A 56310-nucleotide genomic window follows, 5' to 3' on the forward strand; every position below is an offset into this window, starting at 1 on the left:
TGCGGCGCCCGGCTCACCGACGGCCGCGTCGTGGACGTAAGGCTCGGCGGCGGCCGCATCGAGGCCGTCGGCACGGCGGGCAGTCTGACCGCACCCGGTCCGCGGCTGGACCTGCGCGGCTACCTGCTGCTCCCCGCCCCCGTCGAACCCCACGCCCACAGCGACACCGCGCTCACCGCCGACGGCGCGGGCCCCGGCGTCCCGGGACCGGCGTCGCACCGCCCGGAGGACATCCGGCGCCGCGCCACCGAGGCCGCCCTGCTGCAGCTCGGCCACGGCGCCACGGCGCTGCGCTCGCACGTGCGGATCGGGGACGTCCAGGGCCTCGCCCCGCTCGAAGCCGTACTGCAGGCGCGCCGTTCGCTGCGCGGGCTGGCCGACCTGACCCCCGTCGCCGTGCCCCGGCTGCTCACCGGCGTCGCGGGCGCCGGCAACCTGGCCATGCTGCGCGACGCGGTGAAGATGGGGGCCGGCGCGGTCGGCGGCTGTCCGGACCTCGATCCGGACCCGACGGGGTACGCGGAGGCGGTGCTGGAGGTCGCCGCCGAGCAGGGCTGCCCCGTCGACCTGCACACGGAAGGCGACGACCCGGCCCGGCTCGGCCGGCTGGCCACCATGGCCGGAGGGCTGCGGACCGGCGTCTCCCTCGGCCCGTGCGCGGGCCTCTCCCGGCTTCCCGCGCAGGCCGCGGCCCGCGCCGCCGACCAGCTGGCCGCGGGCGGCGTGACGGTGATCTGCCTCCCCCAGGGCGGCTGCTGCGGCATGGAGGGCCGGGGCACCGCCCCCGTACGGCTGCTGCGGGCGGCCGGCGTGCGGGTCGCGGCGGGCAGCGGGGCGCTGCGGGACGTCGCGAACCCCGTGGGCCGCGGTGATCCGCTGGAGGCCGCCTACCTGCTGGCCTCGCAGCACGGGCTGCCGGCCGCGGAGGCGTACGAGGCGGTGTCCTCGGCCGCCAGGACGGTGCTGGGGCTGCCCGGGGTCAGGGTCGAGGCGGGCTTCCCGGCCGAGCTGCTCGCCGTGCGCGGGGAGCAGCTGGAGGGGGTGCTGTCGCTGGCCTACAGCCGGGTCGTGGTGCATCGCGGCCGGGTGGTGGCACGGACGAGCGCGGTGCGCGAGTACTGCGACTCCGAGACCGTCGTCGCCCTCGGCCTGCCCCGCCAGGGGAGGCCGGATTCCGGTTCCTGCGGCGGGCCCTGAGCGCGGCGGGCCGTCGCGGCGTACGGTCGAAACCATGCGCATTGTCATCGCAGGTGGACATGGTCAGATCGCGCTGCGGCTGGAGCGGTTGCTCGCCGCGCGCGGGGACGAGGCGGTGGGCGTCATCCGCAATCCGGACCAGGGCGAGGACCTCCGGGCCGTGGGTGCGGAGCCGGTGGTCCTGGATCTCGAATCCGCCTCCGTGGAGGAGGTGGCCCGGGTGCTGCGCGGCGCCGACGCGGTGGTCTTCGCGGCCGGCGCGGGCCCGAACAGCGGCGCGGAACGCAAGGAGACGGTGGATCGCGGGGCGGCGGTGCTCTTCGCCGACGCCGCCGAACTGGCGGGCGTACGGCGGTACGTCGTGGTCTCGTCGATGGGCGCCGACCCCGACCACCCGGGCGACGAGGTCTTCGACGCGTATCTGCGGGCCAAGGGGGCTGCGGACGCGTACGTGCGCTCCAGGACCGGGCTCGACTGGACGATCCTGCGTCCCGGCATGCTGACGAACGACGCGGGCACGGGGGCGGTCCTGCTGACCGCGTCGACCGGCCGCGGTCCGGTGCCGCGCGACGACGTGGCGGCGGCGCTGCTGGAGCTGCTGGAGACCCCGGCGACGGCGGGGCTGACGCTGGAGCTCATCTCGGGGAACGTGCCGCTGGCGGTCGCGGTGAAGGACATCGCGGGCAACTGACCCGCGGGCGGGGGCGCGGGGCGCGGCCCTCAGGCGCGCGGTGCCGGGCGGACGGTGATGCCGTGGCGTTCCAGCAGCGCGGCGGTGACGCCGTCGCCCTCGCGGAGCCCGCCCGTGAACGTACCGTCGTAGACCGCTCCGCGCCCGCAGGACGGGCTGCGCGCCATCAGGAGCGCCTCGGTGCACCCGGCCCGGCGCGCGGCCTCCAGCGCCCGTCCCGCGCCGTCCACGAACTCCTGCGTCACGTCGTGTCCGGTGTCGTCGACGACCCGGGCGCGGCCGTCCAGCACGTCATGGCCGTCGCCGCCGACGATCTCGGCGGGGCGGCGCGGGGTGGGGAGTCCGGCGGAGACCTCGGGGCAGAAGGCCACGGGGCGGCGGTCGCCGATGGCCGCGGTCACCTCGGCGGAGGCCTTGCCGCGGCCGTCGAAGCGGCAGGGCACACCCTGCAGACAGGCGCTGACCAGTACGGATTCCATGTCCGGACCCCTCGCGGCAGAAGCGGCAGAAGTGACAGAGGACGCGCGGCAGAAACAAAGAAGGCCCCTGTCTGAGACAGGGGCCTTACCTTGTGGCGGCGCCAGGGTTCGAACCTGGGTAGGCTGAGCCGGCAGATTTACAGTCTGCTCCCTTTGGCCACTCGGGCACACCGCCGGGGATTGCTGCCGTGAGAACCGCTTTTCGGCGGCGCTCCCTGGCAACGACGTAAACGATACCCGATGCCCGGGGGTGCTTCGCCACCGGATTGATCAGCGGCCCGATCGGGCGCGGGTGGCCAAGGGCCGCCCCGTAATCCCTGGTGGATCAGCGTGCGGCGTCGGACGCGGTGCATTGCAAGGCGGAGGGACGCCCGAATACTGGATGTATCCGGGCGTTCCGACAACGCGGCGAGGTGCCGTGGCTGTCGTCGCACGCCCACCAGGGATTACGGGACAGCCCTTAGGCTTTGATCGGCGTCGCGGGGCCGGAAGGCCCGCCGCCGGTACGTATGCACCCCCGTTTCCGCATCCCCGATACAAGGAGCCACACGTCATGGCCGACTCCAGTTTCGACATCGTCTCGAAGGTCGAGCGGCAGGAGGTCGACAACGCCCTCAACCAGGCCGCCAAGGAAATCTCGCAGCGTTACGACTTCAAGGGCACCAACGCCTCGATCTCCTGGTCCGGCGAGAAGATCCTGATGGAGGCGAACGGCGAGGAGCGGGTCAAGGCGATCCTCGACATCTTCCAGTCCAAGCTGATCAAGCGGGGCATCTCGCTGAAGTCGCTGGACGCGGGCGAGCCGCAGCTGTCCGGCAAGGAGTACAAGATCTTCGCCACGATCGAGGAGGGCATCTCCCAGGAGAACGCCAAGAAGGTGGCGAAGATCATTCGCGACGAGGGCCCGAAGGGCGTCAAGGCGCAGGTCCAGGGCGACGAGCTGCGGGTCAGCTCGAAGAGCCGGGACGACCTGCAGGCCGTGCAGGCGCTGCTGAAGGGCCAGGACTTCGACTTCGCCGTGCAGTTCGTGAACTACCGGTAGGTCCCGCCCTTCGCCGGAGTGCGGAGCGGGAGCACCGCTCCGCACCCGGGGTGTGATGTCCGAAAACCGCCGGTCATGGCGGATCGGGGAACGCAGACTTGTCCATGTCGGGCGACGGTCCGGTCGAATCGCGGCATGACATGCAGGAAAGGGACGAGTCATGACCATGTACGCAACGGTCGACAGCCCGCTGGGTGAACTGCTGCTGGTCGGCGAGGCGACCACCGGCGGGGTGGCGCTCGCCTCGCTCTCGCTGCCCGGCCAGAAGGGCGCTGCGGTCGTCCGGGACGGATGGGTCCGCGCACCGGAGGCGTTCGCGGGGATCGCCGCCCAGCTGCGGGAGTACTTCGCGGGCCGGCTGACCCGCTTCGACATCGTGTACGCGGACGGCGTGGGCACCGACTTCCAGCGCCGGGTGTGGACCGCCCTGGACGCCGTCCCCTACGGGGAGACCGTGTCGTACGGACAGATCGCCGAACGCATCGGCACCCCGGGAGCGGGCGTGCGCGCCGTGGGGACGGCGATCGGGCGCAACCCGCTGCTGGTCGTGCGGCCGTGCCACCGGGTGATCGGCTCGGACGGGGCGCTGCGGGGGTACGCGGGCGGCCTGGAGCGCAAGGAGCGGCTCCTGCGGCTGGAAGGCGCCCTGGCGGTGCGTTGAGATGTCCGGACTCTTCCCCAGACCCCGCACCGTCGTCGCGCCGGGGGCCGTGCATGTGCCCGAGTGGCTGTCGCCGGAGCGGCAGCGGGAGTTGGTGGCGGCCTGCCGGGAATGGGCGCGCGGTCCGGTGCCGCTGCGGCACACGGTCCTGCCTGGCGGCGGGGTGATGTCCGTGCAGACGGTCTGCGTGGGGTGGCACTGGCAGCCGTACCGGTATTCGCGCACGGCCGACGACGTGAACGGGGCGCGGGTGGCCGCATTCCCCGACTGGCTGGCCGAGTTGGGGCGAGAGGCGCTGGTCGCGGCGTACGGGGACGAGAGCCCGGTACGGACGTACGCGCCGGACACCGCGCTCGTCAATTTCTACGACGCGGCGGCGCGCATGGGCATGCACCAGGACAAGGAGGAGCGGTCCGGCGCTCCGGTGGTGTCGCTCAGCATCGGCGACACCTGTGTTTTCCGCTTCGGGAACACGGAGAACCGTGGAAGGCCCTACACGGATGTGGAGTTGGCCTCCGGCGATCTGTTCGTCTTCGGCGGGCCCTCGCGTTTCGCCTTCCACGGCGTGCCGAAGGTCTGCCCCGGTACCGCCGATCCCGCGACGGGGATGAGTCGCGGCAGGCTCAATCTGACCCTGCGCGAGACCGGGTTGGGGGCCTTCGGTACGGACGGGCGTCAGCGGCGTTCGCGGGAGTTCCCGAACAGCAGCCGGTAGGCGATCAGCAGGACCAGCGAACCGCCGATGGCAGCGATCCAAGTGGCCAGGTCGAAGAAGTCGTTGGTGATGGGGCGGTCGAGGAAGCGCGACGATATCCAGCCACCGAGGAAGGCACCGACGATCCCTATGAGGGTGGTGCCGATCAGACCGCCCGGGTCACGGCCCGGGAGCAGGATCTTGGCGATGACTCCGGCCGCCAGTCCGAGAATGATCCATCCGATAATGCTCATGCGTGCGAACCTACCCGTCACTCGTTCCTGGAATCCAAGACGTTCGCGCCGGTCGGGCGGTTGCCCGCGCGGCCTGTGAGCAGGCTGTGAACGGGCTGCGAGCAACTGCTCGGTGCCATTCCTGCGTTCATGGTCAATGACGGCACTGACAACCGGGCGGGACGGCGGAGCGGCGGCGGTGGGGTGGCGGGGCGGTCACTCCACGGGCCCGCTCCGGCTGCTCTCCCCCGCGACCAGGGCTGATACTGACCATGCAGAGCAGCGATGACGGGCGACCCCCGGAAGGCGAGTGACCATGAAGCTCATACAGCTGATCCTGAACATCCTGTGGGTGGTGTTCTGCGGGTTCTGGATGGCCCTCGGGTACGTCGTCGCCGCGATCATCTGCTTCGTGCTGATCGTGACGATTCCGTTCGGCATCGCTTCCCTGCGGATCGCCGGTTACGTGTTGTGGCCGTTCGGGCGGACGACCGTGGAGCGGCCCGACGCGGGGGCGCCCTCCTTCCTCGGCAATGTGATCTGGCTCGTCTTCGCCGGGTGGTGGCTCGCGCTGGGGCACCTGATCACCAGCATCCCGCTGTTCGTGTCGATCATCGGCATCCCCTTCGGCTGGGCGAACCTGAAGATGATCCCGATCTCGCTCATGCCGCTGGGCCGCGAGATCGTCCCGAGCGACGAGGCCTTCGGAGCCCGCTGAGCCTCCGTCGCGCAGCGGGAACGAACGGCTTCAGGAGCGGGGGCCGGCCATCTGCTCCAGTCGGGCGATGCGCTCGGCCATGGGCGGATGGGTGGAGAACAGCTTGGACATGCCCTGGCCGGGGCGGAACGGATTCGCGATCATCATGTGGCTCGCGGTCTCGAGCCTCGGCTCCGGGGGCAGCGGCAGCTGTTTCGTTCCTGCGTCGAGTTTGCGCAGGGCGCTGGCCAGGGCCAGCGGGTCGCCGGTCAGCTGGGCGCCGGAGGCGTCCGCCTCGTACTCCCGGGAGCGGCTGACGGCCAACTGGATGACGGAGGCCGCGATCGGGCCGAGGATCATGATCATCAGCATCCCGAAGATGCCCGGTCCGTCGTCGTCGTTGGACCGGCCCACCGGGATCAGCCAGGCGAAGTTGACCAGGAACATGACGACGGAGGCGAGCGCCCCGGCGACGGACGAGATCAGGATGTCCCGGTTGTAGACATGGCTCAGCTCGTGTCCCAGTACGCCGCGCAGCTCCCGCTCGTCCAGGATCCGCAGGATGCCTTCGGTGCAGCAGACCGCCGCGTTGCGCGGGTTGCGGCCGGTGGCGAAGGCGTTGGGGGCCTGCGTCGGGGAGATGTAGAGCCTGGGCATGGGCTGGCGGGCGGCTGTGGAGAGCTCGCGGACCATGCGGTAGAGCTGTGGCGCCTCGAATTCGCTGACGGGGCGGGCCCGCATGGCCCGGAGCGCCAGCTTGTCGCTGTTCCAGTACGCGTAGGCGTTGGTGCCGACGGCTACGAAGAGCGCGACGATCAGGCCTGTACGTCCGAAGAAGCTTCCGATGACGATGATGAGTGCGGACAGGCCCCCGAGGAGTACGGCGGTTCTCAGCCCGTTGTGCCGGCGGTGCATGGTACGCCCTCCAAGTGGTGCAGCAGGGGAACCCTTTGCTTGGTGGTCTCCACTCCTCCAGTGGAGCCTCCCGTACCGGTCAACGCCAGGCGAGAGGAGCTAGTTCCCTTGTGCGCGCCGCCGCAGGGCCGGGCCTGTCCGGCTCTTGTGGCCGGATCAGGCTCTGGGCCGTACGGGTCAGTGGCTGTACGTGTGCCGGTCCGCCCCGGGGTGACTCAGCGCTGGGCGGGAAGTCCGGCGACCGCGAGGGCCTCGGGGTCCGGCTTGATCTCGCTGGTGCAGTGGGCGCAGCGGGAGGCGATGGCCGGGATCTCGCTGTAGCAGCGGGGGCAGTCGCGGGTGGCGGCCTTGATGTCGAGCTTCTCCGCCTTGGTGAAGCGGGCCTGGACCTTCGCCATGGGCACGACGACGCAGAAGTAGAGAACGGCGGCGGTGATCAGGAACGCGATGGCGGCGGCGAGGAACTTCCCGTACGGGAAGATGGTGCCCTCGACCGAGAACTCCGCCGAGCTGAAGTCTCCGACGGATCCGGTGGCGAGGCCGATCAGCGGGGTGATGAAGGCCGTGCTGAATCCGGTGACGACCGCGGTGAACGCCGATCCGACCGCCAGCCCGATGGCCATGGAGATGACGTTTCCACGCAGGATGAAGTCCTTGAACCCGTTCAGCACCGCTCTTGCTCCTCTGGAATGCGTACGTGTGGGGGGGTGTGCGGGCAAGACCTTGCCCTGTACGGACCGTCCCGGGCAAACCGATCTTCGGTATGTCAGAAGAGACTGACGGCGGCGAACCGGAGGACCGCCTGCGGAGCGCCCGACAGCACCACGCCCGCCGCGGCGGTGAGCGCGATGGCGACGGCGAGGGAGGCCGGGACTCCGTGCCTGGTGGGGGCGCGTACGGCGTCCTGTGCCGAGGTCTCTTCGAGGACCGCCGCCGCCGGGGTTTCCTCCGGGGCCTCCTCCGGGGCGCGGAAGAGCGTCGCGGTCCACTGGAGGTAGTAGTAGAGCGCGATCACGACGTTGACGGCCATGACGACGGCGAGCCAGCCGAGCCCGGCGTCGACGGCCGCTGAGAAGACCGTGACCTTGGCGAAGAGGCCGATGATGCCGGGCGGCAGGCCGGCCAGGCAGAGCAGGAAGAAGGCCATCGCCAGGGCGGCGAGCGGGCGGGTGGCGTACAGGCCGCGGTAGTCGGTGAGCCGGTTGCCGGGGCTGGTACGGGCGACCAGGGCGGCGACCGCGAAGGCCCCGAGGTTCACCACGGCGTACATGAGGGCGTACGCGACGGTGGAGCCGATGTGCTCGTCGCTGGAGTACGCGGCGGCGGCGATCGGCACCAGGAGGTAGCCGGCCTGGGCGACGGACGACCAGGCGAGCAGGCGTACGGCGCTGCGGGCCCGGCCGGCGTTCTGGCGCAGGGCGGCGACGTTGCCGATCGTCATGGTGAGCGCGGCGAGGACGGCGAGCGCCGGTCCCCAGACGTCGGCGTACGCCGGGAACGCGATCACGGTGACGAGGATGAGGCCGGAGAAGCCGACCGCCTTGCCGACCACCGAGAGGTAGGCGGCGATCGGCAGGGGGGCGCCGATGTAGGTGTCGGGAACCCAGAAGTGGAAGGGCGCGGCGGCCGTCTTGAAGGCGAAGCCGACCAGGGTGAGGGCGACGCCCGCCTTGGCGAGGGTGTCCAGCTGACCGGGTACGTCGTCGAGCCGGGCGGCGATCTCGGTGAGGTGCAGGGTGCCGGTGGCCGCGTACACGAAGCTGACGCCGAGCAGCATGACGGCGGTCGCGACGACGGAGGAGAGGAAGAACTTCAGTGCGGCCTCGGAGGACCGCCGGTCGCCGCGCTTGATGCCGACGAGGGCGAACGCGGGCAGCGAGGCGACTTCGAGGGCGACGACGAGGGTGGCGAGGTCCCGGGCGGCGGGCAGGAGTGCGGCGCCGGACGCCGAGGACAGCAGCAGGAACCAGAACTCGCCGGCGGGGAGCTTGCGGGTGTCGCCGAGCGAGAGCAGGGCGGTGAGCAGGGCGCCGCCGAGCACGAGGGCCTGGATGACCAGGGCGAAGTGGTCGGCGGTGTAGCTGCAGGCACCGGCGGAGCCGGGTCCGGTGGCCGCCGCGTCGAGGCAGAAGGTGGAGCGGTCGCCGTCGCGCAGCGGGACGAGGAGGGCCAGGGCGGCGACGAGCCCGGCGATGGTCAGCGCGCCGAGGAGCGGCTTGCGGCGGTCGGGGAGGAAGAGGTCGGTGACCAGGACGATCAGGGCCATGGCCGCGACGACGACCGGGGGTGCGATCGCGAGCCAGTCGACGGACTGGATGAGGCTGGTGGTGTTCTCGGCCGCGGTGGTGACGAGGTCCGGGGCGGCGGCGCCCGCGGTGGCGGCCGGTGTCACGACGCCCGGGATGACAACGGCTGGGGTCACGACTTGCCTCCTGCGAGGAGCTTCTGCACGGCCGGGTCGGTGAGGCCGAGGAGGGCGGCGGGCCACAGACCGGCGAGGACGGTGAGCGCGACGAGCGGGGTCCAGGCGGCGAACTCGTACGTCTGGACGTCGGCGAGCTGCGGCTCTTCGCGCTTCTCGCCCATGCAGACCCGGCGTACGACCATGAGCATGTACGCGGCGGTGAGCAGGGTGCCGAACGCGGCGATCGACATGAAGGTCAGGAAGGCCGGGCGGCTGAGGCCGTCGGCGGGGTCGAAGGAGCCGAACAGGGCGAGCATCTCGCCCCAGAACCCGGCGAGGCCCGGCAGGCCCAGGGAGGCGACGGCGGCGAAGGCGAGGAGGCCGCCGAGGCGGGGTGCCCGGCCGTAGAGCGCTGCTCCGGTGGCCCCGGAGAGGGTATCGAGGTCGGCGGTGCCGTACCGGTCCTTGACCGCGCCGACCAGGAAGAACAGCAGGCCGGTGATGAGGCCGTGGGCGATGTTGGCGAAGAGCGCGCCGTTGACTCCGGTGGGTGTCATGCTCGCGATGCCGAGGAGCACGAAGCCCATGTGGCCGACGGAGGAGTACGCGATCAGGCGCTTGAGGTCGCCCTTGGAGCCGGGGCGGACCAGTGCCAGGCAGGCCAGCGATCCGTAGATGATGCCGACGACCGCGAAGGCGGCGAGGTACGGCGCGAAGGTGTGCATCCCGTCGGGGGTGATGGGGAGCAGGATGCGGACGAATCCGTACGTGCCCATCTTCAGCAGGACGCCCGCGAGCAGGACCGAGCCGACGGTCGGGGCCGCGGTGTGGGCGTCGGGCAGCCAGCTGTGCAGCGGCCACATCGGGGTCTTCACGGCGAGCCCGATGCCGATCGCCAGAACGGCGATGACCTGCACGGACGAGGTGAGCCCGCGGCCGTTGTCAGTGGCGAGTGCCACCATGTCGAAGGTGCCGCTCTTCAGTCCGATGAGGAGCAGGCCCAGCAGCATGACGACCGAGCCGAGCAGTGTGTAGAGGATGAACTTCCAGGCGGCGGCCTGCCTCTGCGCACCGCCCCAGCGGGCGATGAGGAAGTACATCGGGATGAGCACCATCTCGAACGCCAGGAAGAACAGCAGCAGGTCGAGGACGGCGAAGGTCGCGAGGGTGCCGGACTCCAGGACGAGCAGGAGAGCGACGAAGGCCTTCGGGGAGGGGCCCGTGGGCGGCTTGAAGTGGCTGTAGAGCGCGCAGAGGAAGGTCAGCAGCGCGGTCAGTACGAGAAGGGGGAGCGAGATGCCGTCGATGCCGAGATGGATGCGGACGTCGAGCGCCGGGATCCAGCTGATGTCGGTGGTGGCCTGCATCTTCGACGGGTGGTCGTGGTCGAAGCCCGCGGCGAGGACGATCGCGGCGACGAGGATCGCGCCGGTCACGGTCACGCCGTGGCGGAGCACGGCCTGGTCGGGGCTGGTGCCCTTCAGTCCCGGCGGGGCCGGGAGCAGGGCGGCCACGGCCCCGACGAGCGGGATGACGACGATGAACGCGAGAAGGAACTGCATCACGGATTCACTGATATCGATCACGGCTCACGACCCGGCGTTGACGTTGGCGAAGACGACGGCGGCGATCGCCAGGACCAGCGAACCGGCGAGCAGTGCGCTGAGGTAGGTCTGCACGTTGCCGGTCTGCGCGCGGCGGACGGCGGCGCCGAGCCCGCGTGCGACGGCTCCGGAGCCTCGTACGTAGGTATCGACGACCTCGCGGTCCAGGAAGCGGACGAGGCTCGCCGCGGCCTGGACGGGGCGGACGAACAGCGCGGTGTACAGGGCGTCGAGGTGGAAGCCGGCTGCGGCCGGGCGGTGGAGCGGGCCGAGCAGCAGGCGGCCGGGGTCGGCCGGGTCGGGGACGTCCCCGACGGCTCCGTAGGCAGCGGTGTGTGCCGTCATGGCCTGGGCCTCGACGAGGGCGGGTTCGGCGTCGGGGTGGGCGACGACGGTGCCGGCGGGGGTGCGGGCGGCGAGCGCCGAGGTGTGGCGCCAGGCGCCGTAGGTGACGAGGCCGCCGACGAGGCCGACGCCCGTGGAGAGGACGGCGGTGGTCACGGACGGGATGAGGGCGTGTCCGTCGAACCAGTCGGTGATCGTGCCGACGGTCAGCCCGAAGGCGATGGTGGGGACGGCGAGTACCCACAGGACGGCGGTCATCGCGACGGGCTGCCTGCCGTGGTCGGGTGCCTCGGCACCGCGGCCCCGGAAGGCGAGGAGCCAGAGGCGGGTGGCGTACGCGGCGGTGAGGACGGCGGCGAGCAGTCCGGCGACGAGTACGGTCCAGCCCGCGGCGGCCGGGGCGACGTGCCGTTCCCCGAGCGCGGTGTGCTCGGCGGCGACGAGGACGGCTTCCTTGGAGAAGAAGCCGGCGAACGGGGGGATGGCGGCGAGCGCGAGCAGGGCGACGGTCATCGTCCAGTAGGCGTCCGGGACGCGCTTCGTCAGCCCGCCCATGCGGGACATGGCGGCCAGCGAGTTGGTCCCGGCGGCGTGGATGACGACACCGGCCGCGAGGAAGAGGACGGCCTTGAACGCGCCGTGGGAGAGGAGGTGGAAGACGGCGGCCCCGCGGTCGCCGACGGCCAGGGCGCCGGCCATGTAGCCGAGCTGGCCGATCGTCGAGTAGGCGAGGACGCGCTTGATGTCGTCCTGGGCGAGGGCGGCGAGTCCTGAGCCGATCATCGTGACCGCCGCCATCACGGCGAGTACGACGAGGGCCGCGCCGGACTCGGCGAAGACGGGGAGGAGCCGGGCCACGAAGTAGATGCCGGCGGCGACCATCGTCGCGGCGTGGATGAGCGCGGAGACGGGGGTGGGGCCGGCCATCGCGTCGGGCAGCCAGGTGTGCAGGGGGAACTGCGCCGACTTGCCGGCGACGCCCGCGAGGAGCAGCAGGGCGATGAGGGTGGGGTGGTCCAGGCCGCCGTTGGCGACGGCGCCCAGGATGCCGGTGATGCGGAAGGTGCCGGTGTCGGCGGCGAGCGCGAACAGACCGATCAGGAAGGGGACGTCGCCGAGCTTGGTGACCAGGAAGGCCTTGAGGGAGGCGGCACGGGCTTCGGGCGTCTCCCAGTAGTGGCCGACGAGGAAGTACGAGCAGATGCCCATGACCTCCCAGCCGACCAGCAGCACCATCAGGTCGCCCGAGTAGACGACGAGCAGCATCGCGGAGGTGAACAGGGAGACGAGGGCCGCGTACGAGGGGTAGCGGGGGTCGTCGCGCAGATAGGCGGTCGAGTAGATCTGCACGCAGCTCGCGACGAGCCCGACCAGGACGGCGACGAGGACCGCGAAGCCGTCGAGGTGCAGGGCGAGGTCGATCGGGACCGAGCCGGTGGGGGTGAGCTGGGTCGCGGCGTCGATGGCCGGGCCGCCGCCCTGGCGTGCGGCGACGACGACGGCGAGTACGGCCGCGACGAGGGTGGGGAGGACGGCGAGGGGGCGTACGTAGCCGGGGGCGGTGCGGCCGAGGAGCAGGCCGGCTGCGGCACCGAGGAACGGGAGGAGGGGGACGAGGACGGCGAGGGTCGTGGTGGTCACGCGGTGGCCTCTGCCTTCTTTGCCTTCCCTGCCGCAGCAGTGGCCTGGTCTTCGGTGCCGGTGTCGGTGTCGTCGTCCGGGAGCGCTTCGGCGGCGTCGGTCTCGGCGGTGTCGCGGAGCCGGTCGACGTCCGAGCTGCCGCGGTTGCGGTACACGGCGAGGACGATCGCCAGGCCGATGCCGATCTCCGCCGCCGCGATGGCGATGGTGAAGAGGGTGAGGGCCTGGCCGGAGTGCAGGGCGTCGCGGAGCCAGACGTCGAAGGCGACCAGGTTGAGGTTGACGGCGTTGAGCATCAGCTCGACGGACATCAGGACCAGGATCGCGTTGCGGCGGGCGAGCACTCCGTACAGCCCGGTGCAGAAGAGGAGGGCGGCGAGCACGGCGGGATAGGCGAGGTGCATCAGCTCTGCTCCTTACCGCGCTTGCGGGACAGGACGATCGCGCCGACGAGGGCGGCGAGCAGCAGGACGGAGAGCGCTTCGAAGGGCAGCACCCAGTGCCGGAAGAGGAAGGAGCCGGTCGCCTCGGTCGAGCCCTGGGCCGGTCCGTCCAGGTCGATCCAGGTGGTGCGGAAGGCGTCGACGACGACCCAGACGAGCGCGCCGGCGGCGGCGACCGCCACGGCGAGGGCCGCCCAGCGGTTGCCCGAGTCGGCGTCCGGGGAGCGGCCGATGGGGGCCCTGGTGAGCATCAGCCCGAAGAGAAGGAGAACGACGACGGAACCGACGTAGATCAGTACCTGCACCCAGGCGATGAACTCCGCGGTGAGCAGGAGGTACTCGACGGCGAGCCCGCCGAGCGCCACGACCAGCCAGAGGGCGGCATGCACCAGCTGCTTGGTCGTGACGGTGACGAGGGCCGCGCCGAGGGTGGCGATGCCGACGAGGACGAAGGCGATCTCGATGCCGGTCGGGGAGAGGAAGCCGGAGGGGGCCGGGGCGTCCGGGCGGGCGGCGAGGACGGAATGGGCGGAGTGCGCCGCGGTGGCGGCGGTGGCCGCGGTGGCTGCGAGTGTCACTCCTCCCCCTCTGCTTTCTGCTGGGCCTGCTGGGCTTCCTGGTTCTGCTGGGCTTCCTGGGCGCGCTGGGCTTCGATCTTCTCCGCCGTCTTGCGGGCGGCGGCGATCTCCTTCGGCTCCTCGGCGCCCGGGTCGAGCGCGGGCGGTTCCGGCACCGTCCACATCCATTCGCGGAGCTTGTCGCGCTCATGGGTGAGTTCGAGGATGTCCGTCTCCGCGTACTCGAACTCGGGCGACCAGAAGAGCGCGTCGAAGGGGCACACCTCGATGCAGATACCGCAGTACATGCAGAGCGAGAAGTCGATCGCGAAGCGGTCGAGGACGTTGCGGCTGCGCTCGCGGCCGCCCGGGGTGGCGGCGGGCACCGTCTCCTTGTGGGAGTCGATGTAGATGCACCAGTCGGGGCACTCGCGGGCGCAGAGCATGCAGACCGTGCAGTTCTCCTCGAACAGCGCGATGACGCCCCGGGAGCGGGGCGGCAGCTCGGGCTGGACGTCCGGGTACTGCGCGGTGACCGTCTTCCTCGTCATCGTCCGCAGGGTGACGGCCAGGCCCTTGGCCAGGCCTGAGCCGGGGATCGGAGGCATTAGCTGATCGCCACCTTCACGATGCCGGTGAGCGCGATCTGCGCGAGAGCGAGCGGGATGAGCGTGGTCCAGGCGAGCTTCTGCAACTGGTCCTCACGGAGCCGGGGGTAGGACACCCGTAGCCAGATGACGACGAAGGCGAGGACCGCGGTCTTGAGGAGCGTCCAGACCCAGCCGAGTCCGTCGGCGCCGAACGGGCCGTGCCAGCCGCCGAGGAAGAGAACGGTGGTCAGTCCGCACAGCACGACGATGCCCGCGTACTCGGCGAGCAGGAAGAGCGCGAAGCGCAGGCCGGTGTACTCGGTGTACGCGCCGAAGATGATCTCCGAGTCGGCGACCGGCATGTCGAACGGCGGCCGCTGGAGCTCGGCGAGCCCGGCCACGAAGAAGACGAGTGCGCCGACGATCTGCCAGGGCAGCCACCACCACTCGAAGGCGTTGAGGATGCCCGGGAGGGAGACGGTGCCGGCCGCCATCGCAACGGAGGCGGCGGCGAGCAGCATCGGCAGCTCGTACGCGAGCAGCTGGGCGGCGGTGCGCAGGCCCCCGAGGAGGGAGAACTTGTTCGCCGAGGCCCAGCCGGCCATCAGCGAGCCGAGCACTCCGACGCCCATGACGGCGAGCACGAAGAAGATGCCCGCGTCGACGACCTGGCCGACCGCGCCCTCGCCGGGGCCGATCGGGATGGCGACGAGCACGAGGAGGTAGGGGAGCAGCGCGACGGCCGGCGCGAGCTGGAAGATACGGCGGTCGGCCTGGGCCGGGACGATGTCTTCCTTCTGCGCGAATTTCACGCCGTCCGCGACGAGCTGGGCCCAGCCGTGGAAGCCGCCGGCGTACATGGGGCCGAGGCGGCCCTGCATGTGGGCCATCACCTTGTGCTCGGTCTGCCCGACGACGAGCGGGAGGACCATGAACACGGCGAAGACGATGACGAGGCGGAGGGCGACGTCCAGTACGTCGTTCACGCGGGATCGCCTCCGGCGGGGTGGTCGGGAGTCTCTGGGGCTTCTGGGGTTGCTGGGGCTTCTGGGGCTGCCGCGGTTTCGCTCGTCTCCCGGGTCTCCGGGGAGTCGGGCGCGGGGGTGGCGTCGGCAGCGGGGGTGGCGTCGGCTTCGGTGTCGGTACCCGCGTCGAAGGCCGGGCGGGCGTGGTGCCACGGGGCGTCGCCGGTCGCGGCCTCGGGGCCCGGCTTCGCGGCCCTTGGCGCGGGCTCGGTCCCGGTCCCGGTCCCGGGCTCGGTCCTGGCCTCGGTCCTGGCCTCGGTCCCCGGCACCGTCCGCGCCCCGGTCCCGGGCTCCGTGCCCGACTCCGGCTCCGGCGTCCTCGGCTGCTGGCTCGCCGAGCCCTGGGACGCGCTGCGGGTGCGGCGCGGGGTCGTGGCCCGGGGCGTCGGCTCCGGGCCCGTGCCTGCTCCCGGCTCCGCGTCCGGGGCCGTCGCGGTCACCGGGGTCGCCCGGGTCGCCGCCGTGCGCTGGGCGGCCGAGCCCTCGCTCGCGCTGCGGGTCCGGCGTACCGGGCGGTCGCCTGCCGCGCGCGCGGTGCGGGCCGGGCGGGAGGGGGCGGGTGGGAGCTGGCCCTTCAGGGGGCCCCATTCGTTCGGGTCGGGGACGCCGGGCGGCAGCATCGTGCGCCGCTTCGGTCCGCCGTGTTCCGACTCGCCCGGCTCCTTCGCGCCGGGCCATGCCTTCGCGACGCGTGCCGCCAGCACGAAGTCCTTGCGCAGCGGGTGGCCCTCGAAGCCCTCGGGGAGCAGCAGCGGCACCAGGTGCGGATGGCCGTCGAAGCCGATGCCGAACATCTCGTGCGTCTCGCGCTCGTGCCAGGCCGCGCCCGCGTAGACGTCGGTGGCGGTGGGGAGGGCCGCCGCCTCGTGCGGAACGGTCGTACGGATCAGGAGCCGGCGGACCCGGCCCTCGGCCAGGGCCGCGACATGGGCGCAGACCCGGAAGCCGGTACCGGGTTCGTCGACCGCGCTCAGCCAGTCGAAATACGTGCAGCCCAGCTGGTCGCGGGCGGTTTCGAGGGCGGCGATCCAGGAGGTGGCGGGTACGTCGACGGTCAGCAGGTCGTACGCGTACTCCGCCGTCGCGCCCTCGCCGAAGAGCTCGGCGGCGGCGTCCGGCAGGCGGTCGTAGGCGTCGGGGGCTTCGCCAGGAGTCGGAGTCGTGGTCATGCGTCGCCCTTCCCCGGGGCCGGCGGGGCGGCGACCAGGCCGCTGCGCAGTGCGGTGGTGGAGGGACGGGCGCCGCCGGTCGCGTACCGCTCGCCCAGCGACTCCCGGGCGATCTTCTCCTGGAGCTTGAGGATGCCCTGGAGGAGCGCCTCCGGCCGGGGCGGGCAGCCGGGTACGTAGACATCGACCGGGATGATCTGGTCGACGCCCTTGGTCACGGAGTACGAGTCCCAGTACGGGCCGCCGCAGTTGGAGCAGGCACCGAAGGAGATGACGTACTTGGGCTCGGGCATCTGCTCGTACAGCCGCTTCACGGCCGGGGCCATCTTGTCGGTCACCGTGCCGGAAACGATCATGAGGTCGGCCTGGCGCGGGCCGGGCGCGAACGGGATCACGCCGAGCCGGATGAAGTCGTGCCGGGCCATGGAGGCGGCGATGAATTCGATGGCGCAGCAGGCGAGCCCGAAGTTGAAGACCCAGAGGCTGTAGCGGCGGCCCCAGTTCAGGACCACCTTCATCGGCTCGGGCGCCAGGCGCGACAGGACGCCGAGCCGCTTGGGCTCCGGCAGGAAGGTCGGCACGGGCTGGGGTTCGGAGCCCTCGTCGCCCTGCGGGCTGGTCACGTCCATTCGAGGACGCCCTTCTTCCATGCGTAGAGCAGTCCTACGGCCAGGAAACCGAGGAAGATGAACATTTCGACGAGCGTGGTCGCCCCGTATCCGGGTGCGGCGAATACCGTCGCCCACGGGAACAGGAAGATCGAGTCGACGGCGAAGATCACGTACAGGAAGGCATAGACGTAATAACGGACCTGGGTATGTGCCCATCCTTCACCCACCGGGTCCACGCCGCACTCGTACGTCAGGAGCTTTTCCGGCGTCGGTACCACGGGGCGCAGCAGTCGGCCGGCCCCGAAGGCGACGGCGACGAACAGCACACCGATCACGGCGAGCAGTCCGACCACTGAATAGCCGTGGAAGTAGTCCGACGCGAGAACGGTCGATTCCGGCAGGTCCATCACGTCCGCCACGTCCGCCCCTCGCTCCCTCGAATCCGTCCGGTGATCTGTACGCACGGGAGTCTAGGCCCTGTTAAAGAGACGGTAAGCAGCCGTGTCGGATACGGGGTGGGGTTATCCCCACTTCACCCCACCCCACGAGCCCCATGGCGTGCGCCGGTCCGGCCCGGCAGGCTGGGGCGTATGACCATGAGCCCCCTGGTGCCGGACAACGACCGGCCACCGCCCGCCCGCAGCATCCCCGACCGGTGGACCTGGAAGGAGATCGGCCATCTCCTGGCCGATCTGCCCATGGCCCTGGTCGGGTTTGTTTACACCGTGTTCATGATCGGCGTCGGCGTGGGACTCGCGGTCACGGTGGTCGGTCTGCCATTGCTCGCCGCCGGGCTGCACGGGGCGCGGCTGATCGGCAGGGCCGAGCGCGGCCGGGCGCGGGCGATGCTCGGGGTGCGGATCGACGAGCCGAGCCCGGTGGTTCTGTCCCGCCGGGAGAAGGGGTTCTTCTCCTGGCTGTGGTCGAGCCTCAAGGATCCGGTGGGCTGGCGGGCGGTGCTGTACTCCTTCGTCCGGCTGCCGTGGGGCGTACTCACCTTCACGGTGACGCTCGTGAGCTTCATCGTGCTGTGGCCGCTGCTCCCCCACATCACCCGGCTCCTCAGCAACGGGGACCGGGCGATGGTGCGCGGGCTGCTCTCGCCCTCCGACGAGCTGGAGCGCCGGATCGCCGAGCTGGAGTCGGACCGGGGGGTGGTCGTCGACACCGCCGCCGCCGACCTCCGCCGCATCGAACGCGACCTCCACGACGGCGCCCAGGCCCGCCTCGTCGCCCTCGCCATGGGCCTGGGCCTGGCGAAGGAGAAGCTGACCGACGACCCCGAAGCCGCCGCCCGCATGGTCGACGAGGCCCACGGCGAGGTCAAGGTCGCCCTCCAGGAACTCCGCGACCTCGCCCGCGGCATCCACCCCGCCGTCCTCACCGACCGCGGACTCGACGCCGCACTCTCCGCCATCGCCTCCCGCTGCACCGTCCCGGTGACTGTGCGCGTGGACCTGCCGGGGCGTCCCGCGGAGGCGATCGAGGGGATCGCCTACTTCACGGTCTCCGAGCTGTTGCAGAACGTGAGCAAGCACAGCGCGGCGCGATCGGCGTCCGTCGAGGTGTGGCGCTCCGGGGACCGGCTGCTGGTCCAGGTCACCGACGACGGCAAGGGCGGGGCCCGGATGGACGGCGGTACGGGCATGGCGGGGCTGGCCGAGCGGCTGGGCGCCGTCGACGGGCTGTTCGTCCTCGACTCACCGGTCGGCGGACCCACGACGGTCACGGCGGAGCTGCCCTGGCGGGACCGTGAGCAGAAGCGCGAGCAGAAGCTTGAGCGGACTCGTGAACAGAAGCGTGAGCGAAAGCTCGAGCGGACTCGCGTGCAGAAGTGAAGCAGGGCGCGGGACCCGACCTGCGGGGGTGGGGAAAACCCCCGGTCGAAGAGGGATACCCCCCTCATGGTGGGCCGGCCCGCGGATCAGCACCCTTGCAGTAGCGGCCGGAGCAGGCACCGAGCACCAGCCACCCGTCCCGGCCCGGTACGCAGCACCCTGCACCCGGTACGCAGCACCCAGCACCCAGCGCCCGCAGACCACCGAAACGGAAAGCACCCATGGCCACGGCATACGGACCGGACACTCGGGACCACCAGCGGTCCGGAGCCGGTTTCGGGGACCATCCCCCGGTGAAGCACTTCTTCCCCGCCGCGCTGCGCGCGCCCGTCGAGGGCAGGGCCTGGCGCGAGTTCGCCTATCTGCTGCTGGGCCTGCCGGTCGGCCTGGTCCTGTTCAGCCTCTCGATCACCCTGACGACGCTGGGTGTCGGCATGCTGATCACCTTCCTCGGGGTGCCGATCCTGGCCGGCGCGCTGGCGATGTGCCGCGGCTTCGGTGCGCTGGAGCGGGCACGGGCGCGCGGCCTGCTGAAGCTGGACGTGGCGGCCCCGGCGCCGGTACGCGGCAGGACCGGCGGCCTGATGTCCTGGATGGGCGCGGCGCTCAAGAGCGGGGCGTCCTGGCGCCATCTGCTGTACTCGCTGCTGTACCTCCCGTGGGCGACCTTCGCCTTCGGTGTCTCGGTGACGTTCTGGACGTGCGGGTGGACCGCGTTCACCTATCCGCTGTGGCAGTGGGTCTTCCCGGCGTACGTGGGCAGCAACGGCATTCAGTTGTACAGCGACCGGGGCCACGAGGTGCAGCTCGACTCCTCCGTCGAGATGGCGCTGACCAGTGCGTTCGGCCTGGTGTTCGTCCTCGTCACGCCGTGGGTCATCCGCGGCCTGACGAGCGTGGACCGGGTGCTGGTGGCCGGGCTGCTCGGGCCGTCCCGGCTGGCGACCCGCGTCTCGGAGCTGGAGTCGGACCGGGGGGTGGTCGTCGACACCGCCGCCGCCGACCTCCGCCGCATCGAACGCGACCTCCACGACGGCGCCCAGGCCCGCCTCGTCGCCCTCGCCATGGATCTGGGCCTGGCGAAGGAGAAGCTGACCGACGACCCCGAAGCCGCCGCCCGCATGGTCGACGAGGCCCACGGCGAGGTCAAGGTCGCCCTCCAGGAACTCCGCGACCTCGCACGCGGCATCCACCCCGCCGTCCTCACCGACCGCGGACTCGACGCCGCACTCTCCGCCATCGCCTCCCGCTGCACCGTCCCCGTCACGGTCAAGGTGGACCTGCCGGGACGTCCGGCCCAGGCGATCGAGGGGATCGCCTACTTCACGGTCTCCGAGCTGTTGCAGAACGTGAGCAAGCACGCGCGGGCGACCCACGCCTCGGTCGACGTGTGGCGGGCGGCGGACCGGCTGATGCTCCAGGTCACCGACGACGGGCGCGGCGGCGCCGACGCGGCGGCGGGCAGTGGGCTCGCCGGGCTGGCCGAGCGGCTGGACGCGGTGGACGGCGTGCTGGTCGTGGATTCCCCGCAGGGCGGCCCGACCCGGATCACGGCCGAGCTGCCGTGGCGCGGCTGAGGTTCCGTGGCCCGGCCGAGCCCTGGCCCGGCTGAGATCCACCCGTGAAATCCACCCGGGGTGGGTGAAGTCCGCCCGTGATGTCCACCCGGCGGCCGGGGACACCGCACCACCGATGCTGGGATGCTGGGATGCGTAGGCACGAGACCAGCGAACAGTGACAGTGGGGGCAACGGCTTCATGGTGGAGGACAGGGTGCGAGTAGTCATCGCCGAGGATTCGGTGCTGCTCCGGGAAGGGCTCACCCGGCTGCTGACCGATCTCGGGCATGACGTCGTCGCCGGGGTCGGGGACGCGGAGGCGCTGATCAAGACGGTGGGGGACCTGGCGGGGCAGGATGCGCTGCCCGATGTGGTGGTCGCCGATGTGCGGATGCCCCCGACCCACACCGACGAGGGCGTGCGGGCGGCGGTGCGGCTACGGAAGGACTATCCCGGAATCGGGGTCCTGGTCCTTTCGCAGTACGTCGAGGAGCAGTACGCGACCGAGCTTCTGGCCGGATCCAGCCGGGGCGTGGGATACCTGCTCAAGGACCGGGTCGCCGACGTCAGGGAGTTCGTGGACGCGGTGGTCCGGGTCGCGCAGGGCGGGACGGCTCTGGACCCGGAGGTGGTGGCGCAGCTGCTGGGCCGCAGCCGCAAGCAGGACGTCCTGGCCGGGCTGACCCCGCGCGAGCGCGAGGTGCTCGGCCTGATGGCGGAGGGGCGGACGAACTCCGCGGTGGCCAGGCAGCTGGTGGTGAGCGACGGCGCGGTGGAGAAGCACGTCAGCAATATCTTCCTGAAGCTGGGCCTGTCCCCCAGTGACGGGGATCACCGCCGGGTACTGGCCGTATTGACCTACCTGAACTCCTGACTAGCTGACACCCTGTCAGATATCTGGTGAAGGTCATCGCGGCCGCCGGTCACAGCGGTCGCGGTGACCAGGTCCCGGGGCGGACACGCCCCGGGACCGAAGAACACGTCCTAGCACCAAAGGATGACTGCACGGCGTCTTCATCGAACGGCTGGGGGGCTTGCAAAGCATGACAAATCGGTATGAAATCGCGTCCCAAAATGGCGTCCATCATGTGATCGGTCAAGGGAAGGCGACCCTTACCGACGTAGGGTGGGCAGTGGGACCGTCGGCGGGCCGGCGGGACCAGAGCCGCCGCCCCGAGGGAGGTCCAGTTCAGTGACCAGCCAGGTCAGTAGCCCAGCCGAACAGGCCGATGAGGCCAGCGAGGCGCTCGTCGGGGGACAGCGTGCCCCCCGCTCCGGTCATGCGGGTGCCGGCGACAAGGAGATCCGCCGCCTCGACCGGGTGATCATCCGTTTCGCGGGTGACTCCGGAGACGGTATGCAGCTCACCGGTGACCGCTTCACCTCGGAGACCGCGTCGTTCGGGAACGACCTCTCCACGCTGCCGAATTTTCCCGCCGAGATCCGCGCCCCCGCAGGCACCCTGCCGGGGGTTTCTTCGTTCCAGCTGCACTTCGCGGACCACGACATCCTCACGCCGGGCGACGCGCCGAACGTGCTGGTCGCGATGAACCCGGCCGCGCTGAAGGCGAACATCGGCGATGTGCCGCGCGGTGCGGAAATCATCGTGAACACCGATGAGTTCACCAAGCGGCCGATGGCGAAGGTCGGCTACGACACCTCCCCACTGGAGGACGGTTCCCTGGACGGCTACAACGTCCACCCGGTGCCGCTGACGACGCTCACGATCGAGGCGCTCAAGGAGTTCGGGCTCTCCCGCAAGGAGGCCGAACGGTCGAAGAACATGTTCGCGCTGGGCCTGCTGTCGTGGATGTACCACCGCCCGACCGAGGGGACCGAGACGTTCCTGCGGGCGAAGTTCGCGAAGAAGCCGCAGATCGCCGAGGCGAACGTGGCCGCGTTCAGGGCGGGGTGGAATTTCGGGGAGACGACGGAGGACTTCGCCGTCTCCTACGAGGTGGCGCCCGCCTCGCAGGCCTTCCCGCCGGGCACGTACCGCAACATCTCGGGGAATCTGGCGCTGTCGTACGGGCTGATCGCCGCGTCCCGCCAGGCGGACCTGCCGCTGTATCTGGGCTCGTACCCGATCACCCCGGCCTCCGACATCCTGCACGAGCTCAGCAAGCACAAGAACTTCGGCGTGCGCACCTTCCAGGCGGAGGACGAGATCGCGGGGATCGGGGCGGCGCTGGGCGCGGCCTTCGGCGGTTCCCTCGCGGTGACGACCACGTCCGGGCCGGGGGTGGCGCTGAAGTCGGAGACGATCGGGCTCGCCGTCTCCCTGGAGCTCCCGCTGCTCGTGGTCGACATCCAGCGCGGCGGCCCGTCCACGGGTCTGCCGACCAAGACCGAGCAGGCCGACCTGCTCCAGGCGATGTACGGGCGCAACGGCGAGGCCCCCGTCCCGATCGTGGCCCCCAGGACCCCGGCGGACTGCTTCGACGCCGCGCTCGACGCCGCCCGGATCGCGCTGACGTACCGCACCCCCGTCTTCCTGCTCTCCGACGGGTACCTCGCCAACGGCTCCGAGCCGTGGAAGATCCCCGAGACCGACGAGCTGCCCGATCTGCGGGTCCGGTTCGCGACCGGCCCCAACCACGAACTGGCCGACGGCACCGAGGTGTTCTGGCCCTACAAGCGCGACCCGCAGACCCTGGCCCGGCCCTGGGCGGTGCCCGGCACGCCCGGTCTCGAACACCGCATCGGCGGCATCGAGAAGCAGGACGGCAGCGGCAACATCTCCTACGACCCCGCCAACCACGACCTCATGGTCCGCACCCGCCAGGCGAAGATCGACGGCATCGAGGTCCCCGACCTCCAGGTCGACGACCCCGACCAGGCACGCACCCTCGTGCTGGGCTGGGGCTCCACGTACGGCCCCATCACCGCCGCCGTCCGCCGGCTCCGCGCCGCCGGACAGCCCATCGCCCAGGCCCACCTGCGCCACCTCAACCCGTTCCCGAAGAACCTCGGCGACGTCCTCGGCCGCTACGACAAGGTCGTCGTCCCCGAGATGAACCTCGGCCAGCTCGCCACCCTCGTCCGGGCCAGGTACCTCGTCGACGCGCACAGCTACAACCAGGTCAACGGCATGCCGTTCAAGGCCGAACAGCTCGCAACGGCACTCAAGGAGGCCATCGATGCCTGACACCGACCAGCTCCTGCACCTGGTGCCCAAGGCCGAGGCCAAGCAGTCCATGAAGGACTTCAAGTCCGACCAGGAAGTCCGCTGGTGCCCCGGCTGCGGCGACTACGCCGTCCTCGCCGCCGTCCAGGGCTTCATGCCCGAACTCGGCCTGGCGAAGGAGAACATCGTCTTCGTCTCCGGGATCGGCTGCTCCTCCCGCTTCCCGTACTACATGAACACCTACGGGATGCACTCCATCCACGGCCGCGCCCCGGCCATCGCCACCGGACTCGCCTCCTCCCGCCGCGACCTCTCCGTCTGGGTCGTCACCGGCGACGGCGACGCCCTGTCCATCGGCGGCAACCACCTCATCCACGCCCTGCGCCGCAATGTGAACCTCAAGATCCTCCTGTTCAACAACCGGATCTACGGCCTCACCAAGGGCCAGTACTCCCCCACCTCCGAGATCGGCAAGATCACCAAGTCCACGCCGATGGGCTCCCTCGACGCCCCGTTCAACCCGGTCTCGCTGGCCCTCGGCGCGGAGGCGTCCTTCGTCGCCCGCACCATCGACTCCGACCGCAAGCACCTCACCGGCGTGCTGCGCGCCGCGGCCGACCACCCCGGCACGGCGCTGGTGGAGATCTACCAGAACTGCAACATCTTCAACGACGGTGCCTTCGAGGCCCTCAAGGACAAGGAACGGGCCCAGGACGCGGTCATCCGCCTCGAACACGGGCAGCCCATCCTCTTCGGTGCGGACAACAGCAAGGGCGTCGTCCGCGACCCGGCCACCGGAGACCTCCAGGTGGTGACCGTCACCGAGGAGAACCGGTCCCAGGTCCTGGTCCACGACACCCACAACCCGTCGCCGACCACGGCCTTCGCCCTCTCCCGCCTCGCCGACCCCGACACCCTCCACCAGACCCCCATCGGCGTCCTGCGCGACGTCGAGCGCCCCGTCTACGACACCCTGATGGCCGAACAGCTCGACACCGCCGTCGAACAGAACGGCAAGGGCGACCTCGCCGCCCTCCTCGCCGGCAACGACACCTGGACGGTCGTCGGCTAGGGCGGACACCACCCCGGACCGGGGACAGGCACCGCCCTGGTGCTCCGGTCCCGGGACAGGCACCGCCCCGGTCCTGCCGTCTGGATCACACAGTGGCCGGACGGGCTGAATTCCGGCCCGTCCGGCGATTGCGTACCGGGCGTGCGGCCGGCCACCGCGCACGATGTGGCCATGACCCTGGACCGTCCCGCGTACCGCATCAAGCGGCGTCTGCTCGGCAAGCCGCTCACCACCGAGCGCATCAGCGAGGAGAAGCTGAACAACCGGACGGCGCTCGGGGTGCTCGCCTCCGACTGCATCAGCTCGTCCGCGTACGGCTCCGAGGAGATGCTCCGGGTCCTCGTACCCGTCGTCGGGGCCGCCGCCTTCACCCTGCTGATGCCGGTGACCGGCGCGATCCTGCTGGTACTGCTGCTCCTGACGCTCTGTTACAGCGACGTCGTCATGATCTACACCCGGGCGGGCGGCTCCTATGTCGTCGCGCGGGAGAACTTCGGGCCGGACATCGCGCAGATCGCCGCCGTGGCCCTGCTCGTCGACTACATCGTCACCGTCGCGGTCCAGGTCTCGGCGGGCACCAACGCCCTGATCTCGCTCGCCCATCTGGTCGGCACCGACTTCACCGGCCTCGACCATCTCCAGATCCCGGTCTCCGTCGGCGTCATCGTGCTGCTCGCGTACGGGAATCTGCGCGGGATCCGCGAGGCGGGCCGCACCTTCGCGCTGCCCGCCTATCTCTTCATGGCCGCCGTCGGCCTCGTCCTCCTCGTCGCCGCGGTGCGCGGGCTCACCGGCGAGCTGCCGCACGCCGACCTGCACGCCGCCGGGGTCGTACCGCTCGGTACCCCGGGCGACGGCTGGCTCTACGGCGCCTCGCTCTTCATCGTGCTGCGCTCGTTCGCCAACGGCGGCTCGTCCCTCACCGGGCTCGAAGCGATCTCCAACGGCATCTCCGCGTTCCGCGAACCGCAGGGCCGCAACGCCCGCCGCACCCTGATCGCGATGAGCTGCGTGCTCGGCGTACTGGTCCTCGGCGTCTCCACGCTGGCGCACTTCACCCATGCCGTCCCCTACACCGACGGCACTCCGACGGTCATCGCGCAGGAGGCCCATCTCGCCTTCGGCGGCGGGCCGCTCGGGACGGCCGGGCTGGTCTTCGTACAGCTGGCGACCGCGCTGGTCCTCTACACCGGCGCCAACACACCGTTCACCGGCTTCCCGTTCCTCGCCAGTTTCGTCGCCGCGGACAGGTTCCTGCCCCGGCAGCTGACCCGGCGCGGACACCGCCTCGCGTTCTCCAACGGCATCATCGCGCTGGCCGTCGTCTCGCTGGCGCTGCTGCTGGTCACCGGGGCCAGCGTGGACAGGCTGGTGGCGCTGTACGCGATCGGCGTGTTCACCGCCTTCACCATGGCCGGGGCCGGCCTCACCACGTACCACCTGCGGCGCCGCGAGCCGTACCGCCGGACGAAGATCGCGGTCAACGGGCTCGCCGCGGTCATCTCGGCCGCCGTCGTGCTGATCTTCGCGGTCACCAAGTTCACCGAGGGCGCCTGGCTGGTCGTGGTGGTCTTTCCGCTCGGGGTGTGGGCGCTGATCCGGATCAACCGCGAGTACCGGCGCGAGGCCGCGGTGCTCCAGAGCATCCAGGCGCCGGGCGCCGACCGGCCCCGGGATCTGCGCCATCTGGTCTTCGTCCTGGTCGAGACGCTGGACCTGGCGACGATCAAGGCGCTGCGGTACGCGCACGAACTGCGCCCGGACGAGATCCGGGCCGTGCACTTCGCGATCGACGAGGCGCACGGGCGGCGGCTGGCCGCCCGGTGGGAGGCGACGGCCGCCACGTCCGTGGCCCTGAAGCTGGTGGAGTGCCCGGACCGCCGGCTGCGCCACGCGATGAAGGAGCTGGCGGCCCGCACCACACAGGACGGCAGGACCTCGCTGACGGTGCTGGTGCCGCGGCGGATGTACACCAATGTGCTCGGCAAGCTGCTGCACCGGGACACGGGCGAGCAGATGGCGAAGGTGCTGGGGCAGCTGCCGCACGTGGCGGTGACGATCCTGCCGTTCGACGTGTCGCGTGCGCTGCGTGAGATGGAGGAGGGACGCGCGCCCCAACCGGAGTGACCGAGCGGGTGCTACGGGGTGTGCGCCTGCTGCTCGTCGTACGCCTCGCGCGCCGCCTGCACCGCGCTCAGGCGGCGTTCGGTCCAGCGGCCCAGCGCGCACACCTGCTCGGCGGCCTCCCTGCCCAGTTCGGTGAGCGAGTAGTCGACCCTGGGCGGGATCACCGGCTTCGCGTCCCGGTGCACGATGCCGTCGCGCTCCAGCGTCCGGAGGGTCTGGGTCAGCATCTTCTCGCTGACGCCGCCCACCTCGCGGCGCAGTTCGCTGAAGCGGTACGAGCGCTCCAGCAGGGCGATCAGGATCAGGACGCCCCAGCGGCTGGTGACGTGTTCGAGAACCAGCCGGGAGGGGCACATCTGCCCGTTCGCATCGGGCCACGTCCCCAGGTCACTTACCTTCATCCCAGTACCTTACTTCAAAGTGGGTACTTTCGATTGGTAAGTGCATCCCTTACGGTGAGCAGCGAGAGCCCGAGCAAGGACAAGTGCCACCGAAGAGGAGAAACCCCCCATGAGCATCGTCGTCACCGGAGCCACCGGAGAGCTCGGCCGTCTCGTCGTCGAGCAGCTGCTGGCCACCGTGCCCGCGAGCGGGATCGCCGCCGTCGTGCGCGACGCGGAGAAGGCGGCCCCGCTCGCCGCCCGGGGCGTCGAGCTCCGCGTCGCCGACTACGACCGGCCGGAGTCCCTCAAGGACGCCTTCCGGGCCGGCGACCGGGTCCTGCTCATCTCCGGCAGCGAGGTCGGCCGGCGCGTACCGCAGCACACCGCGGTCATCGACGCGGCGAAGGCGGCGGGCGTCGCCCAGCTCGCGTACACCGGCATCCTGGGCGGCCCCGCCGCCGACTTCCGGCTGGCCGCCGAGCACAAGGTCACCGAGCAGCTGATCCTCGACTCGGGGCTGCCCCACACCTTCCTGCGCAACGGCTGGTACACCGAGAACTACACGGCGAACCTCGCCCCGGTCCTGGAGCACGGCGCCGTCGTCGCCAACGCGGGCGAGGGCAGGATCGCCTCCGCCACCCGCGCCGACTACGCCGCCGCGGCCGCCGCCGTACTGACCGGCGAGGGTCACATCGGCGCGGCCTACGAGCTGAGCGGCGATGTCGCCTGGTCGCTGGCGGAGTACGCGGCGGAGATCTCCAAGGCCACCGGCAAGGAGATCGCGTACCGGAACGTGCCCGCCGCCACGCACCAGGAGATCCTGGTCGGCGCCGGCGTGCCCGAGTTCTTCGCGGAGATCCTCGTCGACGTGGACGAGGCGATCGCGCGCGGCCTGCTCGCCACCACGAGCGGCGATCTGGCCCGGCTGACCGGCCGCCCGACGACGCCGCTCGCCGAGACGGTGGCCGCCGCGGTGGCCGCGGCGTAACACCGCTCCCCCGCACCTCAGGGGCCCCGTGTCATGACCGTATCCCGATACGGCCATGACACGGGGCCCCTCCCGGCGCTACCTTCGTGCAGTTGACACAGACATGCCTGGAGGGCCCGTGAAGGGGATCAACGAACAGCGGGCGGGACTCATGTCCGGCATCGGCGCATACGGATTGTGGGGACTCGTCCCGCTCTTCTGGCCGCTGCTGAAGCCCGCGGGCGCGATCGAGATCCTCGCCCACCGCATGGTCTGGTCCCTCGCGTTCGTCGCCGTCGCGCTGCTGGCGCTGCGCCGCTGGTCCTGGATCGGCGAACTGGTCCGGCAACCGAAGAAACTCGGCCTGATCTCGGTGGCGGCGGCCACGATCACGGTCAACTGGGGGCTGTACATCTGGTCCGTGAACAACGGCCATGTGGTGGAGGCCTCGCTCGGCTACTTCATCAACCCGCTGGTCACCATCGCCATGGGCGTCCTGCTCCTGGGCGAACGGCTGCGCCCCGTGCAGTGGGTGGCGGTCGGCACCGGTGTCGCGGCGGTGCTGGTGCTGGCGATCGGTTACGGGCGGCCGCCGTGGATCTCGCTGACGCTGGCGTTCTCCTTCGCGACGTACGGGCTGATGAAGAAGAAGGTCAACATGGGCGGCCTGGAGTCGCTCACCGCCGAGACCGCCGTGGTGTTCGTGCCCGCGCTCGGCTACCTGCTGTGGCTGGGCGCCCGGGGCGAGTCGACGTTCACCTCCGGGGGCATCGGCCACGCGGCACTGCTGGCCTCGGCGGGCCTGGTCACGGCGGTACCGCTCGTGCTGTTCGGGGCGGCGGCGATACGGGTGCCGCTCTCCACGCTGGGCCTGCTGCAGTACCTGGCACCGGTCTTCCAGTTCGCCCTCGGCATCGTCTACTTCCACGAGGCGATGCCGCCGGAGCGGTGGGCCGGTTTCGCCCTGGTGTGGCTGGCGCTCACCCTGCTGACATGGGACGCGTTCCGGACGGCACGGCGGACGAGGGTGCGGGTGCAGGAGGCGCGGCAGGCGGCGCAGCGACAGGCACCTCACGCGCACCCGGACCCGGCCCCGCGCCCGAACCCGTCGGACGGCGAGCCCGCCCCGCACGCACAGATTTAGTTACCTGGTTGCTTTTTTAACTCGGTTGCGTTTTCCTGGCTGTCCACGGAACCGCGACCGAGGAGCCCCGCATGCCCGCAACCACACCCACCCCCGCAGCCGCCGCCCCCGTACTGATCGTCGGTTCGGGCCCGACCGGCCTGACCCTCGCCTGCGATCTGGCCCGGCGCTCCATCGGCGTACGGATCATCGAGAAGTCCGCCGGGTTCCCGCGCAGCTCGCGGGCCAAGGGCCCCAACCCCCGCTCCCTGGAGGTGCTGGAGGACCTGGGCGTCGTCGACCGGGTGCTGGCCGCGGGATCGGGACCGCTGCCGATGCGCAAGTACCGGAACGGGCTGCCGGTCGCCGACGCCGACCCGTCCGAGTCCTCGCACCCGACGCCGGACACCCCGTACGCCCACGGCCGGCTGATCGCCCAGTGGCAGCTGGAGGAGATCCTGCGGGACCGCCTCGCGGAGTACGGCGTGCACGTGGAGCTCGGCTCCGAGGCGGTCGGCCTGTCGCAGGGGCCCGAGTCGGTGACCGTCGCGCTCGCCGACGGCCGGAGCGTCGAGGCGCGGTACGTGGTGGGCTGCGACGGCGGCCACAGCCCGGTACGCAAAATGCTCGGCGTCCCCTTCGAGGGAAAAACGGCCGAGGAGCAGTCGATGGTCTGCGGGGACGTGGAGGTGGACGGCCTCGACCGCGGCATCTGGCACCAGTGGTTCGACGAGGACGGCGCCGTGATGCTGTGCCCGATCCCGGGTACGCGCACGGGCTGGTGGTTCCAGGCCGGGCCGGAGCGGGACGCGGCGGGAGCCCTCGTGCCGCCCTCCCTGGAGAGCTTCCGCCGCCTGTTCGCCAAGCACACCCGGCTCCCGGCGGCCCGCCTCACTCGGGCGACGCTGCTGTCCACGTACCGCGTCAACGAGCGCATGGCCGACCGGTACAAAGTGGGCCGGGTACTGCTGGCCGGGGACGCCGCGCATGTGCATTCCGTCGCGGGCGGGCTGGGCATGAACACCGGCATCCAGGACGCGTACAACCTGGGCTGGAAGCTCGCCCGGGTCGTCGAGGGCCGGTCGGATCCCCGCCTCCTGGACACCTACGAGGAGGAGCGGCTGCCCGTCGCCTCCTGGACGCTGGACATCACCGCCGAGCGGCTGCGGGCGACCCTCGATGCGATCAAGCAGCCGGGCGGCGGCCTGGATTCGGCGATCTCCGGCGACACGGCGGGCCTGGGCCTCGGCTACCCCTGGAGCTCCCTCTCCGCCCCCGGCTCCACCCCCCGCCTGCGGGCGGGCGACCGCGCCCCCGACGCCCCCTGCCGCGACACCGCGACGGGCACGCCGACCCGCCTGTTCGAGGCGTTCACGGGCCCGCACTTCACCCTCCTGGGCTTCGGCCCGGACACGGCCCAGGCACTGCGGGCGACGGAGGCGGCGTACGGCGACACGGTGCAGGCGTACGGGGTGGACGCCGGAGCCCCCCGCGACCTGACCGACGACGCGGGCCACGCCCGCACGGCGTACGGCGTCGCCCCCGCCACCGCCCTCCTCGTCCTGGTCCGCCCCGACAACCATGTGGCCCTGATCGCCCCGGCCTCGGAGACCGGAGCGATCGGCGACTACCTCGGCCGCTTGGCCGGTACGGCCTGACGGCGGGGCGCCCGGACTGCTGGACCGGAGGGCGCTCGGAGAGGAACAGTGCGGGTCAGTCCACGCTGATGGAGTTCAGGATCGCCGCTGTGACGTGATCGGCGGCGTTCCGGTGGCCCCTGGCGTTGGGGTGTACGAGGGCCACCTGGTCGGGGAAGCTCGTGAAGGCGCCGTCCACCCATTTGCCGGCGTCGCAGACGCTGTGGTTCCGGGAGCTGTTGTAGAGGTCCACGAAGTCGGTGGCGTCGTGCGTGTCGGCCGACTTCTCGATGGCCTTGTTGAGGGGCTTCATCACGTCCTGGCGCAGCCAGTCCAGGTCGCCCTGAGTGATGGAAGCGAACTGCTCCCAGTCGTTGTACCGGCACTTGGACGTGTCCTCGGGGACGACCGTGGGGTAGCCGACGGCGAGGATCTTGGCCTTCGGGGCCCGCTCGTGGAGCACGGTGAGCATCTGGTCGTAGTCGCGGCTCACCTTGGCCAGGCGGCCGGGGATGCTCTCGGCCAGGTCGTCCTTGCACGGCGTGCCCTCGCCACCGCTGCCCGAGCCCAACTGCAGACACTGGAAAAGGATGTCGGCGAACCCGAGGGTGTTGCCGCCCACGCCGACCGTGATCACGTCGGTGCCGTGGCCCACCGCCTCGGACTGGGGAGGCACCGGCGGGAACGGGTAGTCGGGGTCCTCGGAGAAGGGCGGCAGGTGGCGCCCGATCGGCTGCTGGGCCCGGAAGGTGACGTCCTCGATCGTGGCGGCGCCGCAGCTGACATCGGTCAGGTCGATGAGCCCGCCGAGGTCGCGGTCGATAACCTGCGGGTAGGACCGGTCGGTGCGCTCGCAGCCGTCGCGGGGGATCTCGAAGATGTCGCCGGCGGAGGGGATGACCCCGGCGGTGTACGAGTCGCCCAGGGCGACCCACTCGTAGGACGCGGCGGCGGCCGCCGGGGCCGCGCCGGCGAGCTGCACGGGCACCTGGGCGCATGCGGCGAGAGCGACGGCCGAGCCCAGCACCGTCAGCCGAGTACGGATGCTTGCCATGAATCCTCCAGATATGCGTCTCTGCTTACGCTGCAATCCAGAACAGCGAGTCACGGCAAGAACTGAATCCGCTACGGAAAGTTACTGCGGAATGCCCTGTTCCACTCTCGGCGTCCCGGCATCCCGGACCGCCGGGCTCCGGCGCGTGCTGCAATCCTCCGAACGGCGCCGGGGAGACAGCTGCCGAGGGGGTGGAGGGGCAGAGCATGACTGCTCGGACAGGCCGTGCCGCTGGGATGCTCGGTCAACCTCCCCGAAACCGAAAGCACCGGCCCCGAGGCCGTACGTACCGCGTTGCAGCGCAAGTGACCGGGCGTCACGCGTCCGGTCGCGCGCGCTGTTCGGCCGGAGCAACCTGCTCGCGCCGAAGGTCCCGCCCGGCTACCCGTGCCGGATCTGCGGAACAGCGTAGAACGTGCGGGTCAGGGCTGCGGCCGGGGCCGGAAGGGACACGCTACGGGACGGCCGGCGAGGCGCGCCCCCATGGAGAATGCCCCGGCGGTCACGAGGACCGCCGGGGCTCAGGAGAGGCGAGGTTCGACCAGCAAGGTCAGCGGATGAACACGCTCCCGCCGAACTCCGATACCTCCGAGGACCCCGGCCGGACGATCCCGAGGATCGGGCCGGTGCAGTCCGCCGACTGGAAGATCACTGCCAGGTCGTTGGTGTAGTTCTCGACGGTGAGCGGCCAGCGGTCGGAGGGGTAGCACCCGGAGGGGTCGCTGTAGACCGTGCCGTTGACGACCAGGTCCCCCTGGGCCGCACTGGCCGACTGGGTGACCGAAACGGAGAGCATTGCCGCGGCGGCAATGGTGCCGAACGCGGTGAGGACGCGACGCATGAAGGTTCTCCTGGCTCTTGCGAGGGCTGCTGCGAGGGTGCCCGATGCACCCTCGCAGTATGATTACCATGCGTAGCCATTGATTGCGTAGCGTGACTCACGCTGGAGGGGCGGGAGGCCACGGAACGTCGGCCAACAGGGGCAGGATCTGCTCCTCCTCGTAGTCGAGGTGGGCGTTCAGCTCCGTGGACATCCTGTCCAGCTCGGCGTGGAAGCGCTCGGGATCGGTGATCCCGATGTCCGCCAGCAGGGCCACCAGCTCGCCCTGGATGCGGGCGACCGTGCGGTGTTCGTCGGCGAGCCGGGCGAAGGTGTCCGTCAGGTGCGGGTGGTACCGGGCCATACCGGGGAACAGGTGGTCGTCCTCGCTGGTGTGGTGGAACTCCAGCGACTGGCAGAACGCCAGGCACCGCTGCCTGATCTGGAGCCCGAGTCCCGGGGGCGGGGGCTCGCCGGGGCCACGGTGGGCGGCGCGTGCGGCGAAGTGGGCGTCCACCTCCGCCTTCACCTGGTGCAGCTGGCCCCGCAGCCAGGTGTGGACCTCCATCACCTTGCCCGCGAGGGTGGTGATCTCGCGGGCCGGCTCCCAGCCCTCGGGCTCGGCGCGCTCCAGCGCCACGACCGGGAGGAGCCGGGAGGTCCGGGCCTGGTAGTCGGCGTAACCGGGTGCCGCCCTCACGGCGTGCGCGAACAGTTCCTCGCGCCGCGCCCCTTCCGCGGGGACCGCGAGGGCCTGGAACGTACGGGTGCCGAGCTCCACCCGGACCACGGGGTGGGCGAGCAGGTTGCGGTACCAGTCGGGGTGGCGCGGGGCGCCGAGGTTGGAGCCGATGACCAGCAGCGCGTCGCCGTGGCGGACGTAGCCGAGGGGTGTGGTGGTCTCCTTCCCCGACCTCGCGCCGGTGGTGGTCAGCAGGAGCAGGTCTCCGCCCTCGAAGGGGCCGCCGACCTTCCCCGCGTTGGCGCGGAACTCGTCGATGACGGACTGGTTGAAAGATGTGGGCATGCGATTTCTGTCTCCGTGGGAACGGGTGACCGCCATGCGCCCGGCCCATGACGGTGCACGGTGCCGGGGCATGCGGAACGGAAGGAAGAGTGCGACCAGCGGTCGCAGCTGCGTCAGATGCAGGGCGCGGAGTACGAACTCATGACGGGCCCCTCGGTGAAGGGTGTTCGCCCGAGCACCGGCCGGCCCACTGCTCTTTGGCCGGCGTCACGCGACACCGGGTTCATTACACGCATCCCGGCGGGGGCCTGTCAACGCACGCCCGTCCGCCCCCGATTGCCGGGCTCTCCTAGTCTTGGGCCATGCCCATCCCACCCGCATATGCCCTTGTCGCCACCGACCTGGACGGCACCCTGCTGCGCCGTGACGACACCGTGAGCCCCCGCACCCGCGCCGCGCTCGCGCTGGCCGCCCATGCCGGGGCCCGGCATCTCGTGGTCACGGGGCGACCCGTGCCCGCGATACGCGGGCTGCTCGACGCACTGGGCTACCGGGGGCCGGCGGTGTGCGGGCAGGGGACGCAGTTGTACGACGCCGGGTCCGGGCGGCTGGTGCACGCGCTCACCCTGGACCGGGAGGCCGCCGACACCGCGCTCGGCAAGATCGAGGCCCAGGTGGGGCCGGTCTTCGCGGCCGTGGACCAGGACGGGGCCGAGGGGCGGACCCTGATCGAGCCGGGTTTCGCGATGCCCCATCCGACGCTCCCCGCCCAACAGACCCGGCACCGCCACGAGTTGTGGTCCCGGCCCGTGGTGAAGGTGCTCATCCGGCACCCTGAGCTCGGGGACGACGCGCTGGCCGCGGCGGCCCGCGACGCCGTCGGCGATCTCGCCGGCGTCACGCTCTCCGGCCCCGGCACGGTCGAGCTCCAGCCGTTCGGCGTCGACAAGGGGACCGGAATGGCGCTCGCCGCGGAGTACTTGGGTGTTGCCGCGCGCTCCGCGATCGCCTTCGGGGACATGCCCAACGACCTGCCGATGTTCCGTGCCGCCGGGTACGGCGTGGCCATGGCCAACGCCCATCCGGAGCTGCGGGCGGCGGCGGACGAGGTGACGTCGTCGAACGAGGACGACGGGGTCGCCGACGTGCTGGAGCGGGTGTTCGGCTGAGCGGTGCGTGTCGGCTCAGCGGTGCGTACGCGCCGACCGAGTCGTCCGCGTCAGAGCGCCATCAGGCAGTAGAGCCGGTGCGGCTCGGGGTGGGCGCGCGCCTGCTCGGCCAGGTCCGCCAGCATGTCCAGGAAGCCGGCCGGCTCGTCGCGCGGGGCATCGCCTCCGAACTCCTCGATGTGCGACCATGTTTCGGCCACCGCACCGAACCCGCCGGGTCTCGCGGCCGCGAGGGCGTCGCGCAGCTCGTCGGTGAGCGTGACCAGCCAGCGGGACTCGTCCTCCGGGGAGCTGAGCAGCCGGTTGAAGCGCGGGAGCGAGGTGACGTCGTCGTACGGCGTGCTGGTGAGCATGCTCTCGGCCCGGCCCAACTGCACGTACGGCTCCATCCCCCTGACCGGGAGCACGGGGAGGCCGGTCTCCTCGATGCCCTGGTCGAAGGCGGCCAGGGCCGTCCGGTCGTCCGGTGCACTGAAGTAGTCGTACAGGTTTCCCATACGCCGCATGCTCGCACGCCCCTCTGACAGTCACTCCGCCCTCACGGCTCCGGCGGCACCCCGATCGCCCGCAGCACATGCGCGACCAGGGCCGCGATCTCCTCCTCGTCATGCACCGGCTTGCGCAGGACGTGCCGGTAGTACATCGGGCCGTACAGCATCTCCACGACCAGCGGAAGATTCGCGTCCGGCGGGATCTGCCCCTGCTCCTGGGCCCGGCGCAGGCGGGTGACCGCCTCCTCGCAGCGGGGGTCGACCAGCTTCGCCCGGACGGTCCGCGCGAGTTCGTCGTCGTGGTGCATCTCGGAGAGGATCCCGGCGTACGCGGGGCCGAAGGGCGGTGTGTTGATGAGCCTCACCGCGCCCGCCAGATTGGTCCGGAGATCGGCGGCTATGTCGCCGGTGTCGGCGAACGGCGTCGTGTCGACCAGCGCGTCGGCGAACGCCTCCAGGATCACCGCACTCTTCGACGGCCACCAGCGGTAGATCGTCTTCTTGCTGACACCCGCTCTGGCCGCGATGGCCTCGACGGTGACGCGGCCGTACCCCTTCTCCGTGCACAGTTCGAGAGCGGCCTCCAGGGTCGCCCTCCGTGATCTCTCGCTGCGGCGCAGTGAACTCGGCGATGTGATCATTCGGTGAGCATAAGCGGGCTGGAACCGGCCCTTGTTGACAGCCTGTCGCCAGAGGTCGAACAATACTCAGGCGGAAACGGAACGTGCCGTGTCGCGTCGTTCCGCAATTTCGCACCGTTCGTGCCGTTCGTGCCGCGACGAGCCGATCGGGGGACGGCTCGCCCGGCCGACGGCGCGGGCGGGCGTTGCACCCCGTGCGTCAGGCAGTGATGTCCTTCGTCGTGAACCGGGCCCAGGCCGCCGAGCCGAACACCGCCGCGTACAAGCCCTGAAGCCCCAGGTTCTTGACCACTTCGTCCCAGTAGACGGGCGCGCGCAGCAGGTCCGCGTACGACATCCAGTAGTGCGGGAAGAGATACGGGTGCAGCGCGCTCAACTGCGGGATGCCGTCCACGATCTGTACGGTGATCAGCAGCCCGACCGTCGCCGCCATGGCCGCGATACCGCTGCCGGTGAGGGTCGAGACGAACAGGCCGATCGCCGCGAACCCGATCAGTGACGCCGCGACGACCACCGCGATCAGCCCGGCCCGCAGCAGCCCCTCGCCGAAGCCGATCCGGGTCCCCGAGATGGTGGTGACCTCCCCCACGGGGAAGAGCAGCGAGCCCACGACGAGCGCGGACAGGGCCACGACCAGGGTCGCGACCAGGCAGAACACCACCACCGAGGCGTACTTCGTCAGCAGCAGCCTGGTCCGGCCGGCCGGGGCGACCAGCAGGTAGCGCAGGGTTCCCGCGTTCGCCTCGCCCGCGACCGAGTCGCCCGCCACGACCCCGACGGCCATCGGCAGGAAGACCGGGAGGGTCACGGCGAGGGCGGCGAAGACCAGGAAGAGCCCGTTGTTGGTGATCTGGGAGAGGAACGCCGGGCCTCCCCCGCCGCCGCCCGGTCCCGGCGAGGAGCCGTCGTTCGTCTCGATCCGCACCGCGATGCCGATCAGTACGGGCACGGCGGCCAGCACCCCGAGCAGTGCCAGGGTGCGCCAGCGGCGGAGTGTGGTGGTCAGTTCGGAGCGCAGCAGCCCGAAGGTCCACAGCGGGCTCGGCGCCCTGCCCGCCCCGGCGACCGCGGCTTCAGCCTGCGACATCGAAACCCTCTCCGGTGAGTGCGACGAAGGCGTCCTCCAGCGAGGCCCGTTCGACGCCGAAGGACCTCAGCCGTACGCCGGCGTGCACCAGCGCCGCGCTGAGGTCGGCGAGCTCGACGTCGCCCGGCGGCGCATCGGCGCTCACCCGGTCGCCGTCGACCGTGATCCCGGTGACGCCCAGTTCCTTGAGGACCCGGGCCGCGTCGCCCGGGTCGGGGGTGGTGACGGCCAGCCGGCCCCGGGCACCCGCGGCGAGTTCCGCGACCGGGCCCTGGGTGATCAGCCGGCCCCTGGCCATCACCGCGGCGTGCGTGCAGACCTGCTCGATCTCGTCGAGGAGGTGCGAGGAGAGGAAGACGGTGGTGCCGTCCGCCGCCAGTTCCCTGACCAGGGTGCGGATCTCCCGCATGCCCTGCGGGTCCAGGCCGTTGGTCGGCTCGTCGAGCACGAGCAGCCGGCGCGGCTGGAGCAGGGCGGCGGCGAGGCCGAGGCGCTGCTTCATTCCGAGCGAGTACGCCCTGGCCTTCTTTCCGGCCGCCGCGGCCAGCCCGACCCGGTCCAGGGCCTGGTCCACCCGGGCCCGGCGGGTGCGCGGATCGGCGGTGGGGTCGGCGGAGTCGTAGCGCAGCAGGTTGTCCCGGCCGCTCAGGAACCCGTACAGCGCGGGCCCCTCGATCAGCGCGCCGACCTGCGGGAGCACGGTACGGGCGGCGGCCGGCATGGGACGGCCCAGCAGCCGAGCGGTGCCGGACGTCGCCTCGATGAGGCCCATCAGCATCCGGATGGTGGTGGTCTTGCCCGAGCCGTTGGGGCCGAGGAAGCCGAAGATGCTGCCGCCGGGGACGCTGAGGTCGAGGCCGTCGACGGCGAGCTGGCCGCCGCGGTAGCGCTTGGTGAGGCCCCGGGTCTCGATCACGGCTCCCGGCTCGGTGACCGCCGTCGGTTCGACGACGGTCCCGGACTCTGTCATGCGTACTCCCCATGGGTCGGGCAGGGCCCGTCCGCCGGACGGGCGATGGCGAACCGCCCCGCCGTACGGAGCGTACGGCGGGGCGGGTCGGCGGTGCGGGAAAGCGCGGCGCGCCCCGGCGTCAGGAGGCGCTGTTCGCCGCCTTGACCAGCGCGTCCTTCGTGACCGCGCCGACGTACACCTTGCCGTCGTCCGTCATCAGGGCATTGACCAGGCGGGTCTTGAAGACCGTGCCCGAGCCGAACTTGCCGGTGACCTTGTCGCCCAGCGCGTCCAGGAACTGCTGGGCCTCGGCCGGGACATCGCCCGACGCCTTCGAGGGGAGTCCGGTGGCGCCCGGGGTGGTGATCTCGGCGATCGCGCTCCAGCCCTCGCCGATGACCTTCGTGTTCTTGGCGCCCGGCTCCCCGCCGCCGAGCTGCGCGGCGTCGGCGCCCGGGATCAGGTCGCCGAGGCCCTTGTCGGCCTTGTGCTGCGCCTTGGCGTCGTCGGCCTCGGTCACCTCGGTGCCCTTGGGCGGGGTGAAGGTGAACAGGGATGCGTCCGGCTTGCCGAAGTCGACCTCGGTGAACCCGGCGTCGACAACGGCCTTGCCACCGGCTGCCGGAAGCAGCGTGAACTTCAGCGGCACGCCGCTCTCCGCGTCGACCGCGACCGTGACCGAACCGATCGTGGAGCCGCTCTGCTTGGGCTTCACGACCAGCTTGTACGCGTCGCGCCCGGCGACCTGCGCGGTGCCGTCGACCGTCACCGACGTGGTGGGACCGGCGGCCTTCAGCACCTGCTCTGCGAGTGCCTTCGGGGTGGTGGGCACGCCCTCGGGAACGGGGTGCCCGGACTTCTTCCCGGCGTCCCGGCCGGCGTCCTTGCCCGCCTGCTTCCCGGTGGCGTGGTACGCCTGGTCGGACTTGCTGTCGTACGCCCAGACCTGATCGCCGTTGTGGATCAGGCTGTACTCGGACGCGTTGTCCAGGATCGACAGCCGCTGCTTGTCGGGGCCGTCGGCGGCGATCCGGAGGGTGTGCGTGCCGGATGCCAGCTCCGTCATCCGCTCCTGCGGGTCGGCGCTCGAACCGCCCTTGCCGCCGTCGCCGCCCGCGCCGCCCGGGGCGAAGGATCCGGCCAGGCCGCCGAGCGACGGGATGCCGAGGTCCGTGCTGATCTTCACCGTGCCGGAGAGCTGCTCGGTGTCCGAAGCGGCGATCTTCTCGATGAGTTCCTGTGCGCTGATCTTCGGCAGATCGGGGTCGCCGCTGCTCGCGAGCGCCGGGACGAGCCCGATCGTCGCGGCCGCGACACCCGCCACCGCGACCGGGACGATGTAGCGCGCCGCCTTGCGGCGGCCTGCGGCGGTGCCCCTGGTCCCGCCATTGGTCTCTGCGCTGTCGTTCGGTGCCATCTGTGCCCTACCTCCGTGGTCGGCGGCTTCCGTCCGGTTGCACTCGTCCACTCCGTGCCGCCATTCTCACCCGGTTTGGTCAGGAGTGGTTGTTCTCCATCTGACCAAACCGGGGGCACGGAGGCGTCAGCCCCCGGGAGCAACTCCGCGTACCTCTTCGGTATGACACCGCACGGCGTTCGCGCCCCCGTCCAGTAGGGGACACCGAGGAGACGGATCAGCCCGCGCGGTGCACCACCGCGTCGCACAGCTCCAGCAGCGCGGACTTGGCATAGCCCTCGGGCAGCGGCGTCAGCGTCGCGCGCGCCTCCTGGGCGTACCGGACGGTGTCCCGCCTGGCCTGCTCCAGCGCCGGGTGGGCGCGCAGCCTGCGCAGCGCCTCGGCGTGCCGGGCGTCGTCGCTGAGGTCGCCGTCGAGCAGCTCGACGAGCTCCAGGTCCTCCGGCTTCCCGTCGGCCGCCGCCTGCGCCCGCAGGTGGAGGACGGGGAGCGTCGGGATGCCCTCGCGCAGGTCGGTGCCGGGGGTCTTGCCGGACTCGTGGGAGTCGGACGCGATGTCGAGCACGTCGTCGGCGAGCTGGAAGGCGACGCCGAGCCGCTCCCCGTACTGGGTGAGGATGTCGACCGCGGACTCGTCCGCGCCGGCCATCATCGCGCCGAACCGGCAGGCCACCGCGATCAGCGAGCCGGTCTTGCCGCGCATCACTTCGAGGTAGTGCTCGACCGGGTCGCGGCCTTCACCCGGCCCCGCGGTCTCCAGGATCTGGCCGGTGACCAGCCGCTCGAACGCCTCCGCCTGGATGCGTACGGCCTCCGGGCCGAGGTCGGCCAGTATGTGCGAGGCGCGGGCGAAGAGGAAGTCACCGGTCAGCACGGCCACCGAGTTGCCCCAGCGGCTGTTGGCGCTGTCCACGCCGCGCCGCACGTCCGCCTCGTCCATCACGTCGTCGTGGTAGAGCGTCGCGAGGTGCGTCAGCTCGACGACGACGGCGGCGGGCACGATGCCCGGCGCGTCGCGGTCACCGAACTGGGCGGCCAGCATCGCCAGCAGCGGCCGGAAACGCTTGCCACCGGCGCGTACGAGATGCTGCGCGGCCTCCGTGATGAAGGGCACGCCGCTCTTGGTGGCGTCGAGCAGCCCGGACTCGACAGCAGCCAACCCGGCCTGGACATCGGCCTCAAGTGCCTGGTCCCGCACGCTCAGCTCGAACGGCCCGACGACGGTCACGAGGGGATCTCCTGTCTGCTGACGATCACACGGAATGTCGATGTGTCGCTGTCATCACTCAAGTCAGCGTATCCGGTCCCCTTTGGATCAACGTGGGCGCCTTCCCGCCACCCCCGGTATGTTCGGGATCAGCTCATACGATCAGGAGTCACCCCTTTGTCCCACACGGCCACCAACACCGAACCGAGTCAGCCGCCGCCCGAAGACGACCATGCGTTTTTCGGCCAGCCGCGGGGACTGATGACCCTGTCCGGCCTGGAGGTCTGGGAACGGTTCTCGTTCCTCGGCATGCAGGCGATCCTGGTCCTCTACTTCGCCGACACCGTCGCCCGCGGCGGCATGGGCATGGAGCCGGGCACCGCGGCCTCCGTCTCGGCCGCCTACGGAACCCTGGTCTACCTGGTCTCCGTCGCGGGAGGCTGGCTGGCCGACCGGATCCTCGGCTCCTACCGCGCCGTCCTGTACGGCGGAATCCTCATCGCCTGCGGGCATTACGCCATGGCGGTGCCCACCGACACCATGACGTGGGTCGGCCTCGGGCTGATCAGCGCCGGAACCGGTCTGCTCAAGCCCAATGTGGCGACCATGGTCGGCAAGCTCTACCGCACCGACGACGAGCGCCGCGACGCCGGCTTCGCCCTCTACTACATGGGCATCAACATCGGTGCGTTCCTCGGCCCGCTGGTCACCGGCTGGCTCGGGGACCACGCGAGCTGGCACTGGGGCTTCTCGGCCGCCGCCTTCGGCATGACGCTCGGGCTGATCCAGTACGTACTGGGCCGGCGTCACCTGGCCGGGCGAAAGCACAGCGCCGAATTCGCCCTCGCACCAGCACCCATGCGCCGCGCCATTCGGCTGATCGTGGCCGGCGCCGTCGTGGTCGCCGCCGTCGCCACCGCGCTCGCCCTGGCGGGCTGGCTGACCATGGACCGCTTCGTCGACCTGCTCACCCTGATCTCGGTGATCGCACCGGTCGTCTACTTCGCGGTGATGTTCCGCAGCCCGCAGGTCACCTCTCAGGAGCGCGGCAGGCTGCGCCCGTACGTGGTGCTGTTCCTGGCCTCCGTCGTCTTCAACTTCATCCTCTTCCAGGCGTACTCGACGATGATGCTGCTCGCGTCGACCAACGCCCGTACCGAGATCTTCGGCTTCCACTTCCCGGCGAGCTGGTACGCCTCCGCACTCGGCGCCTTCGAGGTCGCGCTCGCCCCGGTGGTCGCCGCCGTCTGGGCCCGGATGGGCCCGCGTCAGCCGCACGCCTCCAACAAGATCGCGATCGGGGTGATCCTCGGCGGGCTGTCCTTCCTGCTGATGGTGCTGCCGACCTCGGGGCACTCCGGCGACACCTACAAGATGGCCGCCTGGTGGATCGTCGGCTCGTACCTGCTGCTGGGGCTCGGCGACATCCTGCTGGAGACCTCCGGCATGTCCGCGACCACCAAGCTCGCCCCCAAGGCGTTCGCCAGCCAGACGATGGCGCTCTGGTTCCTCTCGCTGGCCCTCGCCAACGGCATCCAGGCACAGGTCGTGAAGCTGTACGGCGAGGTCTCCAACCCCGCCTACTTCGGTGTCAATGGCGCGATCGCGGTGGTGGCCGGTGTGGCCGTCATCGCCGCCGCACCCTGGCTCAAGCGCACCATGCACCCCGTCCATTGAGGTACCGCCATGCACATCCGCACCACGTTCCCGTACGACACCACCCATGAGGACGTCCGCATCCCGCTGCCGGACGGCACCCGGCTGTACGCCCGGATCTGGCGGCCCGTCACCGATGAGCCGGTGCCCGCGCTCCTGGAGTACCTGCCCTACCGGCTGAGCGACTGGACGGCGCCGCGGGACTGGCAGCGCCACCCCTGGTACGCGGGCCACGGCTACGCCTCCGTCCGGGTGGACGTGCGCGGACACGGCAACAGCGAGGGGCTGCCGGGCGACGAGTACGACGCGACGGAGCTGGCCGACGGCGTCGCCGTCATCGACTGGCTGGCCCGGCAGCCGTGGTGCTCCGGCCGGGTCGGCATGTTCGGCATCTCGTGGGGCGGCTTCAACTCGCTCCAGATCGCCGCGCTGGCCCCCGAGCCGCTGAAGGCGATCGTCACCGTCTGCTCGACCGACGACCGCTACGACAACGACGTCCACTACATGGGCGGCTCGGTGCTCGGCGTCGACATGCACGCCTGGGCGGCCACCATGCTCGCCTTCGTCTCCCGGCCGCCGGACCCGGCGCAGGTGGGCGACGGCTGGAAGGACATGTGGCTGAAGCGGCTGGAGACCGTGGACCCGTTCATCCACACCTGGCTGGCCCACCAGACCCGTGACGACTACTGGAAGCACGGCAGCGTCTGCGAGGACTACTCCGCGATCCGGGCGAGCGTCCTCGCCGTGGGCGGCTGGCACGACCCGTACCGCGACACCGTGCTGCGGCTCGTCGAGCACCTGGACCCCGGCCGGGTCCGCGGGCTGATCGGGCCCTGGTCGCACCAGTACCCGGACCGCGGGCTGCCGCCGGGGCCGTCGATCGGCTTCCTCCAGGAGACGCTGCGCTGGTGGGACCAGCATCTGAAGGACAAGGACACCGGCGTCATGGCCGAGCCGCTGCTGCGGGCCTGGATCAGCGAGTCGCACCGTCCCGCCACGGTGTACGAGACGCTGCCGGGCCGCTGGGTCGGTGAGGACAGCTGGCCGTCCCCGAACGTCGCGCCGATCGCGTACGCGCTCGGGGGCGGGCCGCAGACCGTCGACTCGCCGCAGCAGACCGGGCTGGACGCCGGACGCTTCTTCCCGTTCGGCAACGACGCCGACCTGCCGCCCGACCAGCGCGACGAGGACGCCAAGTCGGTCTGCTTCGAGTTCCCGGTCCAGGACGCTCCGATCGAGATCCTCGGCCGCCCCCGGGTGAAGCTGCGGATCCGGATGGACGCGCCGCGCGGCCAGGCGATCGCCCGGCTCTGCGACGTCGCGCCGGACGGCTCCTCCACGCTGGTCACCCGGGGCGCGCTCAACCTGTCCGCCCGCCACGGCCGCGACCGCGCGGAGGACTGGCCGGTGGGCGCCACCGAGGACGTGACCTTCGAGCTGAACGGCATCGGGCACACCTTCCCGCCCGGCCACCGGATCAGGCTCGCGGTCTCCTCCTCGTACTGGCCGTGGATCTGGCCGCAGGCCGGGTCGGTGGGCTTCACCCTGGACGCCGACGGCAGCCTCGTCGAACTGCCGGTGCGCCGGTCCGTGGAGGACCCCGCGATCCGGTTCGAGGAGCCGGAGCAGTCGGAGCCGCTCGGTGTCGTGTACCCGGTGACGCTCGACGAACAGCGCCCGGAGCGGCTGGTGGTCCGCGATGTCGCCAAGGGCGAATGGCGGCTGGAGGTCGACCCGCGCTACGGCGGCACCCGCGTCTACCCGGACGGCCTGGAGTTCACCGAGGACGCGCTGGAGACGTACACGATCCAGGAGAACGACCCGCTCTCCGCCCGCACCCGCTCCGACTGGGCGATCCGGCTGCACCGGCCGGAGATGGCGTGGGACGTACGGATCGAGACCCGCTCCGAGATCGGTGCGGACGACACCGACTTCATCACCTCCGACGAGGTGGTCTGCAAGGAGGGCGGCGAGGTCGTCTTCCACCGGACCTGGGAGAAGCGGATCCCGCGCACGGCCGGCTGACCGGACCCGGCTTCTGCCCACCGCCGTGCCCCGGACACCCGTCGCCGTGCCTCGCGCGCCCGGGGCACGGCGGAACTTTCCGGGCATCAGGGGCGGTTGGGACACTCCCGCGAGGGGGCGGCGGCGACGTAACGTGTCCCCCAAGCGACCTGGAAAGCGAGGCAGCAACACATGCCCGAGCAGAGCAGCCCGCTCGATCTGGCCGAGGGCGACCCCTTCGGTCCGCACAACCTTCCCTACGGAGTGTTCTCCACCCCCGATCACCCCGAGGACCGCCGGGTCGGCGTCCGCATCGGCAACCACGTACTGGACGCCGGAGCCGCGGCCCACACGCTCGGCTCGCCCTACGCGCAGCTCCTCGCCCAGCCGGACCTGACGGCGCTGCTGTCGGCCGGCCGCACCGCCTGGCGGGACGTCAGGCGGGCGCTGACCGCGTGGGTGACGGTCCCGGCCCACCGCGCGGACATCGAACCGCTGCTGCACCCTGTCGATTCCGTGACGCTCCATCTGCCGTACGCGGTCGCGGACTACGTCGACTTCTACGCGAGCGAGAACCACGCCACCAACGTCGGGCAGATCTTCCGGCCGAACGCCGAGGCGCTGACGCCCAACTGGAAGCACCTCCCGATCGGTTACCACGGCCGGTCCGGCACCGTCGTCGTCTCGGGCACGGACGTGGTGCGCCCCTCCGGCCAGCGCAAGGCGCCGGCCGATGCGGCGCCCGTCTTCGGCCCCTCCGTGAAGCTGGACATCGAGGCCGAGGTCGGCTTCGTCGTCGGCGTGGGCTCCGAACAGGGCCGCCCGGTCCCGCTCGGCGACTTCCGCGACCACGTCTTCGGGCTCTGCCTGCTCAACGACTGGTCGGCGCGGGACATCCAGGCCTGGGAGTACGTCCCGCTCGGCCCGTTCCTCGGCAAGTCCTTCGCCACCTCCGTATCGGCCTGGGTGACACCGCTGGAGGCCCTGGAGTCGGCCCGGATCGCACCCCCGGCCCGCGACTTCCCGCTCCTCCCCTATCTGGAGGACGCCGGCGAGGACGAGGACGGCGGCCTCGACCTGCGGATCTCCGTCGCGATCAACGGCCAGGTCGTCGCCGAGCCGCCGTTCGCCACGATGTACTGGACGGCGGCCCAGATGCTGGCCCAGATGACGGTGAACGGCGCGTCGCTGCGCACCGGCGACCTGTACGGCTCCGGCACGGTCAGCGGCGCCGAGCCCGGCCAGCGCGGCTCCCTCCTGGAGCTGACCTGGAACGGCCGCGACCCGCTGGACCTCCCGGACGGCAAGCGCACCTTCCTGGAGGACGGCGACACGGTGACCATGACCGCCTGGGCCCCGGGACCGGACGGCACCCGGGTCGGCATCGGCGAGGTCACCGGACGGATCGTGCCCGCGTCATGACCCCGCCCGCCCTGGAGCTCACGCTCCCCGAGGAACTGCTGCTGCTGGCGCTGGACCCGCAGCGCGGCAAGCCGCAGTGCTCCGGCCGTTCCCTGTCGTACGGGACGGCGGGCGCGGTGCTGCGGGAACTGGAGCTCCAGGGCCGGGTCACCGGACAGGGCGGCCGGACACGGGTGGTCAGCCCGCTCGCTCCCGAAGACCCGCTCCTCGCCCAGGTCCTGGGAAGCCTGTCGGACCCGGGCGTGGGCGGGCTCACGGGCGGCGTCGACACGCCGCTGTGGATACGCCGGACCGCCCCGCACATCGAGGAGCTCTGCCTGGAGCACCTGGTACGCCGCTCGGTCCTGCGCAGGGAGACCCACCGCCTGCTCGGCCTGCTCCCCTACCACCGCCACCCGGCTGTGGCCCCGGCCCTGTCGCTCGCCGTCCGCGACCGCTTCACGGCCGCCGAGGCCGCCGGCTTCCCGGACCCGCGCAGCCGCACCCTGGCCGCCCTGGTCTCGGCGATCGGCCTGTCGGGCGCGGTGTCCCGGGGCGGCCTGCGCAACCGTTGGGCGATGCGCGACCTGGTGGACGAGGAGTGGACCGCACACGCGGTGCACCGGAACGTCCGCCAGGACCGGGCGAACCGGAACGGCAGGAGCCGGCACAGCGGGGGCGGGGGCTCGGGGGACGACTGAGAGGCGCGGCACGTCAGCTTCGCACAGGCGTTCACGCGTTCAGGGGAACCCTCTTCAGTTCCCGGCGGATACGCTGGAAAGTCCCGCGAGACTCTGCGTCATGGGAGCACTGATGAGCGTCGAACCCGAGGCCCCCGAGCCGCGGTGGGCGGTTCCGCCCGTGGGCGGCTGGACCGCCGATGACCTGGACACACTCCCGAATCTGCCTCCGCACACGGAGCTGATCGACGGGAGCCTTGTTTTCGTGAGTCCGCAGACCCTGTTCCATTCACGGGCGGTCAGCTTCTTCGAATGGCAGCTGCAGTCGCTGGTGCCCCACGAATTCGAAGTCGTGCGCGAGTTCACCATCGACATCGACCGCTACAACCGGCCCGAACCCGATGTGATCGTCGTGGACGGCGAGATCATCCAGGACCCGAACCAGACCCGCTTCCCCGCCGAGTCCGTGCAGCTGGCCATCGAGGTCGTCTCCCCGGAATCCCTGACCCGGGACCGGGAGACCAAGCCCGTGAAGTACGCGCGGGCGAAGATCCCCCACTACTGGCGGGTGGAGAACCACGACGGCCGGGCGGTGGTCTACGTCTTCGAGCTGGAGCCGTCGACCGGGGCCTACACCTCCACCGGGATCTTCCACGACCGGATGAAGGTCTCCGTCCCCTTCCCCGTCGATCTCGATCTCACCGCGATCACCGCGCGCCGCCGGGCGGCGGACCCGGCCCCGGAGTAGACCGGTCCGAGGCGCCGCCCGGCCCGCACCGCTCACTCGTACTCGGGCGGCTCCTCGTCCCAGCCGAACTCGGGGTCCGGATCCGGGACCGGCGGGGCCGCCGGGGCCGGTACAGCTCTCAGGGACGGGGCCGGGGCCTCCGCACCCGGGGCCTCCGCACTCGGGCCCGCCTCGCCGAACGTCGCGAGCACCTCCAGCACCCCCTCCCCGTACGTCGCCAGCTTCTTCTCGCCCAGGCCGCTGATCCCGCCCAGTCCGGACACCGAGTCCGGCCGCACCGTGGCGATCTCGCGCAGGGTCGCGTCGTGGAAGATGACGTACGCCGGAACGCCCTGCTCCTTCGCCTGGGCGCCCCGCCAGGCCCGCAGCGCCTCGAAGACCGGGACGGCCTCGGGGGCCAGATCGGCGGCGGCCGTCTGGGACTTCGACTTGCGTTCGGCCTTCGTGGAGCGCGACGCGGGCTTGGGTGCCTCCTTGCGGAGCAGCACCTCGCGCTGCCGGCCGAGCACGGAGCCGCTCTCCTCAGTGAGCACCAGCGTGCCGTACTCGCCCTCGACCGCGAGCAGCCCCTGGGCGAGCAACTGCCGGACGACACCGCGCCATTCGGCCTCGGCCAGCTCCTCGCCGATGCCGAAGACCGAGAGCTGGTCGTGGTCGAACTGAATGACCTTGGCGGTCTTGCGGCCGAGCAGGATGTCGATGATCTGGCCCGCGCCGAACTTCTGCCCGCGCTCCCGCTTCAGCCGCACCACGGTCGACAGCAGCTTCTGCGCGGCCACCGTGCCGTCCCAGCTCTCGGGCGGGGTGAGGCAGGTGTCGCAGTTGCCGCACTCCGCCGACGTGGGCTCCTGGCCGAAGTAGGTCAGGAGCTGGGCGCGGCGGCAGCGGACCGTCTCGCACAGGGCGAGCATCGAGTCCAGGTGGGAGGCCGCCCGGCGGCGGAACGCCTCGTCGCCCTCGCCGCCCTGGATCAGCTTGCGCTGCTGGACGACGTCCTGGAGCCCGTACGCCATCCAGGCCGTGGACGGCTGCCCGTCACGCCCGGCGCGGCCGGTCTCCTGGTAGTAGCCCTCGACGGACTTCGGCAGGTCGAGGTGGGCGACGAAGCGTACGTCCGGCTTGTCGATGCCCATGCCGAAGGCGATGGTCGCGACGACGACCAGGCCCTCCTCGCGCAGGAACCGGGACTGGTGGACGGCGCGCGTGCCCGCGTCGAGCCCCGCGTGGTACGGGACGGCCTCGATGCCGTTGCGGCAGAGGTATTCGGCGGTCTTCTCCGTGGAGTTGCGCGAGAGGCAGTAGACGATGCCCGCGTCCCCGGCGTGCTCGTCCTTGAGGAAGGAAAGCAGCTGCTTCTTCGGGTCGGCCTTCGGCACGATCCGGTACTGGATGTTGGGCCGGTCGAAGCTGGCGACGAAGTGCTTGGCGTCGGGCATGCCCAGACGCTGGGTGATCTCCTGGTGCGTGGCGTCGGTCGCGGTCGCCGTCAGGGCGATGCGCGGTACGTCGGGCCAGCGCTCGCCGAGGACGGAGAGGGTCAGGTAGTCCGGGCGGAAGTCGTGGCCCCACTGGGCCACGCAGTGCGCCTCGTCGACCGCGAAGACGGAGATCTCGGCGCGCGAGAGCAGCGCGAGCGTGGAGTCCAGGCGGAGCCGCTCCGGGGCCAGGTAGAGCAGGTCGAGCTCACCGGCGACGAACTGGGCCTCCATCGAGCGGCGCTCGTCGAAGTCCTGCGTGGAGTTGATGAAGCCGGCCCGCACGCCGAGCGCCCGCAGCGCGTCCACCTGGTCCTGCATCAGGGCGATCAGGGGCGAGATCACGATGCCCGTACCCGCTCTGACCAGGGCGGGGATCTGGTAGCAGAGGGACTTGCCGCCACCGGTCGGCATGAGCACGACGGCGTCGCCGCCCGCCACCACATGGTCGACGATCGCTTCCTGCTCGCCGCGGAACGCCTCGTACCCGAATACCTTGTGCAGCGTCCGCCGTGCGTCGCTCTCGGTCACATCCATGGTCCCGCCCGTCGTGCCCATCGCTCTGTCCCCCGGGTCCGTCCCGCTTTTTCGTCCGTGTTGCCGCCGTCCCCTGCCACGATAGGCGCCGGATACGACAACGCCGGACGGGCTTGACTTCTCAAGCCCGTCCGGCGGCGGTCGCTGCTGCGTGGGAGTGCGCTACCTCACGAAGACTCCGGCCTGGCTCGCCAGGTCCAGGAAGTACTGCGGGGCCAGGCCCAGCACCAGCGTGACCGCGACTCCCACCGCGATCGTCGTCATCGTCAGCGGGGACGGGACGGCGACCGTGGGGCCGTCCGCCTTCGGCTCGCTGAAGAACATCAGCACGATGACCCGGATGTAGAAGAACGCGGCGATCGCCGAGGAGATCACACCGACGACGACCAGTCCGCCCGCGCCACCGTCCGCCGCCGCCTTGAACACGGCGAACTTTCCGGAGAACCCGGAGGTGAGCGGGATACCGGCGAAGGCCAGCAGGAACACCGCGAAGACCGCGGCGACCAGCGGCGAGCGGCGGCCGAGCCCGGCCCACTTCGACAGGTGCGTAGCCTCGCCGCCCGCGTCGCGCACCAGGGTGACGACGGCGAACGCGCCGACCGTCACGAAGGAGTACGCGCCCAGGTAGAAGAGGACCGACGAGATGCCGTCCGGGGTCGTGGCGATCACACCGGCGAGGATGAATCCGGCGTGGGCGATCGAGGAGTAGGCCAGCAGCCGCTTGATGTCGGTCTGGGTGATGGCGACGATCGCACCGCCCAGCATCGTGACGATCGCGACGGCCCACATGACCGGACGCCAGTCCCAGGCGAGGCCCGGCAGCACCACGTACAGCAGGCGCAGCAGCGCGCCGAACGCGGCGACCTTGGTGGCGGCGGCCATGAAGCCGGTGACCGGGGTCGGGGCGCCCTGGTAGACGTCCGGGGTCCACATGTGGAACGGGACGGCGCCGACCTTGAAGAGCAGGCCGGTCAGGATCATCGCGCCGCCGATCAGGAGCAGCGCGTCGTTGCCCATGGTGTCGGCGAGTGCCGGGTCGATCTGGGTGACGGAGCCGTCGACCACGTTGGCGATCGCCGCGTACGAGACGGAGCCCGCGTACCCGTAGAGCAGGGCGATCCCGAAGAGCAGGAACGCCGAGGAGAAGGCGCCGAGCAGGAAGTACTTCACCGCGGCCTCCTGCGACATCAGCCGCTTGCGGCGGGCGACGGCGCACAGGAGGTAGAGCGGGAGGGAGAAGACTTCCAGGGCCACGAAGAGCGTCAGCAGATCGTTGGCCGCGGGGAAGACGAGCATGCCGGCCACCGAGAAGAGGACCAGCGGGAAGACCTCGGTGGTGGTGAATCCGGCCTTGACCGCGGCCTTCTCGCTGTCGCTGCCGGGGACCGAGGCGGCCTGGGCGGCGAAGGAGTCCACATGCTTGCCGTGCGCGGCGGGGTCGAGCCGCCGCTCGGCGAAGGTGAAGACGGCGACCAGCGAGGTCAGCAGGATGGTGCCCTGCAGGAACAGCGTCGGCCCGTCGATCGCGATGGCGCCCATCGCGGCGATGTGCGCCTTCGTCGTGCCGTATCCGCCGGCCGCCAGTCCGACGACCGCGGCGAACGCGGCGGCCAGCGCGACGACCGTGAGGAAGACCTGCGTGTAGTAGCGGGCCCGGCGCGGCACGAAGGCCTCGACGAGTACGCCCACGACGGCGACACCGATCACAATGAGGACCGGGGCCAGCTGGGTGTACTCGATGACCGGGGCCTTGAACTTCTCGACCGGGGCGGCCGATGTCACCCCGCCCGCCATTGTCCACAAGCTGTGGACAGCTGTTGCGCTCACTTGGCGGCCTCCACCTCAGGCTGGGGGTCCTTCTTCTGGACGTCCGACATGGTGTGCTGCACCGCCGGGTTGACGATCTCCGTCAGCGGCTTCGGATAGACACCCAGGAAGAGCAGCAGCGCGATCAGCGGGAGGACCACCACCAGCTCCCGGACCTTGAGGTCCGCCATGCCCTGGACCTCGGCCTTCACCGGGCCCGTCATCGTCCGCTGGTAGAGGACGAGGACGTAGAGCGCGGCGAGCACGATGCCGGTCGTGGCGACGATGCCCGCCGCCGGGTACGCGCTGAACGTGCCGACCAGGACCAGGAACTCGCTGACGAACGGGGCGAGTCCGGGCAGCGACAGGGTGGCCAGACCGCCGATCAGGAAGGTGCCGGCCAGGATCGGCGCCACCTTCTGCACCCCGCCGTAGTCGGCGATGAGCCGCGAGCCGCGCCGGGTGATCAGGAAGCCCGCCACCAGCATCAGCGCGGCGGTCGAGATGCCGTGGTTGACCATGTAGAGCGTGGCGCCGGACTGGCCCTGGCTGGTCATCGCGAAGATGCCCAGGATGATGAAGCCGAAGTGCGAGATCGACGCATAGGCGATCAGGCGCTTGATGTCGCGCTGACCGACGGCGAGCAGCGCCCCGTACACGATGCTGATCAGCGCCAGGACGACGATCACCGGCGTCGCCCACTTGCTGGCCTCCGGGAAGAGCTGGAGGCAGAAGCGGAGCATCGCGAAGGTGCCGACCTTGTCGACGACCGCGGTGATCAGGACGGCGACCGGGGAGGTCGCCTCGCCCATCGCGTTGGGCAGCCAGGTGTGCAGCGGCCACAGCGGGGCCTTCACCGCGAAGGCGAAGAAGAACCCGAGGAAGAGCCAGCGCTCGGTGCTGGTGGCCATGGAGAGCGAGCCGTTCGCGCGGGCCTCGGCGATCTCGGAGAGCGAGAACGTCCCCGCGACCACGTAGAGCCCGATCACGGCGGCCAGCATGATGAGTCCGCCGACCAGGTTGTAGAGCAGGAACTTCACCGCGGCGTACGAGCGTTGCGCCGCCGCGTTCTCGTCGCTGCCGGTGTGCGCCCGGTCCCCGAAACCGCCGATGAGGAAGTACATCGGGATGAGCATGGCTTCGAAGAGAACGTAGAAGAGGAAGACGTCGGTGGCCTCGAAGGAGAGGATCACCATCGCTTCGACCATCAGGATCAGGGCGAAGAAGCCCTGGGTCGGGCGCCAGCGCGAGGACTTGGTCTCCAGGGGGTCGGCGTCGTGCCAGCCTGCCAGGATGACGAAGGGGATCAGCAGGGCGGTGAGCGCCATGAGCGCCACCCCGATGCCGTCCACGCCCAGTTCGTACCGGACGCCGAAGTCCTTGATCCAGGCGTGCGATTCGGTGAGCTGGTAGCGGTCGCCGCCGGGCTCGAAGCGGGCGAGCGCGATGCCCGCCAGCACGAGTGTGGCCAGCGAGAAGAGCAGCGCCAGCCATTTGGCGGTGGTGCGCCGGGCGGCCGGGACGGCGGCGGTGGCGACCGCGCCGATCGCCGGGAGCGCCGCCGTCGCTGTCAGGAGGGGAAAGGACATGGTGATCAGACCGCCCTCATCAGCAGGGTCGCGGCGATGAGAACCGCCGTACCGCCGAACATCGAGACCGCGTAGGTGCGGGCGTAGCCGTTCTGCAGCTTGCGCAGCCGGCCGGAGAGCCCGCCCATCGAGGCCGCCGTGCCGTTGACGACGCCGTCGACCAGGGTGTGGTCGACGTACACCAGGGAGCGGGTGAGGTGCTCGCCGCCGCGGACCAGGACCACGTGGTTGAAGTCGTCCTGGAGGAGGTCGCGGCGTGCGGCCCGGGTGAGCAGCGAGCCGCGCGGGGCGACGACCGGTACGGGCTTGCGTCCGTACATCGCCCAGGCGATGGCGACGCCGATGACGAGCACCACCATGGTGGCGGCGGTGACGGTCGTGGCGCTGACCGGGGCGTGTCCGTGGCTGTGGCCGGTGACCGGCTCCAGCCAGTTCAGGAAGCGGTCGCCGATGGAGAAGAAGCCTCCGGCGAAGACCGAACCGAACGCGAGGACGATCATGGGGATGGTCATCGACTTCGGGGACTCGTGCGGATGCGGCTCGTGGCCCTCCGCGTCGGGCTGCCAGCGCTTCTCGCCGAAGAACGTCAGCAGCATCACGCGCGTCATGTAGAACGCGGTGATCGCGGCGCCCAGCAGGGCCACCGAGCCGAGGATCCAGCCCTCGGTGCCGCCCTTGGCGAAGGCCGCCTCGATGATCTTGTCCTTGGAGAAGAAGCCGGACAGACCGGGGAAGCCGATGATCGCGAGGTAGCCGAGGCCGAAGGTGATGAAGGTGACCGGCATGTACTTCCGCAGCCCGCCGAACTTCCGCATGTCGACCTCGTCGTTCATGCCGTGCATGACCGAACCGGCGCCGAGGAAGAGCCCGGCCTTGAAGAAGCCGTGCGTCACCAGGTGCATGATCGCGAAGACATAGCCGATCGGGCCGAGCCCGGCGGCCAGGATCATGTAGCCGATCTGCGACATCGTCGACCCGGCGAGGGCCTTCTTGATGTCGTCCTTCGCGCAACCGACGATCGCACCGAAGAGCAGCGTGACCGCTCCGACGACCACGACGACCAGTTGCGCGTCCGGCGCGGCGTTGAAGATCGCGCCGGACCGGACGATGAGGTAGACACCCGCGGTCACCATGGTCGCGGCGTGGATGAGGGCGGAGACCGGGGTCGGGCCCTCCATCGCGTCACCGAGCCAGGACTGCAGCGGCACCTGGGCCGACTTGCCGCAGGCCGCGAGCAGCAGCATCAGGCCGATGGCCGTCAGCTTGCCCTCGCTGGTCTCCCCGGTGGCTTCGAGGACGGGGCCGAAGGCGAAGGTGCCGAAGGTGGTGAACATCAGCATGATCGCGATCGAGAGGCCCATGTCACCGACGCGGTTGACCAGGAACGCCTTCTTGGCGGCCGTGGCCGCGCTGGGCTTGTGCTGCCAGAAGCCGATGAGCAGGTACGACGCCAGACCGACGCCCTCCCACCCGACGTACAGCAGCAGGTAGTTGTCGGCGATGACCAGGATCAGCATCGCCGCGAGGAACAGGTTCAGATAGCCGAAGAAGCGGCGCCGGCGCTCGTCGTGCGCCATGTAGCCGATCGAGTAGATGTGGATCAGGGTGCCCACACCGGTGATCAGCAGCACGAACGTCATCGACAACTGGTCGAGCTGGAAGGCCACATCGGCCTGGAAGCCCTCGACCGGGATCCAGCTGAACAGCTTCTGGTGCAGCGTCCGGTCCTCCGCGCCCTTCCCCAGCATGTCGAGGAAGAGCACGACGCCGATGACGAACGACGCGGCGGCGAGCAGGGTGCCGATCCAGTGTCCGGCGCGGTCCAGCCGTCGGCCGCCGCAGAGCAGGACCGCCGCTCCGAGCAGAGGCGCCGCGACAAGCAGCGCGATCAGGTTCTCCACGATTCAACGTCCCCTTACAGCTTCATCAGGCTGGCGTCGTCGACCGAGGCCGAGTGGCGGGAACGGAACACCGACACGATGATCGCGAGCCCGACCACGACCTCCGCGGCGGCGACGACCATCGTGAAGAAGGCGATGATCTGGCCGTCGAGATTGCCGTGCATCCGGGAGAAGGTCACGAACGCGAGGTTGCAGGCGTTCAGCATCAGCTCCACGCACATGAACACCACGATCGCGTTCCGCCGGATCAGCACCCCGGCCGCGCCGATGGTGAACAACAGGGCTGCGAGATAGAGGTAGTTGACCGGATTCACTTGGCGACCTCCTCTTCTTCGTTGTCACGGCCGAGCCGTTCCTCGGAGCGCTGCTCCAGCGCCTTGAGCTGGTCCAGCGACTCGTTCGACACGTCGCGGATCTGGCCTCGTTTGCGCAGCGTCTGCATGACGGTGAGCTCGGAAGGCGTGCCGTCCGGGAGCAGACCCGGGATGTCCACGGCGTTGTGCCGGGCGTAGACACCGGGGGCGGGCAGCGGCGGAAGCTGCTTGCCGCGCACACGCTCCTCGGACATCTCCCGCTGGGTCCTGGCCCGTTCGGTGCGCTCCCGGTGGGTGAGGACCATCGCGCCGACCGTCGCCGTGATCAGCAGGGCGCCGGTGATCTCGAAGGCGAAGACGTACTTGGTGAAGATGAGGCTGGCCAGCCCCTCGACGTTCCCGCCGTGCTCGGTGTTGGCGGTGCCGAGTCCGTTGAAGCTGTTCAGCGAGGCGTTGCCGATGCCCGCGATCAGCAGGACGCCGAAGCCGAGCCCGCAGCCCGCGGCCAGCCAGCGCTGTCCCTTGAGGGTTTCCTTCAGCGAGTCGGCCGCGGTGACACCGACGAGCATGACCACGAAGAGGAACAGCATCATGATCGCGCCGGTGTAGACGACGATCTGGACGACGCCGAGGAAATAGGCGCCGTTGGCGAGGTAGAACACCGCCAGGACGATCATGGTCCCGGCGAGGCTCAGCGCGCTGTGCACGGCCTTCTTCATCAGCACGGTGGACAGCGCGCCCATCACGGCGACGATGCCGAGCAGCCAGAACTGGACGGCCTCGCCGGTCGAGGTCTGGGAGGCCGCGGCGGCCAGGCCGGTCATGCGCCCACCCCCTGCGCCGAGCCGTTGTTCTCGCTGTGCCCGTCGGCCGGCTTCTCGCCCTTGGAGATGGCGACCTGGGGCTCCGTACCGGGTGCGGCCTCGGTGACGAGGCCCCGGTAGTAGTCCTGTTCGTCCATCCCGGGGAAGATCGCGTGTGGGGTGTCGACCATGCCCTCCTCCAGGCCCGCGAGCAGCTCGTCCTTGGTGTAGATGAGGCTCTCGCGGGTGGTGTTGGCGAGCTCGAACTCATTGGTCATCGTCAGCGCCCGGGTCGGGCAGGCCTCGATGCACAGTCCGCAGAGAATGCAGCGCGCGTAATTGATCTGGTAGACGCGGCCGTAGCGCTCACCCGGGGAGTAGCGCTCCTCGTCGGTGTTGTCCGCGCCCTCGACGTAGATCGCGTCCGCCGGGCAGGCCCAGGCGCACAGCTCGCAGCCGACGCACTTCTCCAGACCGTCCGGGTGACGGTTGAGCTGGTGCCGGCCGTGGAAGCGCGGCGCCGTCACCTTCGGCGTTTCCGGATACTGCTCGGTCAGCCGCTTCTTGAACATGGCCTTGAAGGTCACGCCGAAGCCGGCGACGGGGTTCTGGAACTTCTCCTCCGAGGACCCCGAGGATCCCGAGGCTCCCGAAGTCCCCGAGGACTCTGGTGACTCAGACACCGTCAGCCTCCTTTCCGTCACTCGAATTTCCGTCACTCTGAGTATCCGGCCCACCACTGACAACGAGCTCCCGCTCGC

General features: G+C 70.8%; 53 protein-coding genes and 1 tRNA gene (2 of these 54 cut by a window edge). 21 read left to right on the forward strand and 33 right to left on the reverse strand.

From position 1 onward, the window contains the following. Both ACFYY7_RS13970 and ACFYY7_RS13975 read left to right on the forward strand, forming a co-directional pair. A protein-coding gene (locus ACFYY7_RS13970; RefSeq protein ID WP_388661197.1) for an amidohydrolase family protein crosses the window boundary here: on the forward strand, positions 1 to 1197 show its 3' portion. It extends 105 nt beyond the left edge of the window; 1197 of the gene's 1302 nt are visible here — the last part of the coding sequence; its start codon lies off the left edge, out of view; the stop codon is at positions 1195 to 1197. A gap of 34 nt (positions 1198 to 1231) precedes the next feature. Next, positions 1232 to 1888 (forward strand): SDR family oxidoreductase, encoded by a 657-nt coding sequence (locus ACFYY7_RS13975; protein WP_388661201.1) that lies wholly within the window; start codon positions 1232 to 1234, stop codon positions 1886 to 1888. A 29-nt stretch (positions 1889 to 1917) separates the two neighbouring features. On the opposite strand, the gene ACFYY7_RS13980 is transcribed toward ACFYY7_RS13975, so the two are convergent. Continuing rightward, a complete protein-coding gene (locus ACFYY7_RS13980; RefSeq protein ID WP_388661204.1) occupies positions 1918 to 2367 on the reverse strand; it encodes a DUF523 domain-containing protein in 450 nt (149 codons plus the stop codon). A 93-nt stretch (positions 2368 to 2460) separates the two neighbouring features. Then, positions 2461 to 2542 (reverse strand) — tRNA-Tyr (locus tag ACFYY7_RS13985). 378 nt (positions 2543 to 2920) lie between these two features. Between ACFYY7_RS13985 and ACFYY7_RS13990 the strand changes: the two genes are divergently transcribed. The 3 genes from ACFYY7_RS13990 to ACFYY7_RS14000 all read left to right on the forward strand — a co-directional run bounded on the left by ACFYY7_RS13990 (position 2921) and on the right by ACFYY7_RS14000 (position 4785). Then, positions 2921 to 3409, forward strand: a complete 489-nt coding sequence (locus ACFYY7_RS13990; protein ID WP_072485575.1) for a YajQ family cyclic di-GMP-binding protein — start codon at positions 2921 to 2923, stop codon at positions 3407 to 3409. Positions 3410 to 3569: 160 nt separating this feature from the next. Further along, positions 3570 to 4070, forward strand: a complete 501-nt coding sequence (locus tag ACFYY7_RS13995) for a methylated-DNA--[protein]-cysteine S-methyltransferase (RefSeq protein WP_388661207.1) — start codon at positions 3570 to 3572, stop codon at positions 4068 to 4070. 1 nt (position 4071) lies between these two features. Next, positions 4072 to 4785, forward strand: coding sequence for an alpha-ketoglutarate-dependent dioxygenase AlkB family protein (locus ACFYY7_RS14000; RefSeq protein WP_388661209.1), 714 nt, complete (start codon positions 4072 to 4074; stop codon positions 4783 to 4785). On the opposite strand, the gene ACFYY7_RS14005 is transcribed toward ACFYY7_RS14000, so the two are convergent. Next, positions 4746 to 5018 (reverse strand): GlsB/YeaQ/YmgE family stress response membrane protein, encoded by a 273-nt coding sequence (locus ACFYY7_RS14005; protein WP_388661212.1) that lies wholly within the window; start codon positions 5016 to 5018, stop codon positions 4746 to 4748. The two genes, ACFYY7_RS14000 and ACFYY7_RS14005, sit on opposite strands and share 40 nt — an antisense overlap. Positions 5019 to 5313: 295 nt before the next feature. Here ACFYY7_RS14005 and ACFYY7_RS14010 point away from each other — a divergent pair, with 295 nt between their 5' ends. Beyond that, a complete protein-coding gene (locus tag ACFYY7_RS14010) occupies positions 5314 to 5715 on the forward strand; it encodes a YccF domain-containing protein (protein ID WP_388661215.1) in 402 nt (133 codons plus the stop codon). Positions 5716 to 5745: 30 nt separating this feature from the next. Here the strand turns inward: ACFYY7_RS14010 and htpX are convergent, their stop codons facing one another. From htpX to ACFYY7_RS14070, 12 genes are all read right to left on the reverse strand, one after another. Beyond that, a complete protein-coding gene (htpX, locus tag ACFYY7_RS14015; protein ID WP_388661218.1) occupies positions 5746 to 6609 on the reverse strand; it encodes a zinc metalloprotease HtpX in 864 nt (287 codons plus the stop codon). 215 nt (positions 6610 to 6824) lie between these two features. Next, positions 6825 to 7280, reverse strand: coding sequence for an MscL family protein (locus ACFYY7_RS14020; RefSeq protein ID WP_388661222.1), 456 nt, complete (start codon positions 7278 to 7280; stop codon positions 6825 to 6827). A 95-nt stretch (positions 7281 to 7375) separates the two neighbouring features. Continuing rightward, on the reverse strand, positions 7376 to 8926 hold the full coding sequence (locus ACFYY7_RS14025) for an NADH-quinone oxidoreductase subunit N (RefSeq protein ID WP_388661999.1): 1551 nt from the start codon (positions 8924 to 8926) through the stop codon (positions 7376 to 7378). A 101-nt stretch (positions 8927 to 9027) separates the two neighbouring features. Continuing rightward, positions 9028 to 10599: a NuoM family protein gene (locus tag ACFYY7_RS14030; RefSeq protein WP_388661224.1), complete on the reverse strand. Its 1572-nt coding sequence runs from the start codon at positions 10597 to 10599 to the stop codon at positions 9028 to 9030. A gap of 3 nt (positions 10600 to 10602) precedes the next feature. After that, the gene (locus ACFYY7_RS14035; RefSeq protein ID WP_388661227.1) at positions 10603 to 12603 is read right to left on the reverse strand and encodes an NADH-quinone oxidoreductase subunit L; all 2001 of its coding nucleotides are present in this window, start codon (positions 12601 to 12603) and stop codon (positions 10603 to 10605) included. After that, on the reverse strand, positions 12600 to 13007 hold the full coding sequence (gene nuoK / locus ACFYY7_RS14040; protein ID WP_351259400.1) for an NADH-quinone oxidoreductase subunit NuoK: 408 nt from the start codon (positions 13005 to 13007) through the stop codon (positions 12600 to 12602). Before nuoK (ACFYY7_RS14040) ends, ACFYY7_RS14035 begins: the two co-directional genes overlap by 4 nt. Further along, on the reverse strand, positions 13007 to 13624 hold the full coding sequence (locus ACFYY7_RS14045; RefSeq protein ID WP_388661230.1) for an NADH-quinone oxidoreductase subunit J: 618 nt from the start codon (positions 13622 to 13624) through the stop codon (positions 13007 to 13009). Before ACFYY7_RS14045 ends, nuoK (ACFYY7_RS14040) begins: the two co-directional genes overlap by 1 nt. Continuing rightward, positions 13621 to 14211 (reverse strand): NuoI/complex I 23 kDa subunit family protein, encoded by a 591-nt coding sequence (locus ACFYY7_RS14050; protein WP_388661233.1) that lies wholly within the window; start codon positions 14209 to 14211, stop codon positions 13621 to 13623. Before ACFYY7_RS14050 ends, ACFYY7_RS14045 begins: the two co-directional genes overlap by 4 nt. After that, positions 14211 to 15179, reverse strand: coding sequence for a complex I subunit 1 family protein (locus ACFYY7_RS14055; RefSeq protein ID WP_351259397.1), 969 nt, complete (start codon positions 15177 to 15179; stop codon positions 14211 to 14213). Before ACFYY7_RS14055 ends, ACFYY7_RS14050 begins: the two co-directional genes overlap by 1 nt. Beyond that, the gene (locus ACFYY7_RS14060; RefSeq protein ID WP_388661236.1) at positions 15176 to 16387 is read right to left on the reverse strand and encodes an NADH-quinone oxidoreductase subunit C; all 1212 of its coding nucleotides are present in this window, start codon (positions 16385 to 16387) and stop codon (positions 15176 to 15178) included. The genes ACFYY7_RS14055 and ACFYY7_RS14060 overlap by 4 nt, the downstream gene beginning before the upstream one ends. Beyond that, entirely contained in the window at positions 16384 to 17016 is a 633-nt protein-coding gene (locus ACFYY7_RS14065) for an NADH-quinone oxidoreductase subunit B (RefSeq protein ID WP_376306692.1), read from the reverse strand. Before ACFYY7_RS14065 ends, ACFYY7_RS14060 begins: the two co-directional genes overlap by 4 nt. After that, positions 17007 to 17405 (reverse strand): NADH-quinone oxidoreductase subunit A, encoded by a 399-nt coding sequence (locus ACFYY7_RS14070; RefSeq protein ID WP_351259476.1) that lies wholly within the window; start codon positions 17403 to 17405, stop codon positions 17007 to 17009. Before ACFYY7_RS14070 ends, ACFYY7_RS14065 begins: the two co-directional genes overlap by 10 nt. A 183-nt stretch (positions 17406 to 17588) precedes the next feature. Between ACFYY7_RS14070 and ACFYY7_RS14075 the strand changes: the two genes are divergently transcribed. The 6 genes from ACFYY7_RS14075 (at position 17589) to ACFYY7_RS14100 (ending at position 26720) form a co-directional block, all read left to right on the forward strand. Beyond that, complete coding sequence (locus tag ACFYY7_RS14075; RefSeq protein ID WP_388661239.1) at positions 17589 to 18836, forward strand: sensor histidine kinase; 1248 nt, start codon at positions 17589 to 17591, stop codon at positions 18834 to 18836. Positions 18837 to 19057: 221 nt separating this feature from the next. Beyond that, positions 19058 to 20413, forward strand: a complete 1356-nt coding sequence (locus tag ACFYY7_RS14080; RefSeq protein ID WP_388661242.1) for a sensor histidine kinase — start codon at positions 19058 to 19060, stop codon at positions 20411 to 20413. A 195-nt stretch (positions 20414 to 20608) separates the two neighbouring features. Further along, entirely contained in the window at positions 20609 to 21268 is a 660-nt protein-coding gene (locus ACFYY7_RS14085) for a LuxR C-terminal-related transcriptional regulator (RefSeq protein ID WP_388661245.1), read from the forward strand. Between the two features lie 318 nt (positions 21269 to 21586). Then, a complete protein-coding gene (locus ACFYY7_RS14090; protein WP_388661247.1) occupies positions 21587 to 23542 on the forward strand; it encodes a 2-oxoacid:acceptor oxidoreductase subunit alpha in 1956 nt (651 codons plus the stop codon). Next, positions 23535 to 24593 carry a 2-oxoacid:ferredoxin oxidoreductase subunit beta gene (locus tag ACFYY7_RS14095; protein ID WP_388661250.1) on the forward strand — a complete coding sequence of 353 codons (1059 nt, stop codon included), beginning with the start codon at positions 23535 to 23537 and terminating at the stop codon, positions 24591 to 24593. Before ACFYY7_RS14090 ends, ACFYY7_RS14095 begins: the two co-directional genes overlap by 8 nt. Before the next feature lie 171 nt (positions 24594 to 24764). Next, on the forward strand, positions 24765 to 26720 hold the full coding sequence (locus ACFYY7_RS14100) for an APC family permease (RefSeq protein WP_388661253.1): 1956 nt from the start codon (positions 24765 to 24767) through the stop codon (positions 26718 to 26720). 11 nt (positions 26721 to 26731) lie between these two features. Here ACFYY7_RS14100 and ACFYY7_RS14105 read toward each other — a convergent pair whose 3' ends face one another. Beyond that, positions 26732 to 27121 (reverse strand): winged helix-turn-helix transcriptional regulator, encoded by a 390-nt coding sequence (locus tag ACFYY7_RS14105; RefSeq protein ID WP_388661255.1) that lies wholly within the window; start codon positions 27119 to 27121, stop codon positions 26732 to 26734. Between the two features lie 109 nt (positions 27122 to 27230). Between ACFYY7_RS14105 and ACFYY7_RS14110 the strand changes: the two genes are divergently transcribed. The 3 genes from ACFYY7_RS14110 to ACFYY7_RS14120 all read left to right on the forward strand — a co-directional run bounded on the left by ACFYY7_RS14110 (position 27231) and on the right by ACFYY7_RS14120 (position 30851). Next, positions 27231 to 28091, forward strand: a complete 861-nt coding sequence (locus tag ACFYY7_RS14110) for an SDR family oxidoreductase (RefSeq protein ID WP_388661258.1) — start codon at positions 27231 to 27233, stop codon at positions 28089 to 28091. A gap of 118 nt (positions 28092 to 28209) precedes the next feature. Next, complete coding sequence (gene rarD, locus ACFYY7_RS14115; RefSeq protein WP_388661261.1) at positions 28210 to 29214, forward strand: EamA family transporter RarD; 1005 nt, start codon at positions 28210 to 28212, stop codon at positions 29212 to 29214. A gap of 71 nt (positions 29215 to 29285) precedes the next feature. After that, positions 29286 to 30851, forward strand: coding sequence for an FAD-dependent monooxygenase (locus tag ACFYY7_RS14120; protein ID WP_388661264.1), 1566 nt, complete (start codon positions 29286 to 29288; stop codon positions 30849 to 30851). 55 nt (positions 30852 to 30906) lie between these two features. On the opposite strand, the gene ACFYY7_RS14125 is transcribed toward ACFYY7_RS14120, so the two are convergent. The 3 genes from ACFYY7_RS14125 to ACFYY7_RS14135 all read right to left on the reverse strand — a co-directional run bounded on the left by ACFYY7_RS14125 (position 30907) and on the right by ACFYY7_RS14135 (position 33731). Continuing rightward, positions 30907 to 31884 (reverse strand): SGNH/GDSL hydrolase family protein, encoded by a 978-nt coding sequence (locus ACFYY7_RS14125; protein WP_388661267.1) that lies wholly within the window; start codon positions 31882 to 31884, stop codon positions 30907 to 30909. Positions 31885 to 32434: 550 nt separating this feature from the next. Then, positions 32435 to 32725 carry a hypothetical protein gene (locus ACFYY7_RS14130; protein ID WP_388661270.1) on the reverse strand — a complete coding sequence of 97 codons (291 nt, stop codon included), beginning with the start codon at positions 32723 to 32725 and terminating at the stop codon, positions 32435 to 32437. Between the two features lie 97 nt (positions 32726 to 32822). Beyond that, positions 32823 to 33731, reverse strand: a complete 909-nt coding sequence (locus tag ACFYY7_RS14135; RefSeq protein ID WP_388661273.1) for a nitroreductase/quinone reductase family protein — start codon at positions 33729 to 33731, stop codon at positions 32823 to 32825. A 302-nt stretch (positions 33732 to 34033) separates the two neighbouring features. On the opposite strand from ACFYY7_RS14135, the gene ACFYY7_RS14140 reads away from it, so the two are divergent. After that, positions 34034 to 34840 (forward strand): HAD family hydrolase, encoded by an 807-nt coding sequence (locus tag ACFYY7_RS14140; RefSeq protein WP_388661276.1) that lies wholly within the window; start codon positions 34034 to 34036, stop codon positions 34838 to 34840. 50 nt (positions 34841 to 34890) lie between these two features. On the opposite strand, the gene ACFYY7_RS14145 is transcribed toward ACFYY7_RS14140, so the two are convergent. The 6 genes from ACFYY7_RS14145 to ACFYY7_RS14170 all read right to left on the reverse strand — a co-directional run bounded on the left by ACFYY7_RS14145 (position 34891) and on the right by ACFYY7_RS14170 (position 40656). After that, positions 34891 to 35337, reverse strand: a complete 447-nt coding sequence (locus tag ACFYY7_RS14145) for a hypothetical protein (protein ID WP_388661279.1) — start codon at positions 35335 to 35337, stop codon at positions 34891 to 34893. Between the two features lie 41 nt (positions 35338 to 35378). Beyond that, positions 35379 to 35972, reverse strand: a complete 594-nt coding sequence (locus ACFYY7_RS14150) for a TetR/AcrR family transcriptional regulator (RefSeq protein WP_388661282.1) — start codon at positions 35970 to 35972, stop codon at positions 35379 to 35381. Between the two features lie 199 nt (positions 35973 to 36171). Then, on the reverse strand, positions 36172 to 37059 hold the full coding sequence (locus ACFYY7_RS14155; RefSeq protein ID WP_266730469.1) for an ABC transporter permease: 888 nt from the start codon (positions 37057 to 37059) through the stop codon (positions 36172 to 36174). Next, positions 37046 to 38029 carry an ATP-binding cassette domain-containing protein gene (locus ACFYY7_RS14160; protein WP_388661285.1) on the reverse strand — a complete coding sequence of 328 codons (984 nt, stop codon included), beginning with the start codon at positions 38027 to 38029 and terminating at the stop codon, positions 37046 to 37048. The genes ACFYY7_RS14155 and ACFYY7_RS14160 overlap by 14 nt, the downstream gene beginning before the upstream one ends. Positions 38030 to 38150: 121 nt before the next feature. Continuing rightward, complete coding sequence (locus ACFYY7_RS14165) at positions 38151 to 39428, reverse strand: outer membrane lipoprotein carrier protein LolA (protein ID WP_388661288.1); 1278 nt, start codon at positions 39426 to 39428, stop codon at positions 38151 to 38153. Between the two features lie 217 nt (positions 39429 to 39645). Further along, entirely contained in the window at positions 39646 to 40656 is a 1011-nt protein-coding gene (locus ACFYY7_RS14170) for a polyprenyl synthetase family protein (protein ID WP_266730474.1), read from the reverse strand. A gap of 156 nt (positions 40657 to 40812) precedes the next feature. On the opposite strand from ACFYY7_RS14170, the gene ACFYY7_RS14175 reads away from it, so the two are divergent. From ACFYY7_RS14175 to ACFYY7_RS14195, 5 genes are all read left to right on the forward strand, one after another. Further along, on the forward strand, positions 40813 to 42312 hold the full coding sequence (locus ACFYY7_RS14175) for a peptide MFS transporter (protein ID WP_388661291.1): 1500 nt from the start codon (positions 40813 to 40815) through the stop codon (positions 42310 to 42312). 9 nt (positions 42313 to 42321) lie between these two features. Continuing rightward, entirely contained in the window at positions 42322 to 44316 is a 1995-nt protein-coding gene (locus ACFYY7_RS14180) for a CocE/NonD family hydrolase (protein ID WP_388661294.1), read from the forward strand. Positions 44317 to 44487: 171 nt separating this feature from the next. Continuing rightward, positions 44488 to 45717, forward strand: a complete 1230-nt coding sequence (gene fahA / locus ACFYY7_RS14185; protein WP_388661297.1) for a fumarylacetoacetase — start codon at positions 44488 to 44490, stop codon at positions 45715 to 45717. Beyond that, on the forward strand, positions 45714 to 46397 hold the full coding sequence (locus ACFYY7_RS14190) for a GPP34 family phosphoprotein (protein ID WP_388661300.1): 684 nt from the start codon (positions 45714 to 45716) through the stop codon (positions 46395 to 46397). The genes fahA and ACFYY7_RS14190 overlap by 4 nt, the downstream gene beginning before the upstream one ends. Before the next feature lie 112 nt (positions 46398 to 46509). Next, positions 46510 to 47124 carry a Uma2 family endonuclease gene (locus ACFYY7_RS14195; protein WP_266689203.1) on the forward strand — a complete coding sequence of 205 codons (615 nt, stop codon included), beginning with the start codon at positions 46510 to 46512 and terminating at the stop codon, positions 47122 to 47124. Between the two features lie 32 nt (positions 47125 to 47156). Here ACFYY7_RS14195 and recQ read toward each other — a convergent pair whose 3' ends face one another. From recQ to nuoH, 8 genes are all read right to left on the reverse strand, one after another. Then, positions 47157 to 49157, reverse strand: coding sequence for a DNA helicase RecQ (gene recQ / locus ACFYY7_RS14200; protein WP_388661302.1), 2001 nt, complete (start codon positions 49155 to 49157; stop codon positions 47157 to 47159). Between the two features lie 141 nt (positions 49158 to 49298). After that, entirely contained in the window at positions 49299 to 50963 is a 1665-nt protein-coding gene (gene nuoN, locus ACFYY7_RS14205) for an NADH-quinone oxidoreductase subunit NuoN (RefSeq protein WP_376629759.1), read from the reverse strand. After that, positions 50960 to 52531, reverse strand: a complete 1572-nt coding sequence (locus ACFYY7_RS14210) for an NADH-quinone oxidoreductase subunit M (RefSeq protein ID WP_388661305.1) — start codon at positions 52529 to 52531, stop codon at positions 50960 to 50962. The genes nuoN and ACFYY7_RS14210 overlap by 4 nt, the downstream gene beginning before the upstream one ends. A gap of 5 nt (positions 52532 to 52536) precedes the next feature. After that, positions 52537 to 54432: an NADH-quinone oxidoreductase subunit L gene (gene nuoL, locus ACFYY7_RS14215; RefSeq protein ID WP_388661308.1), complete on the reverse strand. Its 1896-nt coding sequence runs from the start codon at positions 54430 to 54432 to the stop codon at positions 52537 to 52539. A gap of 14 nt (positions 54433 to 54446) precedes the next feature. Continuing rightward, complete coding sequence (nuoK, locus tag ACFYY7_RS14220; RefSeq protein ID WP_093543641.1) at positions 54447 to 54746, reverse strand: NADH-quinone oxidoreductase subunit NuoK; 300 nt, start codon at positions 54744 to 54746, stop codon at positions 54447 to 54449. Next, positions 54743 to 55570, reverse strand: a complete 828-nt coding sequence (locus tag ACFYY7_RS14225; RefSeq protein ID WP_388661311.1) for an NADH-quinone oxidoreductase subunit J — start codon at positions 55568 to 55570, stop codon at positions 54743 to 54745. The genes nuoK (ACFYY7_RS14220) and ACFYY7_RS14225 overlap by 4 nt, the downstream gene beginning before the upstream one ends. Further along, positions 55567 to 56232 (reverse strand): NADH-quinone oxidoreductase subunit NuoI, encoded by a 666-nt coding sequence (nuoI, locus tag ACFYY7_RS14230; RefSeq protein ID WP_388661314.1) that lies wholly within the window; start codon positions 56230 to 56232, stop codon positions 55567 to 55569. The genes ACFYY7_RS14225 and nuoI overlap by 4 nt, the downstream gene beginning before the upstream one ends. Then, positions 56225 to 56310, reverse strand: partial view of an NADH-quinone oxidoreductase subunit NuoH gene (gene nuoH, locus ACFYY7_RS14235; RefSeq protein WP_385825589.1) — the 3' end only. The gene runs 1318 nt beyond the window's last position; 86 of the gene's 1404 nt are visible here — the last part of the coding sequence; the start codon falls outside the window, past its right edge — the gene reads right to left on this strand; it ends in the stop codon at positions 56225 to 56227. The genes nuoI and nuoH overlap by 8 nt, the downstream gene beginning before the upstream one ends.

The sequence above is a fragment of the Streptomyces sp. NPDC001933 genome (assembly GCF_042890955.1).
Classification (GTDB): Bacteria; Actinomycetota; Actinomycetes; order Streptomycetales; family Streptomycetaceae; genus Streptomyces.

Excerpts from the sequence above, each read along its gene's own strand:
- ACFYY7_RS14165 (WP_388661288.1), bottom strand. The coding sequence starts at position 39,428 with ATGGCACCGAACGACAGCGCAGAGACCAATGGCGGGACCAGGGGCACC.
- ACFYY7_RS14110 (WP_388661258.1), top strand. The coding sequence starts at position 27,231 with ATGAGCATCGTCGTCACCGGAGCCACCGGAGAGCTCGGCCGTCTCGTC.
- ACFYY7_RS14075 (WP_388661239.1), top strand. The coding sequence starts at position 17,589 with ATGACCATGAGCCCCCTGGTGCCGGACAACGACCGGCCACCGCCCGCC.
- ACFYY7_RS14160 (WP_388661285.1), bottom strand. The coding sequence starts at position 38,029 with ATGACAGAGTCCGGGACCGTCGTCGAACCGACGGCGGTCACCGAGCCG.
- ACFYY7_RS14145 (WP_388661279.1), bottom strand. The coding sequence starts at position 35,337 with ATGGGAAACCTGTACGACTACTTCAGTGCACCGGACGACCGGACGGCC.
- ACFYY7_RS14155 (WP_266730469.1), bottom strand. The coding sequence starts at position 37,059 with ATGTCGCAGGCTGAAGCCGCGGTCGCCGGGGCGGGCAGGGCGCCGAGC.
- ACFYY7_RS14140 (WP_388661276.1), top strand. The coding sequence starts at position 34,034 with ATGCCCATCCCACCCGCATATGCCCTTGTCGCCACCGACCTGGACGGC.
- ACFYY7_RS14000 (WP_388661209.1), top strand. The coding sequence starts at position 4,072 with ATGTCCGGACTCTTCCCCAGACCCCGCACCGTCGTCGCGCCGGGGGCC.
- ACFYY7_RS14135 (WP_388661273.1), bottom strand. The coding sequence starts at position 33,731 with ATGCCCACATCTTTCAACCAGTCCGTCATCGACGAGTTCCGCGCCAAC.
- ACFYY7_RS14095 (WP_388661250.1), top strand. The coding sequence starts at position 23,535 with ATGCCTGACACCGACCAGCTCCTGCACCTGGTGCCCAAGGCCGAGGCC.
- ACFYY7_RS14010 (WP_388661215.1), top strand. The coding sequence starts at position 5,314 with ATGAAGCTCATACAGCTGATCCTGAACATCCTGTGGGTGGTGTTCTGC.
- ACFYY7_RS14100 (WP_388661253.1), top strand. The coding sequence starts at position 24,765 with ATGACCCTGGACCGTCCCGCGTACCGCATCAAGCGGCGTCTGCTCGGC.
- ACFYY7_RS14065 (WP_376306692.1), bottom strand. The coding sequence starts at position 17,016 with ATGGACGTGACCAGCCCGCAGGGCGACGAGGGCTCCGAACCCCAGCCC.
- ACFYY7_RS14130 (WP_388661270.1), bottom strand. The coding sequence starts at position 32,725 with ATGCGTCGCGTCCTCACCGCGTTCGGCACCATTGCCGCCGCGGCAATG.
- ACFYY7_RS14080 (WP_388661242.1), top strand. The coding sequence starts at position 19,058 with ATGGCCACGGCATACGGACCGGACACTCGGGACCACCAGCGGTCCGGA.
- ACFYY7_RS13995 (WP_388661207.1), top strand. The coding sequence starts at position 3,570 with ATGACCATGTACGCAACGGTCGACAGCCCGCTGGGTGAACTGCTGCTG.
- ACFYY7_RS14060 (WP_388661236.1), bottom strand. The coding sequence starts at position 16,387 with ATGACCACGACTCCGACTCCTGGCGAAGCCCCCGACGCCTACGACCGC.
- fahA (WP_388661297.1), top strand. The coding sequence starts at position 44,488 with ATGCCCGAGCAGAGCAGCCCGCTCGATCTGGCCGAGGGCGACCCCTTC.
- nuoK (WP_351259400.1), bottom strand. The coding sequence starts at position 13,007 with ATGCACCTCGCCTATCCCGCCGTGCTCGCCGCCCTCCTCTTCTGCACC.
- ACFYY7_RS14120 (WP_388661264.1), top strand. The coding sequence starts at position 29,286 with ATGCCCGCAACCACACCCACCCCCGCAGCCGCCGCCCCCGTACTGATC.
- ACFYY7_RS14210 (WP_388661305.1), bottom strand. The coding sequence starts at position 52,531 with ATGTCCTTTCCCCTCCTGACAGCGACGGCGGCGCTCCCGGCGATCGGC.
- ACFYY7_RS13975 (WP_388661201.1), top strand. The coding sequence starts at position 1,232 with ATGCGCATTGTCATCGCAGGTGGACATGGTCAGATCGCGCTGCGGCTG.
- ACFYY7_RS14125 (WP_388661267.1), bottom strand. The coding sequence starts at position 31,884 with ATGGCAAGCATCCGTACTCGGCTGACGGTGCTGGGCTCGGCCGTCGCT.
- ACFYY7_RS14070 (WP_351259476.1), bottom strand. The coding sequence starts at position 17,405 with ATGGACCTGCCGGAATCGACCGTTCTCGCGTCGGACTACTTCCACGGC.
- recQ (WP_388661302.1), bottom strand. The coding sequence starts at position 49,157 with ATGGGCACGACGGGCGGGACCATGGATGTGACCGAGAGCGACGCACGG.
- ACFYY7_RS14150 (WP_388661282.1), bottom strand. The coding sequence starts at position 35,972 with ATGATCACATCGCCGAGTTCACTGCGCCGCAGCGAGAGATCACGGAGG.
- ACFYY7_RS14005 (WP_388661212.1), bottom strand. The coding sequence starts at position 5,018 with ATGAGCATTATCGGATGGATCATTCTCGGACTGGCGGCCGGAGTCATC.
- ACFYY7_RS14180 (WP_388661294.1), top strand. The coding sequence starts at position 42,322 with ATGCACATCCGCACCACGTTCCCGTACGACACCACCCATGAGGACGTC.
- ACFYY7_RS14195 (WP_266689203.1), top strand. The coding sequence starts at position 46,510 with ATGAGCGTCGAACCCGAGGCCCCCGAGCCGCGGTGGGCGGTTCCGCCC.
- ACFYY7_RS13990 (WP_072485575.1), top strand. The coding sequence starts at position 2,921 with ATGGCCGACTCCAGTTTCGACATCGTCTCGAAGGTCGAGCGGCAGGAG.
- ACFYY7_RS14225 (WP_388661311.1), bottom strand. The coding sequence starts at position 55,570 with ATGACCGGCCTGGCCGCCGCGGCCTCCCAGACCTCGACCGGCGAGGCC.
- ACFYY7_RS14105 (WP_388661255.1), bottom strand. The coding sequence starts at position 27,121 with ATGAAGGTAAGTGACCTGGGGACGTGGCCCGATGCGAACGGGCAGATG.
- ACFYY7_RS14050 (WP_388661233.1), bottom strand. The coding sequence starts at position 14,211 with ATGCCTCCGATCCCCGGCTCAGGCCTGGCCAAGGGCCTGGCCGTCACC.
- ACFYY7_RS14190 (WP_388661300.1), top strand. The coding sequence starts at position 45,714 with ATGACCCCGCCCGCCCTGGAGCTCACGCTCCCCGAGGAACTGCTGCTG.
- ACFYY7_RS13980 (WP_388661204.1), bottom strand. The coding sequence starts at position 2,367 with ATGGAATCCGTACTGGTCAGCGCCTGTCTGCAGGGTGTGCCCTGCCGC.
- htpX (WP_388661218.1), bottom strand. The coding sequence starts at position 6,609 with ATGCACCGCCGGCACAACGGGCTGAGAACCGCCGTACTCCTCGGGGGC.